The organism is Streptomyces sp. NPDC058373 (assembly GCF_042723275.1).
Classification (GTDB): Bacteria; Actinomycetota; Actinomycetes; order Streptomycetales; family Streptomycetaceae; genus Streptomyces.
The window spans coordinates 14,451-72,121 of the sequence record NZ_JBHXJE010000007.1 but is presented as its reverse complement, the minus strand read 5'-3'; the positions used below and the strand labels follow the sequence as shown (position 1 = coordinate 72,121).

Sequence of the window (57,671 nt, the reverse complement as noted above, 5' to 3'; positions counted from 1 at the left end):
TGCTGACGGTCCAACCCCATGGCGTCAGCCCGCCAGCCCACGCACCTTCCGGCCGGCCTCGGTCGACGGGTACAGGATCGCGTCCGCCACACGCCCGCCGGAATCCTTCACGCCGCCGCTGAAGTTGAGACGGCCGGACGTGCCCGTCTTGGCCGCGATGCCTTCCCAGTACACCGCCTCCCGCTCCCAGCGGACACTGGAGAGGAGCCCCCGCAGATCGTCCGGGTGGAGGCCACCGTTCATCGGGTCCGCCCACGGCATCGTCCGGTGAACGGCCACGCCGACGCCGGCGATGACGGCGGGGGCGGTGATCGCCTGGCGCGCGAGGAAGGCGGCCGCGTACTCGCTGAGGAGTCCAGCGAGAAGCGGGACGACCGTGCGCTCCACGAGGGATGCGTCGGCCTCTCGGGGCAGGTCGGCCTCGCCGATCGTTTCCGATGAGAGGTTCAGTCCGCCGCGCCCGAAGATGGTCGTGACGACCAGCGCCCGCAGGGCGGAGAGCGTGACCACTTCCTGGTCGGTGCGACCGACCTGACGCTTACTGGCGTTGACGAGCTTGCTGAAGGGGATGATGCGACCGTCGACTTCCACCTTGACGGCGTCAGCCACCCGATGGGCCAGGCGTGTCGCCAGATCCCGCTGATCCATCGACATGGACAGGTTCTTCGAGACGTCGACTCCCAAGACGTTCCGGTCGTGGAAGACCTGACGTGCGTCGGCGGCGGACAGCCCCAGATACATCTCGAACGGGATACGAACCGCCGCGAGCTGTGGATACGCGAGCCCGAACCGCTCCGGGTTGTCGAAGAGGTCGTGCCAGGCGGTGAGCTGTGTTTCCCCGTCGACCGCGACGACGGTGGCGCCGGGGGCCACGGTGATGGTCCGCAGCCCCGTCCCCGCGATCAGCTCCTCACTGATCGCCGCGACCTCACCGGCGTGCCAGAACGTGATGGGCGGCAGCGACCAGGCGTCGCCCCATTCGCCGTTGAGCCCGGCCGCGATGTACTCGGCGTAGGAGGTGGCGTTTCGGCCCTTTCCGGTCGCTTTCAGGGTGCGCTGCACCTGAGAGCGGATCTCTGCGTGCTGACGGACCTGGCCGGAAGCCGAGCTGAGTGCCTTGGGATCCTCCTCCCTGCGCGGTGACGGAACGATCTGGAGGAGGGCGGGTAGGGAGACCGTCCCGATCACCGCGTTCTCCCGGAACGGCATCACGGTGATGGGGGTCCCCTCGATCACCGTGGTCGGCATGGTCAGGCGCATGGTGTTCCTCCGTGGGGACGGCGCGGGAGCCCGGGGCGGGATCAGTACCCACCTCGGCATGCACGTTCCGTCACGAAGTGGTGACGGACGCAAGCTGATCCGAGTAAACAGTCATGTGAAAGCACTGTCAACCCTGTTCCGTGTGGTGGTAAGTGTTGTATGGTCCGGCGTAGTCACTGCCGCCCCACCGGGCAGTGCCACGGCCAGTCGGCCCCCCCTCCGCCACCAGGAAGCCGCCTCCCTCATGTCCCAGCAGCAGCCCACGCGCACCCCTCCGCCTCCGGCGCGGGTGACGGCCGCCGAGATCTCCCGCATCGCGGGGGTCACCCGCGCCACCGTCAGCAACTGGCGCCGCCGCCACGAGGACTTCCCGCCGCCCGACGGCGGCACGGAGAGCAGCCCCCTCTACGATCTCCATGCCGTCCGCGCATGGCTGCGGGGGCGGGGGCTGACGGCTGCCGCCTCTCCGGAGGAAGAGCTGCGCACCGCTCTACGTCTCCAGCCCGCCGACCCCGGCCCGTTGTTCGACCTCGTGGTGGACGTGGCGGAGGGAGGGCCGGGCGGGGGAGCACCCTCATCCTCCGCGCACGATGAGGCTTTGCTCGCCGCCTTGGCCCGTTGTGTCCAGGAGGCGGGGCCGTACGTCGCTCTCGACGTCGTCGCCGAGCGCGAACTGGAGGAGAGCGCGGCCGGCGGCACCTACCGCACTCCGGCAGAGCTGGCCGAGCTCATGGCCCGCCTCCTCCCCGCGGACACTCGGACCGTCCTCGACCCGGCCTGCGGCGGCGGCACCCTGCTCGCCGAGGCCGCGCGGCGTGGAGCGGTCGCGCTCCACGGGCAGGACCTCCTCCCCGTGCAGGCCCGGCGAGCCGCGGCCCGGCTGCGACTTCCCGGTCCTGAAGGCACCTCCGCACCGCGCGCTCAGGCGTATGTGGAAACGGGCGACAGCCTCCGTGCGGACGCCTATCCGGACCTCGCCGCCGACGCGGTCCTGTGCAACCCGCCCTTCGGCGACCGCGACTGGGGACACGACGAACTGGCCTACGACCCCCGCTGGGCTTACGGCGTCCCGCCCCGGGCCGAGTCCGAACTTGCCTGGGTGCAGCACGCGTTGGCCCACGTCCGGCCTAGTGGGTACGCCGTCGTGCTGCTGCCGCCCGCGCCCGCCTCCCGTGCCTCGGGCCGCCGCGTCCGGGCTGAACTGGTCCGCACCGGCGCCCTCCGCGCCGTGATTGCCCTTCCGCCGGGAGTGGCCCATCCGTTCCACGTCGGGCTTCAGCTCTGGGTCCTCCAGCGCCCGCACCCGAGCGGACCGGAGCGCCCCTCGGTGCTGTTCGTCAACGCAGACCCTGAGCCCCGAGACGGCGCGGCGGCGCGCCGGGCCACCGCGACTCCCGCCGACTGGGTAGAGCTGACCGGACGCGTTCTGACTGCCTGGGCCGCTTTCGCCGACGACCCCGCAGAGTACGCCGGTGAGCCTGCTGTCGCCCGCGCCGTGCCGGTGGTGGACCTCTTGAACGACACCGTCGACCTCACTCCCGCTCGCCATGTCCGCGCGACCACTGCCGACCTGTCACCGGAGGTCCTCGCCGCCCGGGTCGACGGCCTACGCGACCGCCTCACCGGAGAAGTCGCCGCCCTGCTCGCGGCCGCGGAACAAGTGGTGGGGGAATGGCCGCCCGCTGCGCCGACCGAAGGATGGCGTACGGCGACCGTCGCCGACCTTGTGCGAGGGGGAGCGCTGACCCTCCTGAAAGGTCCAGCGCCGTCCCCTCGTGACACGGCGGGGGCCTCTGCCGGGACCGAATCGGTCGCCGTGCCCGATCGCCGGGTGCTTACTGCGGAGGACGTCACTGCGGCCGCACCGCCCTCAGGAGCGGGCCCGCACTCTCACTCCGAGCCAGTCCATGTCATCGCTGCCGGGGACATCGTCCTGCGGACGTCCGCCTCCCGTAAGGGGCCCCGGGCCCGGGTGGCGGATACGCCGGATGTCGGCGCTGCACTCGGCCCCCACCTGCATCTTCTGCGGCCAGACCCGGCCCGTCTCGACCCTTGGTTCCTGGCGGGATTCGCTGCCGCCGAGGACAACGTCGCCACTGCCTCCACCGGCTCCACCATCGTCACCGTCAACCCGGGCCGCCTCCGCGTCCCCCTGCTCCCTCTGGAACAGCAGCGTCGCTACGGCGAGGCGTTCCGCCGCCTTCACGCCCTGCGGACAGCGGCTCGCCTCGCCTCCACGGCCTCAGAGGAAGCTGCGAGCGCCTTGGCGGCCGGACTAGCCTCCGGTGCGTTGGCGCCGCCGCCCGGCACCGCGCTCTGAGCCCGGACGCTCCGGCCGAATCGGCCCCTCCGCAGCCGGGCACCGACCACACTGAAATCTCCGCTCCGCCCGGGGCGGACGGACGGGAAGGAACACGGGGAACTCCCTTGGACAGCAGCAAGCACACGGAGTTGGCGAACCACGCCTGGTCCGTCGCCGACCTCCTGCGCGGCGATTACAAGCAGTCGGACTACGGCAAGGTGATCCTGCCTTTCACGGTCCTGCGCCGTCTGGAATGTGTCCTCGAACCGACACGGGACGTGGTCGCCGCCGAGGCGACCAAGTACAAGGAATTGGAGGGCTTCAACGCCGACAGCTTCCTCCGGAAGGCGTCCGGGCACTCCTTCTACAACACGTCCACGCTGACGCTGAAGAAGATCGCCGCCGACCAGCACACGGCCGCCGACAACCTCCGCATCTACATGGCGGCCTTCTCGGAGAACGCCCGCGAGGTCCTGGAGACCTATGAGTTCGGCCAGCACGTCAAGAAGCTGGAGGACGCCGGGCTGCTCTACCAGGTGATCGGTAAATTCACCGACCTCGACCTCCACCCGGAGCGCGTCTCCAACCACAACATGGGCTATGTCTTCGAGGAGCTGATCCGACGCTTCGCGGAGCAGTCCAACGAGACCGCCGGTGAGCACTTCACACCGCGCGAGGTCATCAAGCTCATGGTGAACCTCCTCATCGCCCCCGACGGCGACGCGCTCACCCTCCCCGGCACCGTCCGCAAGGTCATGGACCCGGCCTGCGGCACTGGCGGCATGCTCTCGGCGGCGGACGACTTCATCAAGAAGTTCAACGAGGACGCCGACGTCGAGCTGTACGGGCAGGAGCTCAACCCCGAGTCCTGGGCCATCTGCCGTTCCGACCTCATGATCAAGGGCCAGGACCCGGAGAACGTCGCTCCCGGCAATTCGTTCAACAACGACGGCCACGCCCGCAAGCGCTTCGACTATCTCCTCGCCAACCCGCCTTTCGGCGTGGAATGGAAGAAGGTCAAGGAGGACGTTGAGTACGAGCACAAGACGCTCGGCGAGGCCGGCCGATTCGCCGCCGGGCTGCCGCGGATCAACGACGGCTCGCTTCTCTTCCTCCAGCACATGATCTCGAAGATGAAGCCGGTGGACGCCCAGGGCAAGGGCGGTTCCCGTATCGCCATCGTCTTCAACGGCTCTCCGCTCTTCACCGGCGCGGCGGGCTCCGGCGAGTCCGAGATCCGCCGGTGGATCCTGGAGAACGACTGGCTGGAGGCGATCGTCGCCCTCCCAGACCAGCTTTTCTACAACACCGGCATCTCCACCTACTTCTGGATTCTCACCAACCGCAAGTCCCCCGACCACAAGGGCAAGGTCGTCCTCCTGGACGCCCGCGACCAGTGGGTCAAGATGCGCAAGTCCCTCGGTGACAAGCGAAAGGAACTGGGCGACGGCACCAACGGCCGCCCCGACCACATCGCCGACATCACCCGCCTCTACGGCGAAGCCGTCAACGCCGCCCGTGACGAGGACCACCCCATGCACGCCAAGGTCAAGGTCTTCGACAACGAGGCCTTCGGCTACCAGCGCATCACGGTCGAGCGCCCGCTCAAGCTCCGCTTCGAGGTGACCGAGGAGACCTTGACCGCGCTGGCGGCGGCGAAGCCGGTGCAGAAGCTGGCCGACGCGGACGCCTTCGTGGGGGCTGTACGGACGCTGCTGGGGTCCAGCTGGGCGACCAAGTCCGAGGCCTTCGTGGCCATGAAGGACGCGGTGGTGGCGGCTGGGCTGCAGTGGCCGAGCGGGGCGCCGTTCGCGAAGGCGCTGCGGGAAGCGGTGGGAGTGCGGGACCCGGAGGGCGAGGTGCAGAGGGTAAAGGGGGAGCCGGAGCCGGACGCGGACCTGCGGGACTTCGAGAACGTGCCGCTGGGGGAGGACGTCGAGGAGTACCTGAAGCACGAGGTGCTGCCGCACGTCCCGGATGCGTGGATCGATCACGCGAAGACGAAGATCGGGTACGAGATTCCGGTCACTCGGCATTTCTATGTGTATGAGGCGCCTCGGCCGTTGGCGGAGATTGATTCAGAGCTGAAGGTGCTGGAGGCACAGGTTCAGCAGCTGTTGGGGGAGGTCGTCGAATGAAAAAGATTAGGCTGAAATATTTGGCGCATGTCAATCCCTCAACTCCGGCATTTGAGAAGTTGAGTGAGGAAACGAAGGTCACGTTTCTTCCTATGGAGGCAGTTTGGCCGGGGGAGCGCCTAGATATTACGCGGCAGCGCACGAAGCGCGAAGTTGCTGCAGGCTACACTCGTTTCCAAGATGGCGACCTCCTGGTACCGAAGATCACTCCCACGTTCGAGGCTGGACGCGCCGTCCTCATTCGAAAACTGCTCGGCGGGGTGGGCGCTGGGACGACCGAACTCCATGTGCTTCGACCGAAAGAGCGAGTAGATTCTCGATTTCTTTTTTATGTCGTTAATACGCATAGTTTTCTAAAGCTAGGCGAGGCGGAAATGTATGGAGTGGCTGGGCAGCAAAGAGTGCCTGACGACTTCTTGCGAGATCTTCTAGTGTCTATCCCGAGTTCGGGGGAGCAGCGTCGCATCGCCAATTTCTTGGACGTCGAGACCCTGCGTATCGACAGGTTGCTCGGATTGCGGGAGGAGCAGGACGCCAAGTTGCAGGAAAGGCGCTATGCTTTTATTTCTGAAGAATTGGTTCCCGGCTCACTTGGTCGCGCTCCAAGTTCTGCCATGTACTCCTGGCTGCCGGACCTCCCCGGCGATCTGCCCTTGGTGAAGCTGGGCTACCTCTGTCGAATTCAGAACGGCCTTACGGTTGACGGCGCGCGCAATGTGACGGGCGACGTGGTTACTCGCCCTTACCTTCGTGTGGCAAATGTCCAAGCCGGCCGACTCGAGCTGAATTCAGTTAGCGAGATCGCGGTGCCGCGTGCGGTTGCAGATCGCTGCACCTTGCGCCGGGGTGATGTGCTGATGACGGAGGGCGGTGACCTGGACAAGCTCGGGAGGGGAGCTGTTTGGGACGGGGAAATTCCTGACTGTCTCCATCAGAACCATGTTTTCGCTTTGCGGCCGGATAGTGCGGTGCTGGACGCCCGCTATCTTTCTCTGCTCACGCAAACCCTTCATGGGCGCTGCTATTTCGAAAGTACAGGAAGTAAGACGACAAATCTCGCCTCCACGAACAGCAGTAAGATCTTGGGATTTCCCATTCCGCTCCCTTCGCTTGAAAGGCAAAAGCGGCTTGTTGCGCAGGTCGAAGAGGGAGTCCGGGTAATTGCTGAGGCGCGCGCTCTGCTCCGCAAACAACAGGCTCTCCTCGCCGAACGCCGCCAAGCCCTCATCACCGCCGCAGTAACCGGCCAGTTCGACGTATCCACCGCCAGTGGCCGCAACCTAACCGACGTAACGGACGGAGTCACCCGCGCATGAGCCCCGCCCACGACGAGAAGGCCTTCGGTTCCGCCATAGTGGCCGCCCTCTGCGAGCGGGGGTGGCGAGAGGGGAACCCGGCCGAGTACCGGCCGGACATCGGCCTGAACACCGGCGAACTCTTCGAGTTCATCGGCAAGTCCCAGCCCGACGAGTGGCACCAGCTCCGCCAGGTCTACGGCGATCCCAACGAGGCCCAGCGTGGCTTCGCGCAGCGGCTCGACAAGGCCATCTCCGAGAACGGCCTGCTCCACGTCCTGCGCAGCGGCGTGAAGGACCGCGGTGTCCTCATCCGCGTCGCCTACTTCAAGCCGAACCTGGTCGCCGACGACTCCATTCTGGACGGCTACCGGGCCAACCGCCTCACGGTCGTGCGGGAGCTCCCCTACGCGACCAAGCAGACGGACTGGGGGCACAAGCTCGACCTCGCCCTCTTCCTCAACGGCATCCCCGTGGCCACCGCCGAGCTGAAGAACCCGCTCACCGGCCAGGGCGTCGAGCGCGCCAAGGAGCAGTACCGCACCGACCGCGACCCGACCGAGCTGATCTTCACCCGCCGGGTCGTCGCCAACTTCGCCGTCGACCCCGACCTCGTCTTCGTCGCGACCCAGCTCCGCGGCAAGGCCACGCGCTTCCTCCCGCTCAACACCGGTTCGAACGGCCCCGGCCAGCCCGGCGGCGCCGGCAATCCCGTGCCGACCGCCTTCGGCACGTATGCCACCTCGTACCTCTGGGAGCAGCTCCTGGAAAGGGACAACTGGCTGGACCTGCTCCATCGCTACGTCCACCAGCAGAAGCACCGCACGCCGGGTGGCGGCTCCACCCGCTCCACCATCTTCCCGCGCTTCCACCAGTGGGACGCGGTACGCAAGCTGGCCGCCCACGCGGCGACCCACGGCGCCGGCCAGAACTACCTGGTGATGGCCTCCGCGGGTTCCGGCAAGTCGAACACCATCGGGTGGCTCGTCCACCGCCTCTCCGACCTCCACGCGGGCAACGACCCGCGCACCATCGACACCGAGGCGCTGGCAGCCGGGCGGATCGCACCCGGCGAACCGGTCTTCGACAAGATCATCGTCATCACCGACCGCCGCAACCTCGACGCCCAGCTCCGGGAGACCGTCGGTGGCTTCTCCCAGACCGAGGGCCTGGTGGTGAAGATCGACGAGAGGCACGGCGCGAAGAGCGAGCAGCTGGCCCGCGCCCTCGCCCGCGACACGGGCAAGATCGTGACGGTCACCCTCCACTCGTTCCCGGCCCTGCTCGACTACCTGAAGCGGAACCCGACCGAGCTGAAGGGCGGCCGGTTCGCCATCGTCATCGACGAGGCGCACTCGTCGCAGTCCGGTGACGCCTCCACGGCTGTCCGTTCGGCCCTCCGCGACCTCGGTCTCGACTCCGACTCCGACGACGAAGGCGCCACCACCGCGACCGTCGACGACCAGCTCAAGAAGAAGGCCGTGGAGCGCAGCCGCGCCGCCAACCTCTCCTACTTCGCCTTCACCGCCACCCCGAAGGCGAAGACGCTGGAACTCTTCGGCACCCCGGCCCCGGAGAACGGCAAGGAGGTCTACCGGCCCTTCCACACGTACTCCATGCGGCAGGCGATCGAGGAGGGGTTCATCCTCGACCCGCTCCGCAACTACGTCACCTACAACACGTACTGGAAGCTGGTGAACCAGAACCCGGACGAGTTGGAAGTCGACCCCTCCAAGGCCAACAGCCTCCTCGCCCGCTTCGCCCTCACCCACGACCACACGGTCTCCCAGCACGCACAGGTCATCGTGGAGCACTTCGTCACCCACTCCCGGGGGAGGATCGGTGGCCGGGCCAAGTCGATGGTGGTGACCGCCTCCCGGCAGTCGGCCGTGCAGATGGCGCGCGCGATCAAGAGCTACATCAAGGACCGTGAGTACGACACGAAGTATCCCGACCTCGGCGTACTTGTGGCCTTCTCCGGCTCCCTCACCCTTGACGGTGAAGAGACCACGGAGACCAAGGAGAACGGCGGTATCGCCGAGAGCGCCCTGCCGAAGGCGTTCGGTTACACCCGGGCTGACGACAAGGCGGTCAAGGCGGGCGGCAAGGGCGACTCCGAGTACAAGATCCTGGTGGTGGCGGAGAAGTACCAGACCGGTTTCGATCAGCCGCTGCTGACGACGATGTACGTCAACAAGAAGCTGACCGGTATCTCCGCGGTCCAGACCCTTTCCCGGCTCAACCGCACTGCCGAGCGCAAGTCCCAGGCCGACCTGGCGGTCCTGGACTTCGTCAACGGCGCCGAGGACATCCAGGACGCCTTCCGCCCGTACTTCGAGGAGGCCCAGACCCTCCCCTCGGACCCCAACCTCCTCTACACCGCCCAGGGCCGCGTGATGGCGGCCCCGATCATCACCGAGCAGGAGATGGACGAGTTCGCCGCGGCCTACTTCGCGGCGATGGAGAAGGCCGCCGGCTCGCAGGCCAAGTGGGAGAAGCTGCACGCCGAGCTGTACCGGCTGCTGGGCCCGGCCGTGGGGCGCTTCACTGCCCTTCTGGACGATCCGGACGACGACGACAGCGTGGAGCTGGCAGAGGGTTTCCGCGCCGACCTGCACGACTACGTACGCAAGTACGGTTTCCTCGCCCAGATCGTGCCCTACCAGGACGCCGAGCTGGAACGCCTCCATCTGTACGGCCGCCACCTCCTCAACCGCCTGCCCCGCCGCTCCGATGGCGGCGTGGACGTCGGAGAGATCGACCTCAGCCACCTGCGGGTCGTGAAGACGGGCGAAGTGGACGTCTCCCTGAACCCCGAGGGTCCTGCGGAGCTGAAGGGCTTCGGCGACGGCACCGGCGGCGCCCAGGAGGCCGAGAAGTCGCTGCTGTCCGAACTGATCGACAGGTTCAATGAGAAGTTCGGCACCGATTTCACCGAGGCGGACGTCCTGCCGGCCTTCCTCGCCACCAAGGAGGACCCGAAGGTCAAGGCCGCGGCCCTCGTCAACGACGAGGAGAACTTCGCCGTCGTCTGGGACAAGAAGTTCAACGAGAACATGATGGATCACATCTCGCACACCGCGGATCTGGGCCGCCGCTACTTCGCCGCCGACTCCAGTTTCAAGTCCAACCTGGATCGCAGCGCCCGCCGCGCGGCCTGGCGGATGATCCGCGACGAAGAGGGCTTGGGCTAGCCGACGGATACGGATCCGGCGCGTCGGTGGGGGCGCGCCGGATCCCACGCCGTGACCCCGGGCGGCTCAGCCATCAGCGGGAAGAGGGTCGCGCTGCGCGTGGCTTCACCCGCCCCTTGGGCGAACAGGCCGTCCAGCTTGTCCGAGTGGTACGCGCCCTTCGCCCCACCGGCCATGCCGCAAAGGCTGGACGGAAGATCACCCCGCCCGCGAAACTGAAAGCCACCAGACGAGCACCGGCCCCGGCGCAGTACGGGCGCCGGATGAGAATTAGGGGACGTGGGGCGCAGTGCCGGAGGAGCCGATTGCGGGACGCTACGAACTCCTGGAGCCGATCAGCAGCGGCGGCATGGGCCACGTGTGGCGCGGGTACGACGCGGTCCTGGACCGCCCCGTCGCGGTGAAGCTCATCCGGCGCGAGTCCGTCACCTCCCCCGCACTGGCCGTGGAGTTCGAGAAGCGCTTCCAGCGCGAGGCGCGGGTCACCGCCCGCATCCAGCACCCCGGTGTCCCGCAGGTCTTCGACGCCGTCCTCGACCAGAGCTTCCAGCACTTCTACCTGGTGATGGAACTGGTGGACGGCATCACCCTCAGTAAGTACCTCCACCGCGCCGCCGGTGAGGAAGCGCCGCTGCTTCCCATCGGTTGGGCGGCAGCCGTCGCGGCCCAAGTCGCCACCGTGCTGTCCTGGGCCCATGACGTGCCAGTCGTCCACCGCGACCTGAAGCCGTCCAACATCATCGTCGCTCGCGACGGCACCGTGAAGGTCCTCGACTTCGGCATCGCCGCCATGCTGCGTACCGACGTCACCAAGCTGACCGCGACCGGCAGTCTGCTCGGCACCTACCAGTACATGTCGCCCGAACAGATCCGCAAAGGCCAGATCACCCCCCGAGCGGACCTGTACGCCCTCGGCTGCGTGCTCCACGAACTTCTCAGCGGTCAGCTTCTGTTCAACGGTGAGGGGGAGTACGCGCTGATGACTCAGCACGTCACCCAAGCACCCACCCCCCTCCGACAACTCCGCGCCGAGGTGCCCACCGAGCTCGAAGACCTCGTCCTGCACCTCCTGCGCAAGGACCCGGAGGGACGCCCGGCCGACAGCCAGGAGGTGTACGAGCGGCTGCGTCCCTTCCTTCCCGCGCCAGGGGAGGGGCCGGCGCCTCAGGAGGGCGTTCCGGAGCAGTTGCCCGACCCCACCCGCCTCTTCCGACAGCCCTACGCCCCACGGCCGCGGGCTGCCGCACTGCCGCCACACCCCGTTCCGGGCGCCCCGGCGGTGTCGCCACCCGCCCCCGGCCTCCTCTCCGAAGAGCTGCGCGAGGAGATCAGAGAAGTCCACGTCCACTATGACGCCCTCATGGACGAGGAGCGCTACGCGCAGGCTGCCGAGGTCGCCGGTGAGATGGGCGACCGTGCCGCCCGCGCCGTGGGCACGGACAACAGAGCCGTGCTTGCCCTGCGCACCCGGCGTGCCGTCAGCCTGCTCCTCGGTGGCGACTTCCGTGCGGCCCTGCCGGAGTTCGAGGCCCTGGCCGACGCCTACACCCGCACCGTCGGACCCACCGGCAGGCAGGCCCTGGACTGCCGGGCCCAGGCCGCCCGCTGCCGCGCCGAACTCGGCCAGACGACGCGGGCACTGGCCGACCTCCGCGCGGTCCTCGACCTGGTGCGCAGAACGGAGAGCGACGTCAGCGAAGAGGCCGTCGTCCTCCGCCGCGACATCGCCATGCTTCTCCTCGCCCAGGGCAACACCGGCGAAGCCCTGGCCCTGCTTGAGCCCCTCCACGCCGACCTGCTGGTCGTCCAGGGGCCGGACGACGAACTGACCGTCGAAGTCGCTGATGCCCTTGCGGTGATCCGCTTCGGGCCAGATCTTCAACAGGGCTGATACGCAGATACAACACTCAGCAGACACGGGTGACGATGTGCGATCATCCGATCTACGAAGGGTGACAGCGACGTAAGACGCGCGGCCCTTGGGGAGGGAACAACACGTGAGCGCGAAGAAGACCTCGGCTTCCCAATCAGATGTGGCACTCCAGGTGCGCCAGGTGGAGAAGGCACTGCGCACCACCTATGAGGGCCTGCTGGATGTCGGCGACCTGGAGGGGAAGCCCGAGCAGGAGCGTACCCCTCGGCTCCTCTCGCGCGCCCTCACCGCGCAGGCGGTGCGCATGGTCACCGGCTGGAGCCCGCAGGAGGCGGCCTACACCGTCATCGACGGAATGGCGGACCAGGGCATCGACGCCATCGCCGTGGTGGAGAAGCCCGAGAGGCACGTCTATCTCGTCCAGGCCAAGTGGAGCGCCAACGGGCGTGCTTCGAGTGATCGTTCCGCGGTCCAGGAGCTGCTCACCGGGCTTCGCCTCATTGATGATGAGGACTTCGCGGAGTTCAACCCGCGCGGGCGGGTACTTGCCGAGCGGGCCAAGGCCGTGATGGCGAGTGGGCCCGTCGCCGTCACTCAGGTGATCGTGCTGATGAGGGCCGACGACGTCACCGAGGGCTTCCGCCAGGCCATCAAGGTGGGGGAAAGCGAGTTCAACCGAAACGGCGAGGTCCTCGACCACCGCATCATCCTCTCTCGCGAAGTATGGGCCTCGGTGCGCGAGGACATCGCTCCCAAGAAGGTCGATCTCGACGCGGAACTCTTCCCGTGGTACTCGGTCAGCTCGCCGCACGTCTCCTACCAGGGGCAGGTACCGGCCGAGTGTGTAGCTGAATGGCTCAACCACGGCGACAGCCTCTTCAACCTCAACATCCGCAACCCGCTCGGCCGCACCCCCATCAACAGCGCGTTGATCCAGACGCTGACCGAGGAGCCGGGCAACTTCTGGTACTTCAACAACGGTGTGACCGTGCTCTGCGAGGAGGCGGAGAAGACCCACCAGTCCATGCGGGCTCCGGAGAGGTACCCGCTCGGGCTCACCCTCCGCAACGCCAGCGTCGTGAACGGAGCCCAGACCGTCCGGTCGGTCGCGGAGGCGCTGGCTGACGGTGACGACGCGGCCGTAGCCCAGGTCGGCGTCCGTATCATCGTCACCGGAAAGTCCGAGAAGTTCGCCAAGGAGATCACCCAGGCCACCAACCGGCAGAACAAGGTGGAGCCGCGCGACTTCATCGCGCTGGACCCGGTGCAAGCCTCGCTCATGGAGGAGATGCGCGCCGAACTCGGTCTGGACTACAGCGTCCGCCGCAGCGAACTCGAACCTCCGGAGGAGACGGGCTGCTCCGTCGTCGAGGCCGCCTGCGCCCTCGGCTGCGTCCACTCGGACAGTCAGTACGCGGCCCGTATGGCGGTCACCCTGGACGTGCTGTGGGAGAGAGGCTCCCAGGGCATCTACGACGTGCTGTTCCGTCCGCAGCCCAGCCCCTACCTCGTGTGGAATGCCGTCCAGGTGCTGCGTACGGTACGCAAGACCCTGCACCGACTTCGCCCCCGCTACGAACGCCGGGGAGCCGCCCTGACGGAACACGGCGTATACCTCCTTACGCATCTGGTGTTCCGCCTGTTGGACGCCGAAGCCATGGACGAGCCCGACCCCGGGCTCAGCTGGGCCGAGTCCGCGACGAGCCGCGCTCCTGAGCTCGTCGAACAGCTCTTGCCGGTCCTGGCCGCCGCCATCGACGCCCGCTACACCTCGCGGTCCCAGATCCGCGCCGTGTGCGCCGACGCCGACCGATGCCGCGAGCTCGCCGACGACGTCGTCAACGCTCTGCGGGAACCGCAGAGCGGACCCGTTCCGGACACCTACCGCCGCACCAGTACCCAGCGGAAGCGGAGGCGGCCCAACGCCGTCAAGGTCATCATCGACCACGGCCTCCTCCCGGAGGAGACGCCACTGACCCTTCACACGGCCTTCCCCGTGGAGCAGGCCGCTCTCAGGGAATGGCTCGAAGAGGACCCCCGCCGCTCGCGCGCCACGTGGCTGAACCACCGGACCAAGCCGCTCCTCTGGGCGGCCGACGGCAAGCAGTACTCGCCGTCCGGGCTCATCACCCACATGTGGGAGCTGGCCGACTGGAAGAACCGGCCGGTCGCCAACCAGGGCCCGGCCCGCTGGGCGGTCAAGGGAGGAGACACTCTGGTCGACCTCGCCTGGCGAGCTCTGGAGGAGCTGGAGAATGCGCCCGATGACGAGTCCGCGACCGACTGACAGCGGCCCCATCGAGGGGGTGGGGCACCGCTCGACGCGCCCCACCCCTGCGAGCACGCCTTCCCGAGGAGAGCCCCACCCGTGCCCCACCTGGCCTTCGACATCGCCTTCTGCGCCCAGCTGAACAAGCTCCAGCCCACGGTCAGACAAGGTGTCTTCGACGCCTGGGAGAAGTTCGAGCGGCTCACCCATGATCAGCTCCGAAAGGACAAGGGGTTGCGCCTCGAAGCGCTGACGGGGGGCAAGGACAAGAACAGCCCCATCCGGACCATCCGCATCTCCCAGGGCATCCGCGGCGTCGTCCTGGCCCCGGACGGCGGTGACACCTACGTCCTGCTGAGGGCCATGCCGCACGACAAGGCCATCGCCTGGGCTCTGAAGCAGAAGGCCAGCATCAACACCGTGACCAGGGCGGTAGAGATCCGCGACATGGCCACCCTGGAGCAGCTCACTCCGGCGTATGAGCGCATCGCACCCGAGCCCGAGCGCCGGCTCTTCGCGAAGTTCTCCGACGGCGACCTCGCCGCCCTGGGCGTCGACGCGACCACCCTGCGCCAGGCCCGTGCTCTTACCGACGTGGAACAACTGGAGGTCTTTGCGCCGCTCTTCCCCCAGGACCAACGTGAGGTCCTCGAGTACCTGGCGGCCGGATTCACCGTGGAGGAGGTCTGGCGCGACGTCGTCTCCCTCCATCTCGCAGAGCAGGCCGATACTCAGCCGGTCGATCCCACGGACTACGACGCCGCCATCCGCCACACCCGCACCCGCATCGCCGTCGTCACCGCCTCCGAAGAGCTCCGCGACATCCTTGACAAGCCTTTCGAGGCATGGCGGGTCTTCCTCCACCCCTCACAGCACAAGGTGGCCTACCGGCCCTCGTACTCCGGCCCCGCTCAGGTGACGGGTGGCCCCGGCACCGGCAAGACCGTCGTCGCCCTGCACCGTGTTCGCCACCTCCTGCGCCATCTCCGCGAGGGCGAGCGCATTCTGCTCACCACCTACACCACGTCCCTCGTCGCGGCCCTGCGCAACGGCCTCTCGGGTCTGGTGGAGGACGAGGAGCTGCGGGACCGGGTCGACATCATGACGGTCGACTCCTTCGCCGGCCGCATCGTTTCCACCTCCCGAAGGCCGATTCGCTCGCAGGAGGAGACTGCCCGTTGGGAAGCCGCTGCGGTGGCTACCGGGTACACCGGGACGCCTCAGTTCCTGGCCCAGGAGTACAAGCACGTGGTTCTCGCCCAGGACATCCGTGACGCCGAGGCGTACGCAGGCGCCGTCCGTAAGGGCCGGGGGAGTGCCTTGCCCGCCTCGGCCCGGGCACTCGTCTGGCGCACCATCCAGGAGTTCACCGAGAGGCTGGCCGCCGACCATCTCCGCACCTATCTCGGTACCTGCGCCGAGGCAGCCGACCGGCTACGCGCCACAGGCCCCCGGTACCGTCACGTCGTCGTCGACGAGGCCCAAGACCTCCACCCCGCCCAGTGGCGCCTGCTCCGGGCCGCGGCACCCGAACGCCCTGACGACTTGTTCATCGCCGGCGATCCTCATCAGCGCATCTACGACTGCAAGGTCTCCCTGAAGGGTGTCGGAGTCAGGGTGGCCGGACGCACCACTCGGATGCGCAAGAACTACCGTTCCACCCACGAGATCCTCAGTTGGTCGACGGCGCTCCTCCATGGCCGCCCCTTCGAGGACCTCGCCGACGACTCCCGCCACGACACACTGCTCGGCTATCGCTCCTCGCTTCGAGGTAACGGACCCGAGGCCCACCAAGCGGACACCTCCGAGGCCGAACTCGCCGCCCTGACGGCCCGAGTCCGAGGCTGGCTCGACAACGGCGTCCGGCCGTCCGAGATCGGTGTCACCGCCCGTTTCAAGAAGAACGGCGACCAGGCGGTCGAAGCCCTCCGTGCCGCAGGTATCCCCGCTGCCCGTCTCCAGGGGGGCACCGCACCAGCCGACGCCGTCAATGTCGGCACGATGCACGCGTTCAAGGGCCTCGAGTACCGGTACGTCGCCGTCATCGGCGTGCGCGAAGGCGCGCTCCCCTATCCCAAGGCGATCACGCCACCCGAGATCGACGGCCTTCAGCACGAGACGGACCTGCTCGCTGAACGCTGCCTTCTCTTCGTCGCCTGCACCCGGGCCCGGGACGGGCTGTACGTCTCCTGGACGGGAGAGCCGAGCCCGTTCCTTCTGGAGGCAGGGACGGTAGCGGGCTCTGCGTGATCGCTGGGCCGCCAGCTCCGGAGCCCGTCGCCCCGAGGCGTCCTCCGTCTGACCGACCAGTTCCCCAGCTCCACGTCAGCGTCGGCAGCCAGGGCCACCTCAACGCCGCCTCGGAGTTGGAGAACTGGCTCGAGGGCAGAGCCCTCCTCGGAGACCTCCTGGCCAGGTGAAGGCGGGGCCTACTGGCCTACTCGAAGTACTTCGGACTCCACCCGGTGTCACTCTCCGCCCCGGGCACCCCGCTCCGCCGGTACGGCGTCTCGCCCCACCAGGCGAACGTGCCCGTGTACCAGTACCGGTTCTCCCACGCGTACGGAGTCCCCTTCGGCAGGGCGTGGAACATCGACGGGAACCGCGGCCCCGCGGGCGGGCTCGTCCCGATGTCCCCGTCGACCAGTACGAAACTGTGGTGCCCGGGCCCGTCGACGTACAGCGTCGGGTCCCAGCCCTGCATCATCGTCTCCCGGTGCGAGCCGAAGAGGCAGCCGTTGGACTTGTACCAGTCCCAGACGTACGTGGGGTCGCCGCCCTTCCGCAGCCGCAGATCGGCGATGCAGTACTGGTCGCTCCAACTCCCGTTGGCCGAGTACGCGATGTGGAGCTGTCCGTTCGGGTCCACGACCGGTTCGGGCCCCTCGTTGATGAACGGGTTCCCCACCACCCGCTCCCAGCTCTCCCGGGGCTGTGAGATGACGTACCGCGGGCCGGCCGGCTCGGTCGGACTGTTCATCCGCGCGAGGTAGAGGTTCCGCTCGACGTCGGTGTCGCCCTCCCACCCCGACCAGACGAACCACCGCTGCCCCTCGAAGGTGAACAGCGTCCCGTCGATGGCCCACTTGTCGTCCGGCAGAGCCAGCTTCGTCTCGGCGCCGTACCCCTGGTCCGCCTGGCCCGAACTGATCACGTACATCCGGTGAGCGGCCCCGCGCCCCGCCGTGAAGTAGATGTAGTACCACCCCCCGTCCCGCACGATCTCCGGCGCCCACACCTCCCCGAGCCCGAGAGGCCGCCTCGGCGCCCGCCCTGGGCGCTCGCGCAGACACTTGGGGAGGGGGGCTCATCGGCTGCCCCGCGACGTACCGAAGGCGCGGCTGTGCTCGCTTCGGGCGTACCCAGCGGCACATACGCGAAGACCCCGGCCTCAGCGTTTCCGCTGACGACGGGGTCTTGGGCACTTCGTTCAAAGTGCCCCCGGCAGGATTCGAACCTGCGCACACGGCTCCGGAGGCCGTTGCTCTATCCCCTGAGCTACGGGGGCGTCCGCCGGTGTTGCTCGGCGACGGGTTGAACACTACCAGCTTGTCGGGGGTGGGTCGGAACGGGTTTCGCGGTGGGATGTGGCGGGTCACCCGCAGGGGGCGGAAGTGCGGAAAACAGGGGCGGCGGGGGAGGGGGCGTCCTACTCTCTGGGGTGTGCCAGGCATGTGCGGCCGAGTGCTTGTCGTCGACGACAACAAGGTGATTCGGCAACTGATCAGGGTCAACCTTGAGCTGGAGGGCTTCGAGGTGGTGACCGCGGTCGACGGTGCCGAATGCCTGGACGTGGTACACCGGGTGCGGCCGGACGTCGTGACGCTGGACGTGGTCATGCCCCGGCTCGACGGGGTGCGGACCGCCGCGCGGCTGCGGGCCGACGAGCGGACGCGGGACGTGCCGATCGTGATGGTCAGCGGGTGCGACGGGGGCGGGGTCGCCCAGGGTGCGGCCGATGCCGGGGTGGACGCGTTCCTTGCCAAGCCGTTCGACCCCCAGGAGCTGGTGCGGGTCGTCGGGCAGTTGCGGGAGCGGCGCAGGGCGCCGGAGGCCCAGGACTCCGGTGACCGGGGTGACGAGGACGAAGGCGAGTTCCCCGAGGGTGCGGGACGCGCCCAGGGCTGAGACCGGGGCCGCGCCGGGCGCGAGCCCCCACCCAGCCCACCATCCGGAACCAATTCGCCTCAGCGCCCCCCATCTCCCTACCCTTGCCCTGTGACCCCCGCCGACCTCTCCCGTGCCGTGCTCAGCGCGGTGCGTTCTGCAGTGGACGGGGGAGAGCTCGCGGTCGTCGTGCCTGAGCGGGTGGTGGTGGAGCGGCCGGGGCCCGGTGGGGCGGGGGAGTGGGCGAGCAATGTGGCGTTGCGGCTGGCCCGTGAGGCGGGCAGGCCGCCGCGGGAGGTCGCCGAGGTGCTGCGCGGCAGGCTGGTCGCCGCCCCCGGGATCGCCGGGGTCGAGGTGACCGGGCCCGGGTTTCTGAACGTGACGCTCGCCGGGGACCCCGTCGGCGCCCTGGTCGCCCGGATCGCCGCCGAAGGGACCCAGTACGGCGAGGGGGACGCCCTGCGCGCGGCCGCGCCCGTCCGCCTGCCGGACGGGACCGAGGTGCGCGCGCTGCTCGTCGCGGAGGCGGCCGGGCGGCTGGTGCGGGCGCAGGGCGGGATTGTGCGGGGCGGGGGAGCGGTGCCGGTGCCCGCCGATCCGGAGCGGCAGAGTGAGGCGCTGCTCGGCGCGGACGGGTTCCGGTGGGCGCTGCTGCACGCCGCGCCGCACGACGTGCCGCACGGCGCCGAGGTGCTGGAGCAGCGGGCAGGCAATCCGCTCTTCCGGGTGCGGTACGCGCATGCCCGGAGCCGGACGTTGGTGGCCAACGGGGCCGCGCTCGGGTTCGTTCCCGAGGCGGGGCCCGTGGCCGGGTCCGCCGCGCGGGTGCTCACGGGGCTGCTCGGGGAGCAGCCGGCCGTGCTGGCGGCCGCCGCGCGCAAGGGCGCGCCCGACCGGCTCGCGCGGCAGCTGGTCACGCTCGCCGACGCCTTCTTCGACTTCCACGACGGCTGCGACGTGCTGCCCCGTGGCGGGGAGAAACCCGGGGCCGCCCACCGCGCCCGGCTCGCGCTCGCCGAAGCCGCCGGGACGGTGCTCGCCGGTGGCCTGTCCCTGCTCGGCATCAGCGCACCCGACCACCTGTGACCGTGAGAGAGACCGCATCATGAGCCGTTCCGCCCACCCCGCCGGGCCCCGCCACGCCGACGTCCTGCCCGAGGGCCACTACAGCGCCCCGGCCGACGACCTCAACGCCCTCGACCCCAAGGTCTGGGCCCGTACGGTCAGCCGCGACGAGGACGGCGTGCTGACCGTCGGCGGGCTCCCGGTGACCCGCCTCGCCGAGGAGTTCGGCACCCCTGCCTTCTTCCTCGACGAGACCGACTTCCGGGCCCGCTGCCGCGCCTGGCGCGACGCCTTCGGCGCCGACGCCGACGTGTTCTACGCGGGCAAGGCCTTCCTCTCCCGCGCCGTCGTCCGCTGGCTCCACGAGGAGGGGCTCAACCTCGACGTCTGCTCCGGCGGCGAGCTGACCACCGCGCTGGACGCCGGGATGCCCGCCGCCCGGATCGCCTTCCACGGCAACAACAAGACGCCCGCCGAGATCCGCCGGGCCGTCGAGGCCGGGGTCGGCCGGATCGTGCTGGACTCCTTCGAGGAGATCGTGCGCGTCGCGCACATCGCCGACGAGCTCGGAGTGCGCCAGCCCGTGCAGATCCGGGTCACGGTCGGCGTCGAGGCGCACACCCACGAGTTCATCGCCACCGCCCACGAGGACCAGAAGTTCGGCATCGCGCTGGCCGGCGGCCAGGCCGCCGAGGCGGTCCGCCGGGCGCTGAAGCTGGACGGCCTGGAACTGATCGGCATCCACTCGCACATCGGCTCGCAGATCTTCGACATGGCCGGGTTCGAGGTCTCCGCCCGCCGGGTGGTGCAGCTGCTGGCCGAGGTCCGCGACGAGCACGGCGTCGAGCTGCCCGAGATCGACCTCGGCGGCGGCCTCGGCATCGCGTACACCTCGGACGACGACCCGCGCGAGCCGCAGGAGATCGCCAAGGCGCTGGGCGAGATCGTGACCCGCGAGTGCGAGGCCGCCGGGCTCGCGACGCCGCGCATCTCGGTGGAGCCGGGCCGCGCCATCGTCGGGCCGACCGCCTTCACGCTGTACGAGGTGGGCACCGTCAAGCCGCTGGAAGGGCTCAGGACGTACGTCTCGGTCGACGGCGGGATGTCGGACAACATCCGCACCGCGCTCTACGACGCCGAGTACACCGTCTCCCTCGTCTCGCGCGCCTCCGACGCCGAGCCGATGCTGGTGAGGGTGGTCGGAAAGCACTGTGAGAGTGGCGACATCGTGGTGCGCGACGCGTTCCTCCCCGCGGACCTCGCGCCGGGTGATCTGATCGCCGTACCGGCCACCGGCGCGTACTGCCGTTCCATGGCCAGCAACTACAACCACGCGCTGCGGCCGCCCGTCGTGGCCGTGGACGAAGGCTCGGCGCGCGTCGTCGTGCGGCGGGAGACGGAGGAGGATCTCCTGCGTCTCGATGTCGGCTGATGAAATACTCGTCTCACCATCCGGACTTCGTACAGAAACTCCGGACGGGTGGGCGAGACTGGACCAACTGAGTTAATCCGGGAGCTGAGGCTCTGATGAAAGGCGTAGGTCGGATGATGCGTACGCGTCCGCTGAAGGTGGCGCTCCTTGGCTGTGGGGTAGTCGGCTCAGAGGTGGCGCGCATCATGACGACGCACGCCGCCGACCTCGCCGCGCGGATCGGCGCCCCGGTCGAACTGGCCGGGGTCGCCGTCCGCCGCCCGGACCGCGTCCGGGAGGGCATCGACCCCTCCCTGGTCACCACCGACGCGACCGCGCTGGTCAAACGCGGCGACATCGACGTGGTGGTCGAGGTCATCGGCGGCATCGAGCCCGCCCGGACCCTCATCACCACCGCCTTCCAACACGGCGCCTCGGTCGTCTCGGCCAACAAGGCGCTCCTCGCCCAGGACGGCGCCGCCCTGCACGCCGCCGCCGAGGTGAACGGCCGGGATCTCTACTACGAGGCCGCCGTCGCCGGTGCCATCCCGCTGATCCGCCCGCTGCGCGAGTCCCTCGCCGGCGACAAGGTCAACCGCGTCCTCGGCATCGTCAACGGCACCACCAACTTCATCCTCGACAAGATGGACTCCACCGGCGCCGGGTACCAGGAGGCGCTCGACGAGGCCACCGCGCTGGGGTACGCGGAGGCCGACCCCACCGCCGACGTCGAGGGGTTCGACGCGGCCGCCAAGGCCGCCATCCTCGCCGGGATCGCCTTCCACACCCGGGTCCGCCTGGACGACGTCTACCGCGAGGGGATGACCGAGGTCACCGCCGCCGACATCGCCTCGGCCCGGCGGATGGGCTGCACCATCAAGCTCCTCGCCATCTGCGAGCGGGCCGCCGACGGCGCCTCGGTCACCGCCCGGGTGCACCCCGCGATGATCCCGCTCACCCACCCGCTGGCCTCCGTCCGCGAGGCGTACAACGCGGTCTTCGTCGAGTCGGAGGCCGCCGGGCAGCTCATGTTCTACGGCCCCGGGGCGGGCGGCGCGCCGACCGCCTCCGCCGTCCTCGGCGACCTGGTCGCCGTCTGCCGCAACCGCCTCGCCGCCTCGCGCGGCCCCGGCGAGTCCGCGTACACCCAGCTGCCCGTCAGCCCGATGGGCAAGGTCGTCACGCGGTACCACATCAGCCTCGACGTGGCCGACAAGCCGGGTGTCCTCGCCCAGGTGGCGACGGTCTTCGCCGAGCACGGCGTGTCCATCGACACGGTGCGCCAGACGGGCAAGGACGGCGAGGCCAGCCTCGTCGTCGTCACTCACCGCGCTCACGACGCCGCCCTCAGCGGAACCGTCGAGGCGCTGCGGAACCTCGACACCGTCCGCGGTGTCGCGAGCATCATGCGGGTTGAAGGAGAGTAACCAGCAATGACCCACCAGTGGCGCGGAATCATCGAGGAATACCGGGACCGGCTGCCCGTCTCCGCCGAGACGCCGGTGGTCACGCTCCGTGAGGGCGGGACGCCGCTCGTCCCCGCGCAGGTGCTCTCCGAGCGCACCGGCTGCGAGGTCCACCTGAAGGTCGAGGGCGCCAACCCCACCGGCTCCTTCAAGGACCGGGGCATGACCATGGCCATCACCAAGGCCAAGGAGGAGGGCGCGCAGGCGGTCATCTGCGCCTCCACCGGCAACACCTCCGCCTCGGCCGCCGCCTACGCGGTCCGGGCCGGCATGGTCAGTGCCGTCCTCGTCCCGCAGGGCAAGATCGCGCTCGGCAAGATGGGCCAGGCGCTCGTGCACGGGGCGAAGATCCTCCAGGTCGACGGCAACTTCGACGACTGCCTCACCCTGGCCCGCGCGCTCTCCGAGCAGTACCCGGTGGCGCTGGTCAACTCGGTCAACCCGGTGCGTATCGAGGGACAGAAGACCGCCGCCTTCGAGATCGTCGACTTCCTCGGCGACGCCCCCGACATCCACGTCCTCCCCGTCGGCAACGCGGGCAACATCACCGCCTACTGGCGCGGGTACCGCGAGTACGCCGCCGACGCCGTCTCCACCCGTACGCCGCGCATGTGGGGCTTCCAGGCCTCCGGCTCGGCGCCGCTGGTGCGCGGCGAGGTCGTCAAGGACCCGGCGACCATCGCCACCGCCATCCGGATCGGCAACCCGGCCTCCTGGGAGTACGCCATCCAGGCGCGCGACGAGTCGGGCGGCTTCATCGACGAGGTGACCGACCGTCAGATCCTTTCTGCCTACCGCCTGTTGGCCTCCCAGGAGGGCGTCTTCGTGGAGCCCGCCTCGGCCGCGTCGGTGGCCGGGCTGCTGAAGGCGGCCGAGCAGGGCAAGGTCGACCCGGGCCAGCGCGTCGTCTGCACCGTCACCGGCAACGGCCTCAAGGATCCCGACTGGGCCGTCGCCGGAGCCCCGCAGCCGCTGACCGTGCCGGTCGACGCCACCGCCGCCGCCGAGCGGCTCGGCCTCGCGTAACCCTCTGCCGGGCCGTCCGCGGCCGGTTGCGCCCCCGGGCGCGGCCGTGCCGCGGGCGCGGCCGGAGGCGCACCGGAGCCAGGGGCCAGGCCGGGCGTACGCCGTGAAAGCGCGGAAGAGGTGCACAACGGTCGGTACGACACGCATCGTGCGCCTCCCGTGCGCCCTATGTCGCCGGGCAACCTTCCTTCGATAGGCTGTACCCATACCCGCGCCGCCGACCGAGTCGGAGTGCTGCCGCCGTGTTGGCCACGGGTGATTCCGCAGCCGGGTGCGCATCCGCCCCCGCCGACGGGAAACCACCACCGAAATCCCGCCAGAGTCCCGCCAGACACCACCACCGCCACGCCGCGCCCCAGCCCGCCGAACCACCCGTACGTCCCGCACGTATCGCTGTCACAAGGAGAGTCATCAAAGCGATGGCCGGTCCCGCCTTCCGAGCCGCCGCCGTCCGGGTGCGCGTCCCCGCCACCAGCGCCAACCTCGGACCGGGGTATGACGCCTTCGGCCTGTCGCTGGGGCTCTACGACGACGTGGTCGTCCGGGTGGCCGACTCCGGACTGCACATCGACATCGCGGGCGAAGGCAGCGAGACCCTGCCCCGCGACGAGGACCACCTGCTCGTACGGTCGATGCGCACCGCCTTCGACCTCCTCGGCGGACAGCCGCGCGGGCTGGAGATCGTCTGCGCCAACCGCATCCCGCACGGCCGGGGCCTCGGCTCCTCCTCCGCCGCCATCTGCGCCGGCATCGTCGCCGCCCGCGCCGTGACGATAGGCGCCGACGCCAAACTCGACGACGCGGCGCTGCTGGAACTCGCCACCGAGATCGAGGGGCATCCGGACAACGTCGCGGCCTGCCTGCTCGGCGGATTCACCCTGGCCTGGACGGAGTCCGGGGCCGCCCGCGCCATCCGGATGGAGCCCGGCTCCTCCGTCGTGCCGGTCGTCTTCGTCCCCGGCAAGCCCGTCCTCACCGAGACCGCCCGGGGCCTGCTGCCGCGCACCGTCCCGCACGTCGACGCCGCCGTCAACGCGGGCCGTGCGGCCCTGCTCGTCGAGGCCCTGACCAGGCGCCCCGAGCTGTTGCTGCCCGCCACCGAGGACCGGCTGCACCAGGAGTACCGGGCGCCCGCCATGCCCGACAGCACCGCGCTGGTGGAGCGGTTGCGGGCGGACGGCGTACCGGCCGTCATCTCCGGCGCAGGACCGACCGTGCTGGCCTTCGCCACGGGCGGCGCGGCGGAGAAGGTGGCCCGCCTGGCCGGGGACGGCTGGGCCGCAAATCCGCTGGCACTCGACCTGTCGGGTGCCGGTGTGCTGCCGCTGGCGCCGTGACCGTGCGGCGCCGCACCGTAGAGAGGGGGAATATGTGTGGGATCCGGTAGTGTTAATCTCAAGTCTGCACCCGACCTCAGCACGGCGAGGTGCTTCTTGTCCCCGTTCGGGACAGACATTCTTCCGGGAGCCTCCCAAACTGCCCTGTGCCCCGCACTGAGCAGGGCCGAGCATGCTCCGGAGCTGGCGTGAGAGAGCCGCCGCGTGCCACAGCACATCGGCGCCACGGCTCAGGCACCGCCGATCGCCAGCGAACCCAGTGAATCCCTCCGCCGCCTCAGGCGGACCATCGCCCCGGCACATCCGCACACCGAGGACCTGCCGGACAGCACAACCGGTCGCCGAGCCAGACAGGCCGACGTCCGCTCCAGGGAAGGACCCTTCGTGAGCGACACCACCGATCTGATGGGCGTGACTGCCGACAGCACGGTTGATTCCGCTGCCGCGCCCGCCACGGACGCCTCAGCGGCGCCTGCGGCCGGTTCCCGGCGGCGCCGCGGCACCGGCCTCGAGGGCATGGTGCTGGCCGAGCTTCAGCAGGTCGCCTCGGGCCTCGGGATCAGGGGCACCGCGCGGATGCGCAAGAGCCAGCTGATCGAGGTCATCAAGGAAGCGCAGGCAGGTGGCGGCGCGGCCGCCCCCGCCAAGAGCGACACCGAGGCCGCCAAGCCGAAGCGCCGGGCCACCTCCAAGGCCCGCACCGGCGAGACCGAGGCCGCCGCCGAGCCGGCCCGGAAGCCCGCCAAGGCCGCCGAGAAGAAGCAGACCAAGGCCGAGCAGGCCGAGCCCGAGGCGCAGCCGCAGGGCTCCCAGCAGCAGATCGACATCCCCGGCCAGGGCGCCGGGGACGAGCAGCCGGCCGGTGAGCGCCGTCGCCGCCGCGCCACCGCTGAGGCGGGCAGCCCCGAGCAGGCCGAGGCCAAGCAGGAGCGCCCCGCCAAGCAGCAGGACCAGAAGGGCGAGAGCCGCGGCGACGACGGCTCCGGCCAGCAGCAGGACGGCGGCGAGGGCCGCCGCGACCGCCAGAACCGCCGCGACCGGGACCGCGACCGCGGTGACCGCGAGCGGGGTGACCGCGAGCGGGGTGACCGCGAGCGGGGCGGCCGGGACCGCGACCGTCGCAAGGGCGACGACGGCGGCCAGGGCGGCCAGGGCGGCGGCAACCGCCAGCAGCAGGGTGGCGGTCAGAACCGCGACCGCCACGACGACTTCGACGACGACGGCGGCGGCCGCCGCGGACGCCGCGGCCGCTACCGCGACCGCCGGGGCCGCCGAGGCCGCGACGAGGTCGGCGAGCCGCAGGTCAACGAGGACGACGTGCTGATCCCCGTCGCGGGCATCCTCGACATCCTCGACAACTACGCGTTCATCCGGACCTCCGGCTACCTGCCGGGCCCGAACGACGTCTACGTCTCGCTCGCCCAGGTCCGCAAGAACGGCCTGCGCAAGGGCGACCACGTCACCGGCGCGGTCCGCCAGCCCAAGGACGGCGAGCGCCGCGAGAAGTTCAACGCGCTGGTCCGCCTCGACTCGGTCAACGGCATGGCGCCCGAATCGGGCCGCGGCCGCCCGGAGTTCAACAAGCTGACGCCGCTCTACCCGCAGGACCGGCTCCGTCTGGAGACCGACCCGGGCGTGCTGACCACGCGGATCGTCGACCTCGTGTCGCCGATCGGCAAGGGCCAGCGCGGTCTGATCGTGGCCCCGCCGAAGACCGGCAAGACCATGATCATGCAGGCCGTGGCCAACGCCATCACGCAGAACAACCCCGAGTGCCACCTCATGGTCGTCCTCGTCGACGAGCGGCCCGAAGAGGTCACCGACATGCAGCGGTCGGTCAAGGGCGAGGTCATCTCCTCGACCTTCGACCGGCCCGCCGAGGACCACACCACCGTCGCCGAACTGGCCATCGAGCGCGCCAAGCGCCTGGTGGAGCTGGGCCACGACGTGGTCGTCCTGCTGGACTCCATCACCCGCCTGGGCCGCGCCTACAACCTGGCCGCCCCCGCCTCCGGCCGCATCCTCTCCGGTGGTGTCGACTCGACCGCGCTCTACCCGCCGAAGCGCTTCTTCGGTGCGGCGCGCAACATCGAGGACGGCGGCTCGCTGACCATCCTCGCCACCGCGCTGGTCGACACCGGCTCGCGGATGGACGAGGTGATCTTCGAGGAGTTCAAGGGCACCGGCAACATGGAGCTCAAGCTCGACCGGAAGCTCGCCGACAAGCGCATCTTCCCGGCCGTCGACGTCGACGCCTCCGGCACCCGCAAGGAGGAGATCCTCCTCAGCGGCGAGGAGTTGGGCATCGTCTGGAAGCTGCGCCGGGTGCTGCACGCGCTCGACCAGCAGCAGGCGATCGAGCTGCTGCTCGACAAGATGCGCAAGACGCAGTCGAACGCCGAGTTCCTGCTCCAGATCCAGAAGACGACGCCGACCGCGGGCGGCAACGACTGACGGATCCCCCGGCCGGACCGGTTCCGGCAGGACGACGAAGCGCCCCCTCCACTCCGGTGGAGGGGGCGCTTCGCGTCGCCACCTCTGACCTCTCCGCCCCTCTCCGCCGCTGCGCGCTGTGCGGCTGCGAACGGCGAGGCGGCCACCCGGGACGCCCGGCCGCGCGCACCGCCCCGGCGAGACGTTGGCCACACACCTCCCGGGCGCAAAGGCCCGCAAAGGTGATCTTCAGGGGCGAGGAAACCCCAGGTCGAGGCGGTACACGCCGCCGCTGTGGAGGCTGTTGCGCTCCCGTCCACTCACGCGGCGCTCACAGGCCCCTGTGCAACCCTTCTTCAGGTTTCGCCGTCGAACAAGCGAACACTCGGGGTACGAGGTCCCCATGCACCCCGGTGCCTCGACGGACGGCCGGGGAGCCCCGGCCCCGCTCCGTGCCGCGCACTTCGCCCGCCCAGCAGGGCACGACCGACGGCCCCCACCCCCGGACCAGCAGGGGAGCAGCCCGCCGACGACCGACACGAGGGACTGAGGAGCACATGGCCGAGCAGACGAGGCAGGACGGCAGTACGGCCGAGAGCGGCACCGACGAGGGCGGCCGGCGTACGCGCCGGATGCGCCCCACCGGGCAGCGCCGCCGCCCGCGCAGCCGCCGCCGCAAGGTTCTCCTCGCCGTCGCCTGGACCGCCGCGGGCGGCATCCTGGTCGGCGGCGCCGGACTCGGCTTCGCGTACGTGAAGCTCAACGGGAACCTCAACGGCGTCGACATCGACGCCGCGCTCGGCGGCGAACGCCCCGCAGAGGTCGACGACGGCTCCCTCGACCTGCTGGTGCTCGGCTCCGACTCGCGCTCCGGCGACAACGGCAAGTACGGCCGCGACGAGGGCGGCGCGCGCTCCGACACCGCGATGGTCGTCCACCTCCACGAGGGCCGGAAGAAGGCCACCGTGGTCTCCATACCGCGCGACACCCTCGTCACCCGCCCCGAGTGCGACGCCGAGGACGGCACCGCGGTGCCCGGCGGCGAGCGGCGGATGTTCAACACCGCCTACGAGACCGGCGGCCCGGCCTGCGCCGTGAAGACCGTCGAGCAGATGTCCGGCATCCGCATGGACCACTACCTGGAGGTCGACTTCAGCGGCTTCCAGGAGATCATCGACCGGCTCGGCGGCGTCGAGGTCACCACAGGCAAGGCGATAGACGACGAGAAGAGCGACCTCCATCTGGCCCGCGGCACCCACACCCTCGACGGCGAGCAGTCCCTCGGCCTGGTCCGCACCCGGCACGGCGTCGGCGACGGCAGCGACCTCGGCCGCATCCAGCTCCAGCAGACCTTCCTCACCGCGCTGATGCACCGCGTCCAGGACATGGGCCTGCTGACCAGCCCGAAGAAGCTGTACGGGGTCGCCGACGCCTCCACCAAGTCCTTGACCACCGACGCCGAACTCGACTCCGTTCCCGCCCTGCTCGACTTCGCCCAGGGGCTGAAGGGGCTCAAGCCGGAGGGCATGGAGATGCTGACCCTGCCCGTCGAGTACGACCCGGCCGACGCCAACCGCGTTCTGCCGCAGGAGAAGCAGGGGGCCGAGGTGTGGAAGGCGCTGCGCGCCGACCATCGGGTGCCCGCCTCGGCGACCGAGGAATCCGCCGGGGACAAGGCGGACATCGATGACGTGGTCAGTGCCGGGTGAGCCGGTGGGGTCGGCAGGGCTGGCAGGGCTGGCAGGGCCGAGTCTGTGGTGTCCCCTTCGTCGGACGCCGAGGTCACTGATGGCCTCAAGCGCCGGCCGGGCTGGGATGGCCTCAAGCGCCGGCCGGGCTTGGGGTTGGCCGGGCCGGGCTGGGGGTTGGCCGGGCCGGGCTGGGGGTCGGCCGCAAGCGTCGGCCGGGCTGGGGTTGGTTTTGGGTGCTGGTCGGGACGGAGCCGGCTTGTGGGGAATACGTGGGGCGTCACCCCGGTTTTGGGAGATGCGGCGGTCCCTGGCAGACTGGACTGTCGGCCCCGGTTCACGTGAGCGCAAACCGCACCCACGACCCGGCGCCCTCCCGAAACTAGGAGACACCTTGAAGCGCGACATCCACCCCGAGTACGTCGAGACCCAGGTGAGCTGCACCTGCGGCGCGGCGTTCACCACCCGCAGCACCATCGGCAGCGGCACCGTCCGTGCCGATGTCTGCTCCGAGTGCCACCCGTTCTACACGGGCAAGCAGAAGATCCTCGACACCGGTGGCCGCGTGGCCCGCTTCGAGGCCCGCTTCGGCAAGGCTGCCGGCACCAAGAAGTAGCGAGCCACTGCGCCGGTCCTCAGGCCGCCCCTCCACGGGCGGCCGGGACCGGCGCTTTGTCCGTTCTGAGCGGCCCGCCCCACGGCCCGGCCGCCCCCAGCCCCGCAGTCACCAGCAGGAACCAGGAGCCCGAAGATGTTCGAGGCGGTCGAGGAACTGATCGGCGAGCACGCCGACATCGAGAAGCGGCTCGCCGACCCCGCGGTCCACGCCGACCAGGCCGGCGCCCGCAAGCTCAACAAGCGCTACGCCGAGCTGACGCCGATCATCTCCGTGTACCGCTCCTGGAAGCAGACCGGGGACGACATCGAGACCGCCCGCGAGCTGGCCGCCGACGACCCGGAGTTCGCCGCCGAGGTCAAGGAGCTGGAAGCCGCCCGCGAGGAGCTCACCGAGAAGCTGCGGCTGCTGCTGGTGCCCCGCGACCCCAGCGACGACAAGGACGTCATCCTGGAGATCAAGGCCGGGGCGGGCGGCGACGAGTCTGCCCTCTTCGCCGGGGACCTCCTGCGGATGTACCTGCGGTACGCCGAGCGCGTCGGATGGAAGACCGAGCTGATCGACTCCACCGAGTCGGAGCTGGGCGGCTACAAGGACGTCCAGGTCGCCGTGAAGACCAAGGGCGGCCAGGGCGCCACCGAGCCCGGCCAGGGCGTCTGGGCCCGGCTGAAGTACGAGGGCGGCGTCCACCGCGTCCAGCGGGTGCCCGCCACCGAGTCGCAGGGCCGCATCCACACCTCCGCCGCCGGTGTCCTGGTGACGCCCGAGGCCGAGGAGATCGACGTCGAGATCAACGCCAACGACCTGCGGATCGACGTCTACCGCTCCTCCGGGCCCGGCGGCCAGTCCGTCAACACCACCGACTCCGCGGTGCGCATCACGCACCTGCCGACCGGTGTCGTCGCCTCCTGCCAGAACGAGAAGAGCCAGCTCCAGAACAAGGAGCAGGCCATGCGCATCCTGCGCTCGCGGCTGCTGGCCGCCGCCCAGGAGGAGGCCGAGCGCGAGGCCGCCGACGCCCGCCGCAGCCAGGTCCGCACCGTCGACCGCTCCGAGAAGATCCGGACGTACAACTACCCGGAGAACCGCATCTCGGACCACCGCGTCGGCTTCAAGGCGTACAACCTCGACCAGGTCCTCGACGGCGATCTCGACCCCGTCATCCAGGCCTGCGTCGACGCGGACTCCGCGGCGAAGCTCGCCGCCGCCTGACCTTCCTTCTTCACCCCGTACGGACCGGCTGGAGGACCCCGTGAACCTGCTGCTCGCCGAGGTGGCCCAGGCCACCCAGCGGCTGGCCGACGCCGGCGTGCCGTCCCCGCGCAACGACGCCGAGGAACTGGCCGCCTATGTCCACCAGGTCAAGCGGGGTGCCCTGCACACCGTCAAGGACTCCGACTTCGACGCCCGTTACTGGGAGGCGATCGCCCGCCGCGAGGCCCGCGAACCGCTCCAGCACATCACCGGGCTCGCCTACTTCCGGTACCTGGAACTCCAGGTGGGCCCCGGCGTGTTCGTGCCCCGGCCGGAGACCGAGTCGGTGGTCGGCTGGGCCATAGACGCGGTCCGGGCGATGGACGTGGTCGAGCCCCTCGTGGTCGACCTGTGCAGCGGCTCCGGCGCCATCGCGCTCGCCCTCGCCCAGGAGGTCCCGCGCTCCACCGTGCACGCCGTGGAACTCTCCGAGGACGCCCTGGTGTGGACCCGGAAGAACGTCGAGGGCTCCCGCGTCCAGCTCCACCAGGGCGACGCCTTCAGCGCCCTGCCCGAGCTGGACGGCCAGGTCGACCTGGTCATCTCCAACCCGCCCTACATCCCGCTCACCGAGTGGGAGTACGTCGCCCCCGAGGCCCGCGACCACGACCCGCAGATGGCCCTGTTCTCCGGTGAGGACGGCCTGGACACCATCCGCGGCATCGAACGCACCGCCCACCGCCTGCTGCGCCCCGGCGGCATCGTCGTCGTCGAGCACGCCGACACCCAGGGCGGCCAGGTCCCGTGGATCTTCACCGAGGAGAAGGGCTGGGCCGACGCCGCCGACCACCCCGACCTCAACAACCGCCCCCGCTTCGCCACCGCCCGCAAGGCGATGCCGTGAGGACGACAGCGACTCGGGTGCCGCCGGACGCCTCCACCCCACGACTGGGTGCCGCCGCGACCTGCCGGGGCGAAGCCCCAGGAGAGAGTGAGCCGAAGGGGCGCGTCGGTGTCGAGACACCCGACGCGCGCAGGGAGCGCAGCGACCGAGCACGTCGGGTGTCTCGACACCGACTGAAGCGCCCCGGAGGCGAACGAACGACAATCAAGAGGGAGCGTTAGCCATGGCACGCCGATACGACACCAACGACGCCACCGACCGGGTCACCGGTCTGCGGGAGGCCGCTTCGGCGGTGCGTCGCGGGGAGCTCGTCGTCCTGCCCACGGACACGGTGTACGGCGTCGGGGCGGACGCGTTCAGTTCGGAGGCGGTCGCCGAGCTGCTGACCGCCAAGGGGCGTGGCCGGAACATGCCGACGCCGGTGCTGATCGGGTCGCCGAACACGCTGCACGGCCTGGTGACGGACTTCTCGGAGACGGCGTGGGACCTGGTCGACGCCTTCTGGCCGGGCGCCCTGACGCTGGTGGCGCGCCACCAGCCGTCGCTCCAGTGGGATCTCGGCGACACCCGGGGCACGGTGGCGGTGCGGATGCCGCTGCACCCGGTCGCCATCGAGCTGCTGACCGAGGTCGGCCCGATGGCCGTCTCCAGTGCCAACCTGACCGGCCACCCGTCGCCGGAGACCTGCGACGCCGCCCGGAACATGCTGGGCGACGCGATCTCGGTCTACCTGGACGGCGGCCCGACGCCGGGCATCGTGCCCTCCTCCATCGTGGACGTGACCGGCTCCGTGCCGGTGCTGCTGCGGGCCGGCGCGATCGACGCGGACGAGCTGCGCAAGGTGGTCCCCGATCTAGAGGTGGCCTCTTGATCGTCCCTGAGGGGCGTGGCATAGCGGGGCAGCCGCTCGGCGGGACCTTCCGCATCCTCCACGTCAGTACCGGCAACGTGTGCCGCTCGCCGATCACCGAGCGGCTGACGCGGCATGCCCTGGCGGACCGGCTGGGGCTCGCCGCGGGCGCCGAGAGCGGCGTCGGCGGGGTCATCGTGGAGAGCGCGGGCACGTGGGGGCACGAGGGCGCCCCGATGGAGGCCAACGCCGAGGCGGTGCTCGCCTCGCTCGGCGCGGACGCGGCCGGGTTCCGGGGCCGGGAGCTGCTGGACGAGCACGTGATCCGGGCGGACCTGGTGCTGACCGCGACCCGGGACCACCGGGCGCAGGTCATCTCGATGGGCCACTCGGCCGGGCTGCGGACGTTCACGCTGAAGGAGTTCACGCGGCTGGTGCGGGCGATAGACCCGGCGACCCTGCCCGATCCGCTGGAGGGCGGTGTGGTCGGCCGCGCGCGGGCCCTGGTGCAGGCGGCCGCCGCGCTGCGCGGCTGGCTGCTGGCGCCGTCGGTGGAGGCCGACGAGGTGCTCGATCCGTACGGGGCGCCCATGCCGTTCTTCCAGGCGGTCGGCGAGGAGATCCAGGTGGCGTTGGAGCCGGTGCTGACGGCGCTGACCGGGGTCGGCCGGGCGACGGGCTGAGAGGCCGCGAGAAAGGCCCGGGAGCGCCGTCAGGGTGCGGCCGGGCCGGTGGGCCCTCGTACGGGTCGCCTTTCCGGGAATCCGGGGTAGGCGGCCAGGGGGAGCCGGACGCCGCGCGGTGCGGGGCGTACCGGGGAGGAAGCGCGGGGATCCGCGGAACAGAACGACCGGGAACCGGCAGCGGGCAAACTTCGTCGCTACCCGAAAGTCTCGGCGGGCATGCACCCGAAGCTAGGGTGTGGGCCTGGATGGCCAGCGATACTTGTGGGGAAGCCCGTGCGTGAATACCTGCTGACGCTCTGCATCACGGCTGCGGTGACGTATCTGTTGACAGGGCCGGTGCGGAAATTCGCGATCGTGGCCGGTGCCATGCCGGAGATCAGGGCCCGTGACGTCCACCGGGAGCCCACTCCGCGGCTCGGTGGGATCGCGATGTTCTTCGGACTGTGCGCCGGGCTGCTGGTCGCGGACCATCTGACCAATCTGGGTGAGGTCTTCGACTCCAACGAGCCGCGCGCGCTGCTCTCCGGCGCCGCGCTGATCTGGCTGATCGGCGTCCTGGACGACAAGTTCGAGATCGACGCCCTGGTCAAGCTCGGCGGTCAGCTCATCGCCGCCGGGGTGATGGTGATGCAGGGTCTGACGATGCTGTGGCTGCCGGTGCCCGGTGTGGGGCAGGTCCTGCTGACGAGCTGGCAGGGCAATCTGCTGACCATCGCCCTGGTCCTCATCACCATCAACGCGGTGAACTTCGTCGACGGCCTCGACGGCCTCGCCGCCGGCATGGTCTGCATCGCGGCCGCCGCCTTCTTCATGCACGCGTACCGCATCTGGTACGGCTACGGGCTGGAGGCGGCCGCGCCGGCCGCGCTCTTCGCCGCCCTGCTGATGGGCATGTGCCTGGGCTTCCTGCCGCACAACATGCACCCCGCGCGGATCTTCATGGGTGACTCGGGCTCGATGCTGATCGGCCTGGTGCTGGCGGCCGGCGCGATCTCCATCACCGGCCAGGTCGACCCCGACGCCATGGGTCTGTTCGCCGGTTCGGAGAAGGCCGCCGTGCACCAGACGGTGCCCGTCTACATGCCGCTGCTGCTGCCGCTGACCATCATCGCGGTGCCCGCGGCCGACCTGGTCCTGGCGGTGGTCCGGCGGACGTGGCGGGGCCAGTCGCCGTTCGCCGCCGACCGGGGGCACCTGCACCACCGGCTGCTGGAGATCGGCCACTCGCACAGCCGGGCCGTGCTGATCATGTACTTCTGGTCGGCGCTGATCGCCTTCGGGGCGCTGGCCTACTCGGTCAACGAGGCGTCGATGTGGGTGGCGTTGGGCGTGGCCGCGCTGAGCGCGGTGGGCCTGGTGCTGCTGCTCCTGCCGCGCTTCACGCCGCGCGCGCCGCGCTGGGCGGAGGCCTTCGTGCCGCCGCGCTACCGGCGCCGGATCGCGGCCGGGCCCCGCCAGGAGGGCGTCGTCACGGAGGGCGATCCCGCCTCCGAGGGGGCCGAGCCGCCGGTGCGGGTCGCGGTGGGCGTCGCGGGTGCGAACGGTGCGACGGCCGTCGGGGAGCGCTCGCGCCTCGGCTCACGGCGCGGTGGCGAGCGTGAGAAGGCCGGCACCACCCGCTCGTAGCGCCTCCGCGCGGTGCGGACAGCGCCGCCGCTCTCCGTACGAGGCTCCGGCCGCGTACCGTCGACCAGGCAAAGCGCGCATTACCAGGCAAGGTGCCACGTGTCGCGCACATACGCGCGGGTTACCCCTCACGTGTGACAGGTGGCACACCTGCCGAGTAAAGACCTCATCAAAAAGCTTGTGATACCGTTCACGAGAGCTCGACCGTGAGGGTGAGCGGCCCGCAAGCGACGGGTCGGGTCCGGAGCGCTCAGCGCTCCGTCTACGCTCGGTACGCCCTCAGGTTCGTCTCTCTCTGTCACCTGCTGGAGATCCACTCATGCTGTCGAACGACGCCCGAATTCTGCGCGGCGCCGCGATTCCGTCATTCTGTGCCGGCCTGGCCGGCACCTTCATCGGCGGCATCACGGTGGGGGCGCAGGGTGCCATCGGGGGCGCCGTCGGTACGGTCCTCACCCTCGCCTTCTTCGGCGCGGGCCTGAAGGCCATGAGTGTGATCGGACGGCGGTGGTCGGAGCTCTTCATGGCTGCCGGACTGCTGGTCTACACGACCCAGATCCTGGTGATGGCGATCCTGCTCGCGGTCTTCCGCGACGCGACGTTCATGAACGGACGGGTGTTCGGCCTCACGATGCTCGCCTGCGTGCTCGTGTGGATCGCCGGACAGGCGTGGGCGCACACCCGCGTCAAGACCCTGTACGTCGAACCCGAGTCAGAGGACGCACCGGCCGGGCCGGAGCGTCGCTGATGGGGACGTCGGAGCCGGCCCCGATAAGTAGGGGCCGGATAAAGTCCGCACCCGAAGGCTGCTATCGTCCGTCGCCGAGAGCGATTCGTGCGGAGCAGCGGGTGTTGTGCGGGACGGCACCTGATTCAGCCCACGTCTTTTCCGGGCCCAGTGCCGTCACGCCGGACGCTCCGCCCTCCCGCGACACCCAGTCCAGTGCCGCCATGTGGTCCTGTCCCACGCCGACACATCGAGGAAGCCGTACCTATGCGTCATATCGAAGGAGCTCGCGGTGAGTAGTGACCAGTTGCTCGCCTTCGAGACCGACTGCCACCTCTTCAAGGATTGCGGTTTCCCGGCTCCGAGCGTGTGGTCGTTCTTGTTCGACCCGATCTTCAGCGTCGGCCCGGTCGACTTCAACAAGCCGATGCTGCTGGCCCTGATCGGCACGGTGGTCATCCTCGCCTTCTTCTGGGCCGCTTTCGCGAAGCCGAAGCTGGTGCCGGGCAAGTTCCAGATGGTCGCGGAGATCCTCTACGACTTCGTCCGGAGCGGCATCGCCCGGGAGACGATCGGCAAGAAGGGCGAGCCCTTCGTCCCCTTCCTGGTCTCCCTCTTCTTCTTCGTCTGGATCCTGAACCTGTGGGCGCTGATCCCGCTGGCGCAGTTCCCGGTCAACTCCGTCATCGCCTTCCCGGTCGGCCTCGCCCTCATGGTGTGGGTCGTCTACATGACGGTGACCTTCAAGACGAACGGCTTCGTCGGCGGCATCCGCAACCTCTGCGTGCCCAGCGGCCTGCCCAAGCCGATCTACGTCATCCTGACGCCGATCGAGTTCGTGTCGAACATCTTCGTGCGTCCCTTCACCCTGGCGGTCCGGCTCTTCGCGAACATGTTCGCGGGCCACATCCTGATCCTGATCTTCACGATCGCCACGTGGTACATGCTCGGTACCCTGCTCGGCACGGTCTACGCCACCGCGTCGTTCGCGCTGACCCTGGTCCTGACCGTCTTCGAGATGTTCATCCAGGCGCTCCAGGCGTACGTGTTCACCGTGCTGACCGCGACCTACCTGTCCCAGGCGCTCGAAGAAGCGCACTGAGCGACCGAAGCCACCTCCGCAACCCATAGTCGTCCGGTGGAAAAGACCTCCCACCGGCCCATTAAGAGAAGGAACCACGGACATGTCTGCTGCTCTTGAGACCCTCGCGGCCGTTGAAGGCAACATCGGCACCATCGGCTACGGCCTCGCCGCGATCGGCCCCGGCATCGGCGTCGGCATCATCTTCGGTAACGGCGTGCAGGCCATGGCCCGCCAGCCCGAGGCCGCCGGTCTGATCCGTCAGAACATGCTGCTCGGCTTCGCCGTCGTCGAGGCCCTCGCCCTCATCGGCTTCGTCGTTCCGTTCATCCTCTAAGTGGCGGTTCGGTCCTAAGCCCGATCAAGACAGAAAGGTCCACACATGATGTACCTGGCTGCCGAGGAACCGCAGAACCCTCTGCTCCCGGTCTGGCCCGAGGTCGTCATCGGCCTGCTCTGCTTCGCCATCATCTTCTTCGTCTTCGCCAAGAAGCTCCTCCCGAGCATCAACAAGGTCCTGGACGAGCGTCACGACAAGATCGTCGGTGGCATCGAGGAGGCCGAGGCGGCTCAGGTCGAGGCCCAGAGCGTGCTGGAGCAGTACAAGGCCCAGCTCGCCGAGGCCCGTCACGAGGCGGCACGGCTGCGCTCCGAGGCGCAGGAGCAGGGCGCCACGCTCATCGCCGAGATGCGCCTGGAAGGCCAGCGCCAGCGCGAGGAGATCATCGCCGCCGGTCACACCCAGATCGAGGCCGACCGCAAGGCTGCCGCGCAGTCGCTGCGGCAGGACGTGGGTCAGCTCGCCACCGAGCTCGCCGGCAAGATCGTCGGTGAGTCGCTGGAGGAGCACGCCCGCCAGAGCCGCACCATCGACCGGTTCCTCGACGGACTGGACGACGTCGCGACGAAGGCCGAGGCCACGCGATGAACGGAGCGAGCCGAGAGGCACTGGCTGCCGCACGTGAGCGTCTCGACGCGCTGACGGACCACACGTCCGTCGACGCCGGCTCGCTCGCCGCCGAGCTGGCCGACGTCACCGCGCTGCTCCACCGCGAGGTGTCGCTGCGTCGGGTCCTCACCGACCCGGCGCAGGACGGCGCGGCCAAGGCCCAGCTCATCGAGCGGCTCCTGGGCAGCCAGGTCAGCGGCACCACCGCCGACCTGGTGGCCGGCATGGTGCGCACCCGCTGGTCGCGTTCGCGCGACCTGGTGGACGCCCTGGAGGAGCTCGCCGCCGACGCCGACCTCACCGAGGCCCAGCGTCGGGGCGCCCTCGACAGCGTGGAGGACGAGGTGTTCCGGTTCTCCCGGATCGTCTCCTCCAACAGCGCGCTGCGTGCCGCCCTCACCGACAGCGCCGCCTCCGAGGCCGCCAAGGCCGGGCTGCTGGACTCCCTTCTCGGCTCCCGGGCCGACAAGGCCACGGTCCGGCTGATCACCCGGCTCGTCACCCGGCCGCGTGGCCGTAGCCTGGAAGAGGGACTGGAGTCCCTGTCCCAGCTGGCCGCCGCGCGCCGCGGACGGATGGTCGCCACGGTGACGTCGGCGGTGCCGCTGAGCGAGCCGCAGAAGCAGCGCCTGGGTGCGTCCCTGGCGAGGCTCTACGGCCGCACGATGCACCTCAACCTGGAGGTGGACCCGGCCGTCATCGGCGGCATCAAGGTCCACGTCGGCGACGAGGTCATCAACGGCTCCATCGCGGACCGTCTCGACGAGGCGAACCGGCGGATGGCCGGCTGACGCCGGACGTACCCGGTCAAAGAACAGAGAAGCAAGATCAACGGCCCGAGTTGGGCCGTGCAGAGATGCAGAGTTTCTGGGGGAGCCCCCAGATCCCCCTAAGAACTTCGGGCCCAACAAGGAGAGCAGGGAACCCAGATGGCGGAGCTCACGATCCGGCCGGAGGAGATCCGGGACGCGCTGGAGAACTTTGTCCAGGCGTACAAGCCGGACGCGGCCTCGCGCGAGGAGGTCGGTACGGTCACCGTCGCCGGCGACGGTATCGCCAAGATCGAGGGTCTTCCCTCGGCCATGGCCAACGAGCTGCTCAAGTTCGAGGACGGCACCCTCGGTCTCGCCCTCAACCTCGAGGAGCGCGAGATCGGTGCCATCGTCCTCGGCGAGTTCAGCGGTGTCGAGGAGGGGCAGCCGGTCACGCGTACCGGCGAGGTCCTCTCCGTACCCGTGGGCGAGGGTTACCTCGGCCGCGTGGTCGACCCGCTCGGGCAGCCGATCGACGGCCTCGGCGAGATCGAGACCAGCGGTCGCCGCGCCCTTGAGCTGCAGGCCCCCACGGTCATGCAGCGCAAGTCGGTGCACGAGCCGATGGAGACCGGCTACAAGGCGGTCGACGCCATGACGCCGATCGGCCGTGGTCAGCGCCAGCTGATCATCGGTGACCGGCAGACCGGCAAGACCGCGCTGGCCGTCGACACGATCATCAACCAGCGCGACAACTGGCGCTCGGGCGACGTGAACAAGCAGGTCCGCTGCATCTACGTCGCCATCGGTCAGAAGGGCTCCACCATCGCCTCTGTGCGCGGTGCCCTCGACGAGGCCGGCGCGCTGGAGTACACGACCATCGTCGCCGCCCCGGCGTCCGACCCGGCCGGCTTCAAGTACCTGGCGCCGTACACCGGTTCGGCCATCGGCCAGCAGTGGATGTACGAGGGCAAGCACGTCCTCATCATCTTCGACGACCTCTCGAAGCAGGCCGACGCCTACCGCGCCGTCTCCCTGCTGCTGCGTCGTCCGCCGGGCCGCGAGGCGTACCCCGGTGACGTCTTCTACGTCCACTCCCGTCTGCTGGAGCGCTGCGCCAAGCTCTCCGACGAGATGGGCAAGGGCTCGATGACCGGTCTGCCGATCGTCGAGACCAAGGCGAACGACGTCTCGGCGTTCATCCCGACCAACGTCATCTCCATCACCGACGGCCAGTGCTTCCTGGAGTCCGACCTGTTCAACGCCGGCCAGCGCCCGGCTCTGAACGTCGGTATCTCCGTCTCCCGTGTGGGCGGTTCCGCCCAGCACAAGGCGATGAAGCAGGTCTCCGGCCGACTGCGTGTGGACCTCGCCCAGTTCCGTGAGATGGAGGCCTTCGCGACCTTCGGCTCGGACCTGGACGCCGCGTCCAAGCAGCAGCTCGCCCGCGGTCAGCGTCTGGTGGAACTGCTCAAGCAGGACCAGTACCAGCCGATGGCCACCGAGGACCAGGTCGTCTCCGTCTGGGCCGGTACCACCGGCAAGATGGACGAGGTGCCGGTCGAGGACGTGCGCCGCTTCGAGCGCGAGCTGCTCGACTACATGCACCGCCAGGAGCAGGGCCTCATGACCTCCATCAAGGAGGGCGGCAAGATGTCGGACGACACCCTCGTGGCCGTCGCCGACGCCGTTGCCGCGTTCAAGAAGCAGTTCGAGACCTCGGACGGCACGCTTCTGGGCGAGGACGCTCCGACGACCGCGGCCAAGTGACGACGGAAGGGACCTGACTCATGGGAGCGCAGCTCCGGGTCTACAAGCGTCGCATCCGGTCCGTCACCGCGACGAAGAAGATCACCAAGGCGATGGAGATGATCGCCGCCTCGCGCATCATCAAGGCACAGCGCAAGGTGACCGCCTCCATGCCGTACGCGACGGAACTCACCCGCGCGGTGACCGCCGTGTCGGCCGGGGCGAGCGCCGACCACCCGCTGACCAGCGAGGTGGAGAACCCGACCCGCGCCGCGGTGCTGCTGCTCACCAGCGACCGCGGTCTGGCCGGTGCGTTCAACTCCAGCGCCATCAAGGCGGCGGAGCAGCTCACGGACCGGCTGGAGAAGGAAGGCAAGGAGGTCGACACGTACATCGTCGGCCGCCGGGGCATCGCCCACTACGCCTTCCGTGAGCGGACCGTCGCCGACTCGTGGACGGGCTTCACGGACGAGCCCACCTACGCGGACGCGAAGGCGGTCGCCGCGCCTCTGATCGCGGCCATCGAGAAGGAGACGGCCGAGGGCGGTGTGGACGAACTCCACATGGTCTTCACCGAGTTCGTCTCGATGATGACGCAGACGCCCGTCGACAACCGGCTGCTGCCGCTCGCCCTCGAAGAGGTCGCGGCTCAGTCGGGCGCGAAGGGCGACGCCAAGCCGCTGTTCGAGTTCGAGCCGTCGGCGGAGGACGTCCTCGACGCCCTGCTGCCCCGCTACGTCGAGAGCCGTATCTACAACGCGCTGCTCCAGTCGGCTGCCTCCAAGCACGCCGCCACGCGCCGCGCGATGAAGTCGGCGACCGACAACGCCGGAGAGCTGATCAACACGCTCTCCCGCCTTGCCAACGCGGCCCGCCAGGCCGAAATCACCCAGGAAATCAGCGAGATCGTCGGTGGCTCCAGTGCTCTGGCCGACGCGAACGCGGGGAGTGACAAGTAATGACGACCACTGTTGAGACGGCCGTTGCCACGGGCCGCGTCGCCCGGGTCATCGGCCCGGTCGTCGACGTGGAGTTCCCCGTCGACGCCATGCCGGAGATCTACAACGCGCTGACCGTCGAGGTCGCCGACCCGGCTCTGGAGGGTGCGCTCAAGACGCTGACCCTCGAGGTCGCCCAGCACCTGGGTGACGGCGTGGTCCGCGCGATCTCCATGCAGCCCACCGACGGCCTGGTCCGCCAGGCCCCGGTGACCGACACGGGCGAGGGCATCACCGTCCCCGTCGGTGACTTCACCAAGGGCAAGGTGTTCAACACCCTCGGCGAGGTGCTGAACAAGCCCGAGGAGAACGCCAACGTCGGCGAGCGCTGGCCGATCCACCGCAAGGCGCCGGGGTTCGACCAGCTCGAGTCGAAGACCGAGATGTTCGAGACCGGCATCAAGGTCATCGACCTGCTGACCCCGTACGTCAAGGGCGGCAAGATCGGTCTGTTCGGTGGTGCCGGTGTCGGCAAGACCGTGCTGATCCAGGAAATGATCTACCGCGTCGCCAACAACCACGACGGTGTGTCGGTGTTCGCGGGCGTCGGTGAGCGTACCCGTGAGGGCAACGACCTCATCGAGGAGATGGCGGAGTCCGGCGTCATCGACAAGACCGCGCTGGTCTTCGGCCAGATGGACGAGCCCCCGGGCACCCGTCTGCGCGTCGCGCTGGCCGGCCTCACGATGGCCGAGTACTTCCGCGACGTCCAGAAGCAGGACGTGCTGTTCTTCATCGACAACATCTTCCGCTTCACGCAAGCCGGTTCCGAGGTCTCCACGCTGCTCGGCCGCATGCCGTCCGCGGTGGGCTACCAGCCGAACCTGGCCGACGAGATGGGCCTCCTCCAGGAGCGCATCACCTCGACGCGCGGTCACTCGATCACCTCGATGCAGGCGATCTACGTCCCCGCGGACGACCTGACCGACCCGGCCCCGGCCACCACCTTCGCCCACCTGGACGCGACCACCGTGCTGTCGCGCCCGATCTCGGAGAAGGGCATCTACCCGGCGGTCGACCCGCTGGACTCGACGTCCCGCATCCTGGACCCGCGGTACATCGCGAAGGACCACTACGAGGCCGCGATGCGCGTCAAGGGGATCCTCCAGAAGTACAAGGACCTCCAGGACATCATCGCCATCCTCGGTATGGACGAGCTCGGTGAGGAGGACAAGCTGGTCGTCACGCGTGCGCGCCGTGTCGAGCGCTTCCTCTCGCAGAACACCCACGTCGCCAAGCAGTTCACCGGCGTGGACGGTTCGGACGTGCCGCTCGACGAGTCGATCGCCGCGTTCAACGCGATCTGCGACGGCGAGTACGACCACTTCCCCGAGCAGGCGTTCTTCATGTGCGGTGGCATCGAGGACCTGAAGGCCAACGCCAAGGAGCTGGGCGTCTCCTGAAGCCGGCGGGCCGGGTGACCGGTCCTCGACTCGACCGGACGGAGGGCGGCGGCCCGTCCCCTCGCGGGGCGGCTGACGCCCTCCCTCCGGAGCCCACTAGAATTCGTCCCAACACCCGGCCGATCCGCCGGGTGGTGACCCGAGGAGCCCCTCTTGGCTGCTGAGCTGCATGTCGAGCTGGTCGCCGCGGACCGCAGCGTCTGGTCCGGCGAGGCCACCCTGGTCGTGGCGCGTCTGACCACCGGCGACGTCGGCATCATGCCCGGTCACCAGCCGCTGCTGGGTGTGCTGGAATCGGGCCCCGTGACCATCCGCACCAGCGACGGCAAGACCGTCGCGGCCGCGGTGCACGGTGGTTTCCTGTCCTTCGCCGACGACAAGCTGTCGGTGCTGGCGGAGATCGCCGAGCTGTCCGGTGAGATCGACGTCCAGCGTGCGGAGCGGGCGCTGGAGCGCGCGAAGGCGGAGGCCGACGCCGCCGCCGAGCGTCGCGCCGACGTCCGTCTGCGGGCGGTGGCGTCGCGCTGACCGGGCGCTGAAGTAGACGACGCGCCTCAGCCGCGGCACGGTCCGGAGCACTCCGGAGCGGGCCGCGGCTGAGGCGATGCAGGTGCGAAACGAGTTCCGTTACGGAAGACGAGGAGGTCGGTGCCGATGCTCCTCGCTCTGCTTGTCTGCGGACTGGTGATCGTGCTCGTCACCCTGGGGCTGTTGGTCTTCGGACTGCGCCGCCGCCTGATCCAGCGGTCGGGCGGCACGTTCGACTGCTCGCTGCGCTGGGACGCGCCCGAGAAGGGCGACCAGAGTGGCAAGGGCTGGCAGTACGGGGTGGCCCGCTACAACGGGGACCGCCTCGAGTGGTACCGGGTCTTCTCGTACTCCCCGCGTCCCAAACGGATGCTGGAGCGTTCGGCGATCGAGGTGGTCGACCGGCGCTCGCCCGAGGGCGAGGAGGAGCTGGCGCTCCTCTCCGACGCGCTCGTGCTCGGCTGCCGCCACCGCGGCGTGCGCCTGGAGCTGGCGATGAGCGAGGACGCCCTCACCGGTTTCCTGGCCTGGCTGGAGGCGGCGCCTCCGGGGCAGCGGGTGAACGTGGCCTGAGGCCCCGGCCCGGCCCGGGCGGTCCTGGCGGGTGTCTCATGACGGCCCTTCCCTCGCGGGGAGGGGCTTTTTTCATGCCCGGGGACGGATGGCCGGTACGTGAAGAGCCGGGGGGACGGGGGGCGTTCCCGTCCCCCCGGCGTCCGGGGGAGGTGGTGCGGATGGGGTCAGGTGGTGCGGGGGCCCGGGGCCGGGCCCCGGACTAGCGGAGGCCGGAGTCGATCGCGGAGACCAGTTCGCCGTCGGCGGTGTCGCCGCTGAACTCCCAGAAGAAGGCGCCGCCCAGGCCCTGCTCCTTGGCCCACGTCATCTTGGCCTTGACGGTGGCCGGGGTGTCGTAGCTCCACCAGTTGCCGCCGCACTTGGCGTAGGCGGTGCCGCCGACGGTGCCGGTGGCGGGGCAGCTGTCCTTGAGGACCTTGTAGTCCTCGATGCCGGCCTCGTAGGTGCCGGTGGCCGGTCCGGTGGCGGTGCCGCCCGGGGCGTCCTGGGTGACGCCGGTCCAGCCGCGGCCGTAGAAGCCGATGCCCAGCAGCAGCTTGGCCGCGGGGATGCCCTTGGCCTTGAGCTTGGCGATGGCGGCGGCCGAGGTGTACTCGGTCTTCGGGATGCCGCTGTAGGAGGTCAGGGCCGAGTGGGGCGCGGTCGGGCCGGTCTTGTCCCAGGCGCCGAAGAAGTCGTACGTCATCACGTTGTACCAGTCGAAGTACTGGGCGGCGCCCGCGTAGTCGGCGGCGTCGAGCTTGCCGCCGGAGGTGGCGTCGGCCGTGATGGCGGCGGTGACCAGGTCGGAGCCGAACTGGTCGCGCATCGCCTGGACCATGTTCGTCAGCGCGGCCGGTCCGGAGCTGTCGCAGCTCAGGCCGCAGGCGTTCGGGTACTCCCAGTCGAGGTCGATGCCGTCGAAGACGTCGGCCCAGCGCGGGTCCTCGACCAGGTCGTGGCAGGACTTGGCGAAGGCCGCCGGGTTCTTCACCGCGTCGGTGAAGCCGCCGGACCAGGTCCAGCCGCCGAAGGACCAGAGGACCTTGACGTGCGGGTACTGGGCCTTGAGCTTGCGGAGCTGGTTGAAGTTGCCGCGCAACGGCTGGTCCCAGGTGTCGGCGACGCCGTCCACCGACTCGGCGGCGGTGTACGCCTTGTCGTAGGCGGCGAAGCTGTCACCGATGGTGCACTTGCCGCCCTGGACGTTGCCGAACGAGTAGTTGATGTGGGTGATCTTCTCGGCGGAGCCGGAGGTCACCAGGTTCTTGACGTGGTAGTTGCGGCCGTAGACGCCCCACTCGGTGAAGTAGCCGAGGTTGATCTTCTCGCGGGGGCCGGGACCTGGGCCCGTGCCGTCACCGGGGGTGGTGACCTTGACGGGGGCGCTGACCGGGCCGGTCTGGTCGGCGGTGTCGCGGGCCTGGACCGAGTAGGAGTAGTCGGTGCCGGGGGCGAGGCTCTGGTCGGTGAAGGTGGTGGCGGTGACCGTGGCGACCTTGGCGCCGTCGCGCAGGACGTCGTAGTCCTTGACGCCCTTGTCGTCGGTGGCCGCCTGCCAGGAGAGCTTCACCGAGTTCTTGGTGAGGTCACTGGCGGTGGGGGCGCCGGGAGCGGTCGGCGGGGTGTCGCCGGGGGCGCCGCCGCCGTCACAGGAGGCGCCGTTGAGCTTGCAGCCCGAGGGGGTGCCGGGGCCGGTGCCGTTGAAGCCGAAGCTGACCGAGGCGCCGGGGGCGAGGCTCCCGGCCCAGCTCTTGTTCTTCGCCGTCCAGTGGTCGCCGCTGTTGGTGACGTCGGCGTCCCAGGCCGAGGTCACCTTGGTGCCGGCGGGGAAGTCCCACTCCAGCGTCCAGCCGCTCAGCGGGGCGGTGCCGGTGTTCTTCACCGTCCACTTCCCCTCGAAGCCGCTGCCCCAGTCCTGCGTCCTGGTGTAGGAGGCGCTGGGGTCGGCGGCGGCCTCGGCGGCCTGGGTGGGGGCGGCGAGGCCGACCATGCCCGCGAAGGGGACGGCGAGGCCGAGCAGGGCGGCGGCGGCGCGCCTGCGGAAGCGGTGGAGGGGTCTGGGACGGCTGCGGGCGCCGTCGGCGCTGGGGGAAACCGTACTCAAGGCGTACTCCTCAAGAGGTCCGGACGTATGGGGGCGGAACCCTGCGACGCCCGTGAGCACCGACGACCTGGTGTGCCCACCGCAGTGGGGCGAGAGTAGAAAAGGTCTGGACCAAAGGTCAAGAGGTCTGGACCAAAGGGAAGTCCGGCCGGATCCGGTCTGGCGCACAGGCCGGCACACGCGGACGCGGCCGCTCGCCACGGCGGCCGGGGGGTGGTCCGGTGCCGTGGCGGGCGGCCGCGTCGGTCGGCGGGCGGGCCGGGAGGCGTCTCCCGGCCCGCCTGGCGGCGATCAGCTCCCGGCTCGCTCCGGGGCGGTCAGCGCAGTCCCTCGTGCATGGCGGAGAACAGGTCGCCCTTCTCGCCGTCGCCCGCGAACTCCCAGAGGAAGGCGCCGCCGAGCCTCTGCTCCTTCGCCCAGGCCATCTTGCCGGTGACGGTCTCGGGGGTGTCGTAACTCCACCAGTCGTCACCGCACTTGGCGTACGCGGTGCCGCCGGCGGTGCCGGTGGCCGGGCACTTCCCGGCGAGCACCCGGTAGTCCTCGTTGCCCGCCTCGTACGTCCCCGCGGCGGGGCCGGTCGCGGTGCCGCCGGGGGCGTCCTGGGTGACGCCGGTCCAGCCGCGCCCGTAGGCGCCGATGCCGAGCAGGAGCTTCTTCGCCGGGATGCCCTTGGCCCTCAGCTTGGCGATGGTGGCGGAGGAGGTGTTCTGCTCGCCCGGGATGCCGGGGTAGGGGGTGAGCGCCGAGTGGGGCGCGGTCGGTCCCTCGGCCGCCCAGGTGCCGAAGTAGTCGTAGGTCATCACGTTGTACCAGTCGACGTACCGGGCGGCGCCCGCGTAGTCCGCCAGGTCGAGCTTGCCGCCCTCGGAGGCGTCGGCCGCGATGGCCGCCGCGAGCAGGTCGCCGCCGAACTGGGCGCGCATCGCCCGCATCATCTCGGCCAGCGCCTCGTGCGGCGAGTCGTCGCAGGTCAGGCCGCAGGCGCCCGGGTACTCCCAGTCCAGGTCGATGCCGTCGAAGACATCGGCCCAGCGCGGGTCCTCGACCAGGTCGTGGCAGGACTTGGCGAAGGCGGCCGGGTCCTTGACGGCCTCGCCGAAGCCGCCGGACCAGCTCCAGCCGCCGAAGGACCAGAGGACCTTGATGTGCGGGAACTCGGCCTTGAGCTTGCGGAGTTGGTTGAAGTTGCCGTGCAGCGGCTGGTCCGGGCGGTCGGCGACGCCGTCCACCGCCTCGTCGGCGGTGAACACCTTGCCGTAGGCGGCCTCGGTGTCACCGGCGACGCACTCGCCGTCCTGGACGTCACCGAAGGCGTAGTTGATGTGCGTGATCTTCTCGGCGGAGCCGGCGGTGACCAAGTCCCTGACCTGGTAGTTCTTGTCGTAGATGCCCCACTCGGTGAAGTAGCCGAGGGTGATCTTCGACTTCGGGGCGGGAGCGGCCTGCCCCTTCGTGCGCACCTTGGCGGCGCCGCTGAACGGGCCGGTCTGCCGCGCGGTGTCGCGGGCCCGGACGCTGTACGAGTAGTCGGTGCCGGGCTCCAGGCCGTGGTCGGTGAAGGTGCGGCCGGTGACCGTGGCGACCTTGGTGCCGTTGCGCAGCACGTCGTAGTTCTTGACGCCCTGGTCGTCGGTGGCCGCCTGCCAGGAGAGCGTGGCCGACTTCTTGCTGACCTTGCCCGCCTTCGGCGTGCCGGGGGCGGTGGGCGGGGTGTCGTCGGGCTGCTCCGCGCCCTCGCAGGGGACGCCGTTGAGCTTGCAGCCGGTGGGGGCGCCGTCGCCGGTGCCGTTGAAGCCGAACGAGGTGGAGGCGCCCGGGGCGAGGGTGCCGTTCCAGGGGCGGTTCTCGGCGGTCCAGCGGGTGCCGTCCTGGGTGACCTCGGCCTCCCACGGCAGGGTCACCCTGGTGTCCGCGGGGAACTCCCACTCCAGCGTCCAGTTGCTGAGCGGGGTGTCGCCGGTGTTCTTCACCGTCCACCGGGCCTGGAAGCCCGTGCCCCAGTCCTGGGTCCGGGTGTAAGAGGCGCTGGAGGTGTCGGCGGCCTGGCTGGGGGCGGCGAGGCCGACCATGCCGGCGAAGGGGACGGCCAGGCCGACGAGGGCGGCGAGGGTGCGTCTGCGGAACCGCTGAAGGGGTCTGGGGCGGCTGCTGGAGCCGTCGGGTGCGGGGTGGGCCGATCTCAAGGCGTGCTCCTCAAGGAGGTCCGGACGTACGGGGGTTGGGCCTGCGATCTCCGTGAGCACCGATGGCCTGATGTGCCCACCCGCAGTGGGCTGAGAGTAAAAAGGTCTGGACCAGTGGTCAAGGGGTGTGGATCACCCGGAAGTCGGCGTCCGGCGCCCCGGGGGCCAGGCGGATCAGTGGCCCAACTCCTGCGCCAACACAGCCGCCTGCGCACGGCTGCGCAGCTCCAGCTTGCCCAGCACACGGCTCACATGGGTCTTGGCCGTCGCCTCCGCCATCTCCAGCCGCGCGGCGATCTGGGCGTTGGAGAGCCCCTCGCCGAGGCAGCTCAGCACCTCCCGCTCACGCCGGGTCAGCGTGGCCAGCTCCGGCGGCTCGGCCCCCGCCGGGCGCGGGGCACGGCCGGTGGCGAAGGCCGCGATCAGCCGCCGGGTCACCGCCGGGGCGATCATCCCCTCGCCCCCGGCGACCGTCCGCACCGCCGTCAGCAGCCCCGGGGCGTCCGTGTTCTTCAGCAGGAACCCGGAGGCACCCGCCCGCAGCGCCCCGAAGACGTACGCGTCCAGGTCGAAGGTGGTCAGCACCAGCACGTCGGCCCAACCGCCCGCCACCACCCGGGCCGTCGCCGAGACCCCGTCCAGCCGGGGCATCTGCACATCCATCAGCACCACGTCCGGGCGCAGTTCCTCGGCGAGCCGCACCGCCTCCTCCCCGTCGGCCGCCTCCCCGGCCACCTCGATGTCCGGCGCGCTGCCGAGGATCAGCACCAGCCCCGCCCGGACCGCCGACTGGTCCTCCGCCACCACCACACGGATCACCACCGCCTCTCACCTCTCCCTCTCGTCGCCCGCTCCACCGCCGGCGTGGCCGAGCGCCACCCCGCCGGAACCGCTCCGCGCCTCCCCGAGCGGCAGCGCCGCCCGCACCTCCCACCGCCACCCGCTCCCCGCCCCGTCCCCGGGCACCGGCCCCGCCGAGAAGGTGCCGCCGAGCAGCTCCGCCCGCTCCCGCATCCCCACCAGCCCGGCCCCCGACCCGGGCGCCCGCGGCCCGGCCGCCTCCCCGAGCGGCGAGGTCACCACCACCGTCAGCGCCCCGCCCGCCCGGCCGAGCACCGCGTCGACCGGGCCGGGCGCGCCGTGCTTGAGCGCGTTGGTCAGCGACTCCTGCACGATCCGGTACGCGGCGAGTCCGACCGGCGCCGGGAGCGCCGGGTCCGCCGGGGGAGGGATGAACCGGCGTACGTCCAGGCCGTTGGCGCGGGCCTGCTCCACCAGGGTGGCCAGCCCGTCCAGGGTCGGGGCCACCGAGGGGGCGGCCGTCTCGTCCTCGGCGCGGAGCACCTCGATCAGCCTCCGCATCTCGGCGAGGCCGTCGACGCTGTTCTCCCGGATCACCCCCAGCGCCCGCCGGGTGGTCGCCGCGTCGTCCAGGGAGAGCGCCGCCGTGGAGTGGATCGCGATGGCGGAGAGGTGACCGGCGACCAGGTCGTGCAACTCCCTCGCCATCCGCGCCCGTTCGTCGGTCACCGCCTGCACCCGGTCCGTCTCGGCGAGCAGCGCCGTCTGCTCGGCGCGCAGCCCGGCCGCGGCGGCCGCCTCCCGGTGGTTGCGCAGCATCGCCCCGGTCGTCGCCGGGGCGAACGAGATCACGCCGACCACCAGGCCGACCAGGAGCGCCTGCGGTTGCCGGAACCAGGCCAGCAGGGCCAGCGTCACCGCCACCGTGACCAGGCCCGTCGCGGCGGGCAGCCGCCGGGCCCGGGCGGGCGGGCCGTAGAGCACCGCCGCGTAGACCAGGTCGGTGTACATGATCACGGTTGCCAGCGAACCGGCCGTGAACTGGTCGGCGACCACGGCCGCCGTGCCCGCGGCCAGCGCCCACCCGGTCCAGGTCCGCCGCAGCAGCTCCGCCCCGGCCGTCACCGCCAGCGGCACCAGCGCCCAGGCGGCGTCGCTGTCGGGCGGGACATTGGGCGCCGCGATCCGGGTGTGCAGGCCGAGCGCCCACAGGAAGAGCCCGCCGAGCAGCCCGGCGAGTGCGATCAGCACGTCGTGACGGTGCGGGCGGGGCGGCGGCGGGAGCATGACTCCATCCAACACGGCGCGCGGACCGCCCGCGCGGACCCGCCGGACCCTTCCGGTGCCCGGCGCTACATCGAAAGGCGCACTCCCGGATCGTCTGCCGCGACGACGCCGCGAGCCCCCGGGCGCCCGACGATGGAAGGGCGGAACGGGCCACGCCGCCCCTCCGCCCCGCCAGACCCATCCCCAGGGAGCCCGCCGTGATCGTCACGCTCATCGTCATCTGCGAGGTGGCCTTCTGGGTCCTCCTCGCCGCCGGGCTCGGCCTGCGGTACCTGGCGAAGATGCCCCGCACCGGCGCCGCCGTGCTGCTCTGCGAGCCGCTGCTGGAGATCGTCCTTCTCGTCGTCACCGTCCTCGACCTGCGGGCCGGGGCCGCCCCCGACTGGAAGCACGGCCTGGCCGCGCTCTACATCGGGTACACCGCCGCCTTCGGCCACTACACCGTCCGCTGGCTCGACGGCCACGCCCGCCACCGCCTCGCCGGGGGCCCGCCGCCCGCCAAGCCCCCGCGCTTCGGCGCCGCCCGCGCCCGCCACGAGGTGAAGCTCTGGCTGCGTACCGTGCTCGGCGCCGGGATCGCCGCCGCGCTGCTCCAGATCGGCGTCTGGTACGTCGGCGACCCGGAGCGCACCACCTCCCTCACCTCCTGGCAGGCCGTGGCGGCACGAGCCGTCCTCATCCACGGCCTCATCGCGCTGTCGTACGTGCTCTGGCCGAAGAAGGGGCCGAAGGAGGATGCGGCCGGGCCGCGCGGGGGCACGGGCGCGGCCTCGTACGCGGGGAGCGCGGAGCCGGCTCCCGAGCCGGGCCCCGATGCGGCCGGAGCGGGAGCCGGGGAAGCCCGCGAGGAGCACCCCTCGGCCCTGAAGCAGCCCTGAAGAGCAGCCCTGACACGGCCCTGAAGCCGCCCTGAGGCGGGGCCGCCGGGCGCCCGCCGCCGGGGACGCGGGCGCCGGCGGCCGGAGCGTCAGCGTTCGCCGCCCGGCACCCAGAGCACGTCCCCGACCTCCTTGTTGGCCACCCGGGCCAGGATGAAGAGGAGGTCGGAGAGACGGTTGAGGTAGGTGGCCGCCAGCGGGTTCATCGTCTCGCCGAAGGCCTCCGCCGCCGCCCACGTCGAGCGCTCCGCGCGGCGCACCACGGTGCACGCCTGGTGGAGCAGGGCCGCGCCCGGGGTGCCGCCGGGCAGGATGAACGACCGCAGCTTCTCGACCTGTTCGAGGTAGGTGTCGCAGTCGGCCTCCAGCTTGTCGATGTACGACTGCTCCACCCGCAGCGGCGGGTACTCCGGGTCCTCGACGACCGGCGTGGAGAGGTCCGCGCCCACGTCGAACAGGTCGTTCTGGACCCGCAGGAGGACCTTGGCGATGTCCTCGGGGAGGGAACCGAGGGCCAGGGCGGTGCCGATGGCGGCGTTGGCCTCGTTGGCGTCGGCGTAGGCGGCGATGCGCGGATCGGTCTTGGCGGTACGGCTCATGTCGCCGAGAGCGGTGGTGCCCTTGTCCCCGGTGCGCGTGTAGATGCGTGTCAGATTGACCATGCGGCCAGCGTAATGACGCCTCCTCGCCGCGCGCGGCAGGCCGTACCCGGCCGCTGTGCCTCCGCCCGTGTGATGTCCGCCCCTTGAGACGTGATGCGCGTTACCAACCGCCCCACGCGGGCCGCGGGACCGCTACTCTCCGCCGAAGAGACAGAGGCAAACAGTGCGTTAGGGGATGTCGTGGCACGCAAGCTCGCCGTCATCGGAGCCGGACTCATGGGTTCGGGCATCGCTCAGGTCTCCGCCCAGGCGGGCTGGGACGTCGTCCTCCGCGACGTCACCGACGCGGCCCTGACCCGGGGGACGGACGGCATCAAGTCCTCCTTCGACCGGTTCGTCGCCAAGGGCAAGCTCTCCGCCGAGGACGCCGAGGCGGCGCTCGGCCGGATCACCACCACCACCGAGCTCGAAGGCGCCGCCGACGCCGACATCGTGGTCGAGGCCGTTTTCGAACAGATCGACGTCAAGCACGAGATCTTCCGCGCCCTCGACAAGCTGGTCCGCGAGGACGCGGTGCTCGCCTCGAACACCTCCGCCATCCCGATCACCAAGATCGCCGCCGTCACCGAGCGGCCCGAGCGCGTCGTCGGTACGCACTTCTTCTCGCCGGTGCCGATGATGCAGCTCTGCGAACTGGTCCGCGGCTACAAGACCAGCGACGAAACCCTCGCCAAGGCCCGCGAGTTCGCCGAGTCCACCGGCAAGACCTGCATCGTCGTCAACCGAGACGTGGCCGGCTTCGTCACCACCCGGCTCATCTCCGCCCTGGTCGTCGAGGCCGCCAAGCTCTACGAGTCGGGCGTCGCCACCGCCGAGGACATCGACATCGCCTGCAAGCTCGGCTTCGGCCACGCCATGGGCCCCCTCACCACGGCCGACCTGACCGGCGTCGACATCCTGCTGCACGCCACGCAGAACATCTACACCGAATCGCAGGACGAGAAGTTCGCCCCGCCGGAGCTGATGCGCCGCATGGTCGACGCCGGTGACCTCGGCCGCAAGAGCGGCGAGGGCTTCTACTCGTACTGACCGCGACGGGCCCCCGCCTCCGGGCGCGGGCCCGCGCGGCCCCCCGGCGTGGGAGCGCGCCCGCACCCCTGGCACCGCACCCGCACCGCCCCGCCTCGGGCGGCGCGGGTCTCCCGCACCAGCGACCGCGCCGGGCACCGCGCCACCGGGCCCGCCGCGACGCCGCACCCGCGCCGCTCACCCCGGCGCCCGCCACCGCACCCGTCGCCGCACGGACGGGGCACCGTCGCACCTGAGTTCCGCCGGACCTGCTCCGGCAGCGCGCCACCCTCACCCCCACGGGTGAATTCGGTATCGGTTCGCTTACAGGCGGCAACTTCTGTGTGCATGAGCCAGTCAGTTGCAGTGACATACGCAGTGACACCACACGACCCACCCGGGGCGGCACCCGGCACCGGCGGCCCACCCGGCTCCCCGGAACCCGCCGGACCCTTCGCCACCCCGGGCACCACCGGCGGCCCTGACCGAGCCGCCCGCGGACGCGCCGTCCGCAGCCGACGCCAGCAATCCCGGGGAGCGCATATGTACATCAGGGGCGACCATGCCGAGCTGGTCGTCGGGGGCCGCCTCGACGTCCGCAGCGCGGCGGACGCCCGGTCGGTCCTGCACACCGCCGTGGACGACGGCGCCGGGGACCTCGTCCTCGACCTCTCCGCCCTCGACTCCTGGGACGCCACCGGGCTCGGCGTCATCATGGGCGCCCACCGCCGCGCCGGACGGTGCGGCCGCCGCCTCGTCCTGCGCTCCGTACCGCCGCAGATGCAGCGGCTCCTCGTCGCCACCCGCCTGCACCGCATCCTCGCCATCGAGGGCGGCATCGGCCTCGACTCGCTGCCCCGCGCCTGAGCGGCGCCCGCGGGAAGGCAGGGCCCCGGAGTCCGGCGGAGGCGGAAGCGGAGTCGGCCAATCCGGGCGTTCCCGAGGGATCAGCGCACAATCCTCATGAGACCGTGACCTCCCGGACCCCGGCCCACCCCGCCCGTTCCGGGATACTGGCCGAAGGCTTATGGTTCGGTCCCGTCCGCTGTCCTCACGCCCGGTGCCCCACGCGCCCAGGCGGCAGCGGCCAACCCGGCGCGCCGCACCGGCCTGGGACCGCGGCACCCCGCTCCCCGGACCGGAGGGGAAACGGCCGGGCACGCGGTACGGCACGACGCTATGGGGGCTTCAGCCATGGACCCGAACCACCGGGACCCGCACCAGACGGGCGGCGGCGACCCGCACCGCATACCCGCCGACCCGCACCAGGGGCCCGGGGACCGGCGGCCCCGCCCGCCACAGGGCCCCGACCTCGGCCAGCCCGTGCCGCCCCGCGTCCGCACCGTCGAACTGGTCGCCGGCGGCCACCTCGTCACCGTCAACCCGGTCGACGGCAGCGAGATCGAGGCCTGCCCGCCCGGCCGCCACCCGAGCCCCCCGGTCCGCCGCACCCCCGACGACCGCGCCGCCCTCGCCGCCGCGGCCAAGCCGCCCGCCCCGCCCGGCGTCCCCCGCACCCACCACCGGCTGCTGGAACGCGACAGCGAACGCGACACCCTCGTCTCGCTCCTCGCCCGGGGCCGCTCCGTCCGCCTCACCGGCCCCCGCGGCTCCGGCCGCACCGTGCTGCTGGACGCCGTCGCCGCCCGCTGCGAGTCGCTCGCCCCCGACGGCGTGGTCCGGCTGGACGGCCACCGCCGCACCGCCGACGACCTGCTGCACGCCCTGTGCGCCGCCGTCCACCTGCTGCCCGCGCACCGCCCCGGCCCCGCCCTGCTCGCCGAACTCACCGGCGAGATCGGCGCCGTGGTCCTGATCGACGACGCGGAACTCGGCGGCGCAGCCCTCGACGCCTTCCTCGCCGCGACCCCCGAGTGCGCCGTCCTGCTCGCCTGCACCCCCGACGTGCCCCCGCCCGGCGACGAGTCCCGCGTCGAGGAGGTCCCCCTCGGCGGCATCGGCCGCTCCGGCGGGCTGACCCTGCTCGCCCAGGGCGCAGGCCGCGCCCTCAGCGACGACGAGGTGTCCTGGGCCGGCGACCTCTGGTTCGAGTCGGAGGGGCTGCCGCTGCGGTTCGTCCAGGCCGGGGCCCTGCTCCACCAGCGCGACCTGCTCCGCGAGGACGCCGACGCCGCCGACGCGCCGCTGCCCACCGTCGCCGAGGGCGCCGCCCCCGCCGCCCTGCTCGCCTCCCGGCTCAGCGAGGCCGCCCGCGCCACCCTCGGCTTCGCCTACGCGCTCGGCGGCGAGGTCCCGCACCAGGCCCACCTGCCGGCCCTGGTCGGCGACACCCACGCCGACGCCTCCCTCACCGAACTCCTCGACTGCGGCCTGGTCACCCCGGTCGGCAACCGCTACCGGCTCGCCGCGGGCGTCACCGAGCAGCTCGCCGCCGAGGGGTACGCCGACGACGGCGAGCGCGCCCACACCGCCGCCCAGCACTACACCTGGTGGACCGGACACCCCTCGGTCACCCCCGAGCGGGCCGCCGCCGAGTCCGACGCCGTCCTCGCCGCGCTCACCGCCCTCGTCGGCGGCCAGGACCCGGTCCGGCAGGCCACCGCCGTCCTCCTCGCCCGCACCGTCGCGCCGGTCCTCGCCGCCGGGCTCGCCTGGGGCGCCTGGGAGCGGGTGCTGCGCTCCGGCCAGGAGGCGGCCCGCCTCTCCGGCGAGGTCGCCGAGGAGGCGTACTTCCACCACGAGCTGGGGGTCCTCGCGCTCTGCCAGGACCGCCTCGACCGGGCCCGCGCCGAGCTGGACGCCGCCGTCGCGCTGCGCGGTGCCCTCGCCGACAAGCGCGGCACCGTCGCCGGGCGCCGCGCCCTCGCGCTGGTCGCCGACCGCGCCGGGGAGACCGTCCCGGTGTCCCGCGCCACCCCGGCGCCGGACGCGCCCCCGGTCATCCCGCGCCGCGACGGGACGGCGACGCCGCCCGCGGGGCTTTACCGGACGGCGCCCCCGGCCGGGGCGACCCGGGTGCAGCCGGCTGCACCGGCGGCCGGCGCGACCGTCGTGGGCGGTGCGTCCGCCATGGCGGCGAAGGACGGCCGACCCGGCCGGGCCGCCCTCACCGGCGCCCGGCGCAACCTGGTCGCCGCGGGAGCGGGAGCCCTGCTCGTCGCCGTCCTCGGCACCGTGGTCACCCTCGGCGCCATCAACGGCGACGACGAGGAGCCCGCCTCCGTCGACCAGGTCACCACCGAGCAGACGACGCCCGAGGAGGAGGGCGACGACGTCACCGAGGCCGAGCAGCCCGCCGGCTCGGCCGGGCCCAGCACCGACCCGGGCGAGGACGGCGTCACGGGCACCCCCGACGACCCGACGCCCAGCGACAGCGCCTCACCCTCCGACACCGAGTCCGAGCAGCCGAGCAACTCGCCCAGCGACCGCCCGACCACCTCCCCGTCGGAGAAGCCGACCACCAAGTCGCCGTCCCCGCCGCCCTCTTCCAGCAACCCGCCGAGCAGCCCGCCCCCGTCGAGCCCGGACCCGGAGCCCAGCGACCCGCCCCCGTCCTCCGACGACCCGGACCCCGAGCCCCCCTCGGAGCCCGGCACGGACAACTCCGCGAGCGGCCCGGCCCCCGAGCCGTCCCCGAGCCAGATCTCGTAGCGCCCGCACACAGAACGCCCCCGGCCGAAGAGCCGGGGGCGTTCTGACTACGTACAGCTTCCTGACTACGTACAGCTTCCGTGCGGGGCACACACACTCCGACCGCCCCCGCACCTGTACGCGCCCGAGGCGCCGACATGCCCGCGGTTTGAGCCAAAGGGGCGCATCGTTGCCGAGACACCCGTCGCGCGCAGGGAGCGCAGCGGACGAGCACGTCGGGTGTCTCGACAACGACATGCAGCGCCCCGGCGATAGCCGTCTAAAAAAGCCTGAGCTTGTCGTCCTCGATGCCGCGCAGGGCCTCGTAGTCCAGGACCGTGCAGCCGATGCCGCGGTCGGTGGCGAGGACGCGGGCCTGCGGTTTGATCTCCTGGGCGGCGAAGACGCCGCGTACCGGGGCGAGGTGCGGGTCGCGGTTGAGGAGCTCCAGGTAGCGCGTCAGCTGCTCCACGCCGTCGATCTCGCCGCGCCGCTTGATCTCCACGGCGACGGTGGCGCCGGAGGCGTCCCGGCAGAGGATGTCGACCGGGCCGATCGCCGTCGGGTACTCGCGGCGGATCAGCGTGTATCCCTCGCCGAGGGTGTCGATCCGGTCCGCCAGCAGCTCCTGGAGGTGCGCCTCGACACCGTCCTTGATGAGTCCCGGGTCGACGCCCAGTTCGTGCGAGGAGTCGTGCAGGACCTCCTCCATGGTGATGACGAGCTTCTCGCCGCCCTTGTTCACCACCGTCCAGATGTTGTCCTCGCCCTCCTTGAGGGTGCACGGCGGCGACATCCAGTTGAGCGGTTTGTACGCCCGGTCGTCCGCATGGATCGAGACACTGCCGTCGGCCTTCACGAGAATCAGGCGAGGGGCGGAGGGGAGGTGGGCCGTGAGCCTGCCCGCGTAGTCCACGGAGCAGCGGGCGATGACGAGACGCATGGTCGGCAACGCTACTCGAAGGGCGCCCCCGGACGCGATTCGCCCGGGAAGCCCCGTTCATCGCTGGCCGGTTGTGTGCGCATTCTCCTGGTGCGGGCCGGTCTCCTTGCATACCGTGGCAGCGGGAGGTTGCCATGCGTGCACGCTGCGTGTGCGTGAACTCCAGTCCTGCCCGTCAGCCCCCGTCAGACGGGGGTGTGAGAGGAGAACCCATGTCGCTCGACGTCTCACCGGCTCTGTTGGAACAGGCCGAGCGAGGCGAGGTCGACGAAGCCGCCTTCGTCGACTGCGTCCGGACCTCCCTGCCCTACGCATGGGACATGATCAGCAAGCTCGTCGCGGAGCTGAAGGTCGACGGCGGAGCCTTCGCCGACAACCAGACGCCGCCGCCCGACGAGCAGGCCCGCGGCCAACTGCTGCGCGCCCTGGCCAGCGACGCCATCCGGGGGGCGCTCCAGCGCCACTTCGGGGTCCGCCTGGCATTCCAGAACTGCCACCGCGTGGCGGTCTTCCCGCTCTCCTCCGACTCCGACGAGCGGCTCGCCCGCTTCACCTCGATCCGGGGCCAACTCCTCAACCAGTCCCCGGAGCTCCGCGACTGCTGAGCCCCGCACACCGGAGCCGCCACCGGCGGCGGGTCCGGGCGCGACACGCACCCGCCGTGGGGGGGGGGGCGGCCCCGGGGCGGGGGCCGGGCCGGCGGGCCAGCCCCGCGCCGCGCGCGCG

43 protein-coding genes, 1 tRNA gene and 1 pseudogene are annotated in these 57,671 nt (G+C 70.8%); 36 read left to right on the top strand and 9 right to left on the bottom strand.

Annotated features, from left to right (window positions below; genetic code table 11):
• Positions 1-24 precede the first annotated feature (24 nt).
• Positions 25-1,260 carry a DNA sulfur modification protein DndB gene (locus tag ACFWMZ_RS06975; RefSeq protein WP_383199864.1) on the bottom strand — a complete coding sequence of 412 codons (1,236 nt, stop codon included), beginning with the start codon at positions 1,258-1,260 and terminating at the stop codon, positions 25-27.
• 244 nt (positions 1,261-1,504) lie between these two features.
• Between ACFWMZ_RS06975 and ACFWMZ_RS06970 the strand changes: the two genes are divergently transcribed.
• From ACFWMZ_RS06970 to ACFWMZ_RS06940, 7 genes are all read left to right on the top strand, one after another.
• Positions 1,505-3,580, top strand: a complete 2,076-nt coding sequence (locus ACFWMZ_RS06970; RefSeq protein ID WP_383199861.1) for an N-6 DNA methylase — start codon at positions 1,505-1,507, stop codon at positions 3,578-3,580.
• A gap of 107 nt (positions 3,581-3,687) precedes the next feature.
• Complete coding sequence (locus ACFWMZ_RS06965) at positions 3,688-5,700, top strand: N-6 DNA methylase (RefSeq protein ID WP_383199858.1); 2,013 nt, start codon at positions 3,688-3,690, stop codon at positions 5,698-5,700.
• On the top strand, positions 5,697-7,016 hold the full coding sequence (locus ACFWMZ_RS06960) for a restriction endonuclease subunit S (RefSeq protein WP_383199852.1): 1,320 nt from the start codon (positions 5,697-5,699) through the stop codon (positions 7,014-7,016). Before ACFWMZ_RS06965 ends, ACFWMZ_RS06960 begins: the two co-directional genes overlap by 4 nt.
• Entirely contained in the window at positions 7,013-10,189 is a 3,177-nt protein-coding gene (locus ACFWMZ_RS06955; RefSeq protein WP_383199849.1) for a type I restriction endonuclease subunit R, read from the top strand. The genes ACFWMZ_RS06960 and ACFWMZ_RS06955 overlap by 4 nt, the downstream gene beginning before the upstream one ends.
• Positions 10,190-10,478: 289 nt before the next feature.
• A complete protein-coding gene (locus ACFWMZ_RS06950) occupies positions 10,479-12,080 on the top strand; it encodes a protein kinase (RefSeq protein WP_383199846.1) in 1,602 nt (533 codons plus the stop codon).
• A 106-nt stretch (positions 12,081-12,186) separates the two neighbouring features.
• Positions 12,187-14,349, top strand: coding sequence for an AIPR family protein (locus ACFWMZ_RS06945; protein WP_383199843.1), 2,163 nt, complete (start codon positions 12,187-12,189; stop codon positions 14,347-14,349).
• 81 nt (positions 14,350-14,430) lie between these two features.
• Positions 14,431-16,581 carry a UvrD-helicase domain-containing protein gene (locus ACFWMZ_RS06940; protein WP_383199840.1) on the top strand — a complete coding sequence of 717 codons (2,151 nt, stop codon included), beginning with the start codon at positions 14,431-14,433 and terminating at the stop codon, positions 16,579-16,581.
• Positions 16,582-16,768: 187 nt separating this feature from the next.
• On the opposite strand, the pseudogene ACFWMZ_RS06935 reads toward ACFWMZ_RS06940, so the two are convergent.
• Together ACFWMZ_RS06935 and ACFWMZ_RS06930 are read right to left on the bottom strand one after the other, a co-directional pair.
• Positions 16,769-17,581, bottom strand: a pseudogene (locus tag ACFWMZ_RS06935) (family 43 glycosylhydrolase); the annotation flags it as partial.
• Positions 17,582-17,767: 186 nt separating this feature from the next.
• Positions 17,768-17,839 (bottom strand) — tRNA-Arg (locus ACFWMZ_RS06930).
• A gap of 164 nt (positions 17,840-18,003) precedes the next feature.
• Between ACFWMZ_RS06930 and ACFWMZ_RS06925 the strand changes: the two genes are divergently transcribed.
• The 24 genes from ACFWMZ_RS06925 (at position 18,004) to ACFWMZ_RS06810 (ending at position 43,500) form a co-directional block, all read left to right on the top strand.
• Positions 18,004-18,459: a response regulator gene (locus ACFWMZ_RS06925; protein WP_383178121.1), complete on the top strand. Its 456-nt coding sequence runs from the start codon at positions 18,004-18,006 to the stop codon at positions 18,457-18,459.
• Between the two features lie 90 nt (positions 18,460-18,549).
• Positions 18,550-19,524, top strand: a complete 975-nt coding sequence (nrtL, locus tag ACFWMZ_RS06920) for an ArgS-related anticodon-binding protein NrtL (protein ID WP_383199837.1) — start codon at positions 18,550-18,552, stop codon at positions 19,522-19,524.
• A 19-nt stretch (positions 19,525-19,543) separates the two neighbouring features.
• The gene (gene lysA / locus ACFWMZ_RS06915; protein ID WP_383199834.1) at positions 19,544-20,935 is read left to right on the top strand and encodes a diaminopimelate decarboxylase; all 1,392 of its coding nucleotides are present in this window, start codon (positions 19,544-19,546) and stop codon (positions 20,933-20,935) included.
• Positions 20,936-21,051: 116 nt separating this feature from the next.
• A complete protein-coding gene (locus ACFWMZ_RS06910; protein ID WP_383199978.1) occupies positions 21,052-22,341 on the top strand; it encodes a homoserine dehydrogenase in 1,290 nt (429 codons plus the stop codon).
• 6 nt (positions 22,342-22,347) lie between these two features.
• Positions 22,348-23,406, top strand: coding sequence for a threonine synthase (gene thrC / locus ACFWMZ_RS06905; protein WP_383178130.1), 1,059 nt, complete (start codon positions 22,348-22,350; stop codon positions 23,404-23,406).
• Positions 23,407-23,825: 419 nt separating this feature from the next.
• Complete coding sequence (gene thrB, locus ACFWMZ_RS06900; RefSeq protein ID WP_383178133.1) at positions 23,826-24,743, top strand: homoserine kinase; 918 nt, start codon at positions 23,826-23,828, stop codon at positions 24,741-24,743.
• 384 nt (positions 24,744-25,127) lie between these two features.
• Positions 25,128-27,197 (top strand): transcription termination factor Rho, encoded by a 2,070-nt coding sequence (gene rho / locus ACFWMZ_RS06895; RefSeq protein WP_383178136.1) that lies wholly within the window; start codon positions 25,128-25,130, stop codon positions 27,195-27,197.
• Positions 27,198-27,733: 536 nt separating this feature from the next.
• Positions 27,734-28,885, top strand: a complete 1,152-nt coding sequence (locus ACFWMZ_RS06890; RefSeq protein WP_383178139.1) for an LCP family protein — start codon at positions 27,734-27,736, stop codon at positions 28,883-28,885.
• Positions 28,886-29,258: 373 nt separating this feature from the next.
• Positions 29,259-29,480 (top strand): 50S ribosomal protein L31, encoded by a 222-nt coding sequence (gene rpmE, locus ACFWMZ_RS06885; protein ID WP_383178142.1) that lies wholly within the window; start codon positions 29,259-29,261, stop codon positions 29,478-29,480.
• A gap of 135 nt (positions 29,481-29,615) precedes the next feature.
• Positions 29,616-30,692 (top strand): peptide chain release factor 1, encoded by a 1,077-nt coding sequence (prfA, locus tag ACFWMZ_RS06880; protein ID WP_383178145.1) that lies wholly within the window; start codon positions 29,616-29,618, stop codon positions 30,690-30,692.
• Positions 30,693-30,732: 40 nt separating this feature from the next.
• Positions 30,733-31,578: a peptide chain release factor N(5)-glutamine methyltransferase gene (gene prmC, locus ACFWMZ_RS06875; RefSeq protein WP_383178148.1), complete on the top strand. Its 846-nt coding sequence runs from the start codon at positions 30,733-30,735 to the stop codon at positions 31,576-31,578.
• 223 nt (positions 31,579-31,801) lie between these two features.
• Entirely contained in the window at positions 31,802-32,449 is a 648-nt protein-coding gene (locus ACFWMZ_RS06870; protein ID WP_383178151.1) for an L-threonylcarbamoyladenylate synthase, read from the top strand.
• Positions 32,446-33,111: a protein-tyrosine-phosphatase gene (locus tag ACFWMZ_RS06865; protein ID WP_383178154.1), complete on the top strand. Its 666-nt coding sequence runs from the start codon at positions 32,446-32,448 to the stop codon at positions 33,109-33,111. The genes ACFWMZ_RS06870 and ACFWMZ_RS06865 overlap by 4 nt, the downstream gene beginning before the upstream one ends.
• A gap of 276 nt (positions 33,112-33,387) precedes the next feature.
• The gene (locus tag ACFWMZ_RS06860) at positions 33,388-34,740 is read left to right on the top strand and encodes an MraY family glycosyltransferase (RefSeq protein ID WP_383178157.1); all 1,353 of its coding nucleotides are present in this window, start codon (positions 33,388-33,390) and stop codon (positions 34,738-34,740) included.
• 319 nt (positions 34,741-35,059) lie between these two features.
• Positions 35,060-35,488, top strand: coding sequence for a hypothetical protein (locus tag ACFWMZ_RS06855; RefSeq protein WP_383178160.1), 429 nt, complete (start codon positions 35,060-35,062; stop codon positions 35,486-35,488).
• Between the two features lie 253 nt (positions 35,489-35,741).
• Positions 35,742-36,569, top strand: a complete 828-nt coding sequence (gene atpB, locus ACFWMZ_RS06850; RefSeq protein WP_383178214.1) for a F0F1 ATP synthase subunit A — start codon at positions 35,742-35,744, stop codon at positions 36,567-36,569.
• An 82-nt stretch (positions 36,570-36,651) separates the two neighbouring features.
• Positions 36,652-36,885, top strand: coding sequence for an ATP synthase F0 subunit C (gene atpE, locus ACFWMZ_RS06845; protein ID WP_383178163.1), 234 nt, complete (start codon positions 36,652-36,654; stop codon positions 36,883-36,885).
• A gap of 45 nt (positions 36,886-36,930) precedes the next feature.
• The gene (locus ACFWMZ_RS06840) at positions 36,931-37,476 is read left to right on the top strand and encodes a F0F1 ATP synthase subunit B (RefSeq protein ID WP_383178166.1); all 546 of its coding nucleotides are present in this window, start codon (positions 36,931-36,933) and stop codon (positions 37,474-37,476) included.
• On the top strand, positions 37,473-38,288 hold the full coding sequence (locus tag ACFWMZ_RS06835; protein WP_383178169.1) for a F0F1 ATP synthase subunit delta: 816 nt from the start codon (positions 37,473-37,475) through the stop codon (positions 38,286-38,288). The genes ACFWMZ_RS06840 and ACFWMZ_RS06835 overlap by 4 nt, the downstream gene beginning before the upstream one ends.
• A 138-nt stretch (positions 38,289-38,426) precedes the next feature.
• Positions 38,427-40,019, top strand: coding sequence for a F0F1 ATP synthase subunit alpha (gene atpA, locus ACFWMZ_RS06830; RefSeq protein WP_383178172.1), 1,593 nt, complete (start codon positions 38,427-38,429; stop codon positions 40,017-40,019).
• Positions 40,020-40,039: 20 nt separating this feature from the next.
• Positions 40,040-40,957, top strand: a complete 918-nt coding sequence (locus ACFWMZ_RS06825) for a F0F1 ATP synthase subunit gamma (protein ID WP_383178175.1) — start codon at positions 40,040-40,042, stop codon at positions 40,955-40,957.
• Positions 40,957-42,399 carry a F0F1 ATP synthase subunit beta gene (gene atpD, locus ACFWMZ_RS06820; protein WP_383199831.1) on the top strand — a complete coding sequence of 481 codons (1,443 nt, stop codon included), beginning with the start codon at positions 40,957-40,959 and terminating at the stop codon, positions 42,397-42,399. The genes ACFWMZ_RS06825 and atpD overlap by 1 nt, the downstream gene beginning before the upstream one ends.
• A 153-nt stretch (positions 42,400-42,552) precedes the next feature.
• A complete protein-coding gene (locus ACFWMZ_RS06815) occupies positions 42,553-42,927 on the top strand; it encodes a F0F1 ATP synthase subunit epsilon (protein ID WP_383178181.1) in 375 nt (124 codons plus the stop codon).
• A 126-nt stretch (positions 42,928-43,053) separates the two neighbouring features.
• Positions 43,054-43,500, top strand: a complete 447-nt coding sequence (locus ACFWMZ_RS06810; RefSeq protein ID WP_383178184.1) for a DUF2550 domain-containing protein — start codon at positions 43,054-43,056, stop codon at positions 43,498-43,500.
• Between the two features lie 202 nt (positions 43,501-43,702).
• Here the strand turns inward: ACFWMZ_RS06810 and ACFWMZ_RS06805 are convergent, their stop codons facing one another.
• The 4 genes from ACFWMZ_RS06805 to ACFWMZ_RS06790 all read right to left on the bottom strand — a co-directional run bounded on the left by ACFWMZ_RS06805 (position 43,703) and on the right by ACFWMZ_RS06790 (position 49,863).
• Entirely contained in the window at positions 43,703-45,589 is a 1,887-nt protein-coding gene (locus ACFWMZ_RS06805; RefSeq protein WP_383199828.1) for a glycosyl hydrolase family 18 protein, read from the bottom strand.
• 317 nt (positions 45,590-45,906) lie between these two features.
• Positions 45,907-47,775 carry a glycosyl hydrolase family 18 protein gene (locus tag ACFWMZ_RS06800; RefSeq protein ID WP_383178191.1) on the bottom strand — a complete coding sequence of 623 codons (1,869 nt, stop codon included), beginning with the start codon at positions 47,773-47,775 and terminating at the stop codon, positions 45,907-45,909.
• A gap of 174 nt (positions 47,776-47,949) precedes the next feature.
• Entirely contained in the window at positions 47,950-48,594 is a 645-nt protein-coding gene (locus ACFWMZ_RS06795; protein ID WP_383178217.1) for a response regulator, read from the bottom strand.
• A gap of 9 nt (positions 48,595-48,603) precedes the next feature.
• A complete protein-coding gene (locus ACFWMZ_RS06790) occupies positions 48,604-49,863 on the bottom strand; it encodes a sensor histidine kinase (RefSeq protein WP_383199825.1) in 1,260 nt (419 codons plus the stop codon).
• Positions 49,864-50,060: 197 nt separating this feature from the next.
• Here ACFWMZ_RS06790 and ACFWMZ_RS06785 point away from each other — a divergent pair, with 197 nt between their 5' ends.
• Positions 50,061-50,741 (top strand): hypothetical protein, encoded by a 681-nt coding sequence (locus ACFWMZ_RS06785; protein ID WP_383178196.1) that lies wholly within the window; start codon positions 50,061-50,063, stop codon positions 50,739-50,741.
• Between the two features lie 89 nt (positions 50,742-50,830).
• Here the strand turns inward: ACFWMZ_RS06785 and ACFWMZ_RS06780 are convergent, their stop codons facing one another.
• Positions 50,831-51,403 (bottom strand): cob(I)yrinic acid a,c-diamide adenosyltransferase, encoded by a 573-nt coding sequence (locus tag ACFWMZ_RS06780; protein WP_383178199.1) that lies wholly within the window; start codon positions 51,401-51,403, stop codon positions 50,831-50,833.
• A gap of 180 nt (positions 51,404-51,583) precedes the next feature.
• On the opposite strand from ACFWMZ_RS06780, the gene ACFWMZ_RS06775 reads away from it, so the two are divergent.
• From ACFWMZ_RS06775 to ACFWMZ_RS06765, 3 genes are all read left to right on the top strand, one after another.
• Complete coding sequence (locus ACFWMZ_RS06775; protein WP_383199822.1) at positions 51,584-52,432, top strand: 3-hydroxyacyl-CoA dehydrogenase family protein; 849 nt, start codon at positions 51,584-51,586, stop codon at positions 52,430-52,432.
• 522 nt (positions 52,433-52,954) lie between these two features.
• Positions 52,955-53,278, top strand: a complete 324-nt coding sequence (locus ACFWMZ_RS06770; protein ID WP_383178205.1) for an STAS domain-containing protein — start codon at positions 52,955-52,957, stop codon at positions 53,276-53,278.
• A 327-nt stretch (positions 53,279-53,605) separates the two neighbouring features.
• Positions 53,606-56,023, top strand: coding sequence for an ATP-binding protein (locus tag ACFWMZ_RS06765; RefSeq protein ID WP_383199819.1), 2,418 nt, complete (start codon positions 53,606-53,608; stop codon positions 56,021-56,023).
• 259 nt (positions 56,024-56,282) lie between these two features.
• Here ACFWMZ_RS06765 and nucS read toward each other — a convergent pair whose 3' ends face one another.
• Positions 56,283-56,945, bottom strand: a complete 663-nt coding sequence (nucS, locus tag ACFWMZ_RS06760; RefSeq protein ID WP_383183985.1) for an endonuclease NucS — start codon at positions 56,943-56,945, stop codon at positions 56,283-56,285.
• A gap of 212 nt (positions 56,946-57,157) precedes the next feature.
• Between nucS and ACFWMZ_RS06755 the strand changes: the two genes are divergently transcribed.
• Positions 57,158-57,550, top strand: a complete 393-nt coding sequence (locus tag ACFWMZ_RS06755) for an SCO5389 family protein (protein ID WP_383183987.1) — start codon at positions 57,158-57,160, stop codon at positions 57,548-57,550.
• Positions 57,551-57,671 lie beyond the last annotated feature (121 nt).

Excerpts from the sequence above, each read along its gene's own strand:
- ACFWMZ_RS06975 (WP_383199864.1), bottom strand. The coding sequence starts at position 1,260 with ATGCGCCTGACCATGCCGACCACGGTGATCGAGGGGACCCCCATCACC.
- ACFWMZ_RS06970 (WP_383199861.1), top strand. The coding sequence starts at position 1,505 with ATGTCCCAGCAGCAGCCCACGCGCACCCCTCCGCCTCCGGCGCGGGTG.
- ACFWMZ_RS06960 (WP_383199852.1), top strand. The coding sequence starts at position 5,697 with ATGAAAAAGATTAGGCTGAAATATTTGGCGCATGTCAATCCCTCAACT.
- ACFWMZ_RS06955 (WP_383199849.1), top strand. The coding sequence starts at position 7,013 with ATGAGCCCCGCCCACGACGAGAAGGCCTTCGGTTCCGCCATAGTGGCC.
- ACFWMZ_RS06925 (WP_383178121.1), top strand. The coding sequence starts at position 18,004 with ATGTGCGGCCGAGTGCTTGTCGTCGACGACAACAAGGTGATTCGGCAA.
- lysA (WP_383199834.1), top strand. The coding sequence starts at position 19,544 with ATGAGCCGTTCCGCCCACCCCGCCGGGCCCCGCCACGCCGACGTCCTG.
- ACFWMZ_RS06910 (WP_383199978.1), top strand. The coding sequence starts at position 21,052 with ATGCGTACGCGTCCGCTGAAGGTGGCGCTCCTTGGCTGTGGGGTAGTC.
- thrC (WP_383178130.1), top strand. The coding sequence starts at position 22,348 with ATGACCCACCAGTGGCGCGGAATCATCGAGGAATACCGGGACCGGCTG.
- thrB (WP_383178133.1), top strand. The coding sequence starts at position 23,826 with ATGGCCGGTCCCGCCTTCCGAGCCGCCGCCGTCCGGGTGCGCGTCCCC.
- ACFWMZ_RS06890 (WP_383178139.1), top strand. The coding sequence starts at position 27,734 with ATGGCCGAGCAGACGAGGCAGGACGGCAGTACGGCCGAGAGCGGCACC.
- prfA (WP_383178145.1), top strand. The coding sequence starts at position 29,616 with ATGTTCGAGGCGGTCGAGGAACTGATCGGCGAGCACGCCGACATCGAG.
- ACFWMZ_RS06870 (WP_383178151.1), top strand. The coding sequence starts at position 31,802 with ATGGCACGCCGATACGACACCAACGACGCCACCGACCGGGTCACCGGT.
- ACFWMZ_RS06855 (WP_383178160.1), top strand. The coding sequence starts at position 35,060 with ATGCTGTCGAACGACGCCCGAATTCTGCGCGGCGCCGCGATTCCGTCA.
- atpE (WP_383178163.1), top strand. The coding sequence starts at position 36,652 with ATGTCTGCTGCTCTTGAGACCCTCGCGGCCGTTGAAGGCAACATCGGC.
- ACFWMZ_RS06840 (WP_383178166.1), top strand. The coding sequence starts at position 36,931 with ATGATGTACCTGGCTGCCGAGGAACCGCAGAACCCTCTGCTCCCGGTC.
- ACFWMZ_RS06835 (WP_383178169.1), top strand. The coding sequence starts at position 37,473 with ATGAACGGAGCGAGCCGAGAGGCACTGGCTGCCGCACGTGAGCGTCTC.
- atpA (WP_383178172.1), top strand. The coding sequence starts at position 38,427 with ATGGCGGAGCTCACGATCCGGCCGGAGGAGATCCGGGACGCGCTGGAG.
- ACFWMZ_RS06825 (WP_383178175.1), top strand. The coding sequence starts at position 40,040 with ATGGGAGCGCAGCTCCGGGTCTACAAGCGTCGCATCCGGTCCGTCACC.
- atpD (WP_383199831.1), top strand. The coding sequence starts at position 40,957 with ATGACGACCACTGTTGAGACGGCCGTTGCCACGGGCCGCGTCGCCCGG.
- ACFWMZ_RS06810 (WP_383178184.1), top strand. The coding sequence starts at position 43,054 with ATGCTCCTCGCTCTGCTTGTCTGCGGACTGGTGATCGTGCTCGTCACC.
- ACFWMZ_RS06790 (WP_383199825.1), bottom strand. The coding sequence starts at position 49,863 with ATGCTCCCGCCGCCGCCCCGCCCGCACCGTCACGACGTGCTGATCGCA.
- ACFWMZ_RS06780 (WP_383178199.1), bottom strand. The coding sequence starts at position 51,403 with ATGGTCAATCTGACACGCATCTACACGCGCACCGGGGACAAGGGCACC.
- ACFWMZ_RS06770 (WP_383178205.1), top strand. The coding sequence starts at position 52,955 with ATGTACATCAGGGGCGACCATGCCGAGCTGGTCGTCGGGGGCCGCCTC.
- ACFWMZ_RS06765 (WP_383199819.1), top strand. The coding sequence starts at position 53,606 with ATGGACCCGAACCACCGGGACCCGCACCAGACGGGCGGCGGCGACCCG.
- nucS (WP_383183985.1), bottom strand. The coding sequence starts at position 56,945 with ATGCGTCTCGTCATCGCCCGCTGCTCCGTGGACTACGCGGGCAGGCTC.
- ACFWMZ_RS06755 (WP_383183987.1), top strand. The coding sequence starts at position 57,158 with ATGTCGCTCGACGTCTCACCGGCTCTGTTGGAACAGGCCGAGCGAGGC.